A 57,076-nucleotide genomic window follows, 5' to 3' on the forward strand; every position below is an offset into this window, starting at 1 on the left:
GAGGTGGAGGGTCTCGGGCGAGCTCAGGGTGCGGAGAGAGGGCTGCCGGAGATGGCCTCGAGCAGCGCCTCTGCCGAGAAGGCGCCGTCGTGGCGGTGCCCGTTGATGAAGAAGGTGGGGGTGCCGTTCACGCCGCTGCGCACGCCGGTCATGAAGTCGCGCCTTATCTTGTCGTGGAAGCGGTGCTCCTGGACGCTGCTGGCGAACGCGTCCACGTCCAGGTCCAGCATGCCCGCGTACTCGATGAGCGCCTCCAGCGAGAGGTCGTCCTGGTTCTCGTAGAGGAGCTGGTGCATCTCCCAGAAGCGGCCCTCCGCGCCGGCGGCCTCCGCGGCCTCCGCGGCCTGCTCCGCGTACGGGTGCGCCTGCGTGAGCGGGAAGTGGCGGAAGACGAGGCAGAGCCGGCTGCCGAGCGCCTGCCGCAACCGTTCGACCTCGGCCTGGGCCCGGCCGCAGAAGGGGCACTGGTAGTCGCCGTACTCCAGGAGCATCACTGGCGCACTGGGGGAGCCGCTGACGTGGTCCTCCGGGCTCATGGCCACCGTGCGCGCATTCATGACGGCACCCGCGCTTCCTGCCCGGGCGCCGGGCTCGCGCGCCCGCCGGACTGGGCGTTCAGCCGCTCGAGCGCATCCAGCACCCCGTCCGCGCCAGGGTTCACGCCGACCGGGGAGCGGTAGCTCCAGAACACCTTCCCCTCGCCGTCCAGCACGTACAGCACCCGGTCGGAGACGCCTTCCTCCTCGCGGTAGGCACGGAATGCACGCGAGACCTTCCCTTTGGGCTCGAAGTCCGCGAGCAGCGGCATGTGCAGCTTCCGGTCGCGCGCGAAGGCGGCGTGGCACCACGCACCGTCCACCGAGATGGCGAGCACGTTCGCTCCCAGCTGCTTCAGCTCGGGCAGCAGCTCGTTGAACACCGCGAGCTCGTCGCTGCACACCGGGCTCCAGTCCGCCGGGTAGAAGATGAGGACCACGGAGTTGCCCGAGCAGTCCTCGAGCGTGAGCCGCTGGTCGGGCGTGACGTTGAGGGTGAAGGAGGGGGCCTGCGTGCCGGCAGCCAGCGGTGGAGCCTGGGATGTAGCCATGGGATGCACCTCGCAGTGGGGAGGAGTCACCGCAAGGGTAGGGACGCGGCGCACGGTCCACAGACACCCGCGCTCCCGTCGCTCTCGGTCGGTGCGTCGCCGGCAGCTCGCGCCTTGCGCTCGGTCGCCCGTGCTGCACGCGTCTGCCCGGTCCACCTCCAGGCTGACCCCGGCGGCCGGCGTTCCGCCCGCCACTTCGTGCGTACACTCGCGCTGAAGCCCCACCCCGAACGAGGAGCCGCGCGATGGCGAAGCTCGCATTGTTGGCACGCATGGAGGCCAAGCAGGGCAAGGAGGCAGACGTCGAGCAGTTCCTCGCGGGGGCGCTGCCGCTCGCGCAGAAGGAAGCCGGCACCACCACCTGGTTCGCGCTCCGGCTGGGACCGAGCTCCTTCGGCATCTTCGACACCTTCGACGCCGAGTCCGCGCGCCAGGCGCACCTGGACGGCCCCATCGCGAAGGCGCTGATGGCCAAGGCCGGCGAGTTGCTCGCGAAGCCGCCCTCCATCGAGAAGGTCGAGATCCTGGCCAACAAGCTCCCCGCTTGAGGGGGCGAGCAGGACGTGGATGCGGAGTGCGGGGGCTGCGACCTCAGGTTCGAACCGCAGGAGGACCGCCATGGAGCTCGTGAACGACCACCAATTCCCCATGCCGCGCGAAGGCTTCGTCGTCACGCACTTCATCACCAGTCGGGACGTCGAGCGCTCGGCGGCGTTCTACCGGGACGTGCTCGGGGGCGAGGTCGTCAGCGAGGGCAGGCCCACGGCGGTCAGGCTGGCCAACAGCTGGATCATCATCAACGACGGGGGTGGACCCACCGACGACAAGCCGGACGTCTCCCTCGAGCCACCGAGCGACGCGCACAAGACCAGCTCGTTCCTGAACCTCCGCGTCGCAGACATGGACGCGTGCTACGCCCAATGGAAGCAGCGGGGCGCCGAGTTCGTGACCCCACCCCGGAAGCACGCGCACGAGATCCGCTGCTACATCCGCGACCCTGACGGCTACCTCATCGAAGTGGGCCAGACGACTCCCTCCCCTGCATGGCCTCCCGGGCCAACGCACTGACCTGGGCTTCAGCGAGTCGGGTGGAGGCCTGCCTCGTCCAGGCGCGACTGCTCGACGTGCGCCGCTTCGAAGCGGCGCTCGCCCGGGCGCCGTACGCGGTAGACCCCGCTGCTCCTGATTCGCCATGCAGCGGCGGCCCCGCGCTCTCGCGCCGTGCCGGATGCCCAGCGCACGCTGACCGTGCAGGGCCGCAGGCGCTGGAAGCTCGCGGTGCGCGGCCTCGACGCGCTCGGGGTGAAGTTCGACAAATGCCTGCGCCAGCCCCTTCAGGTGGCCTGGCGCAGGCGGATGCGCCGGCTGACGTGGAGGGCAACGAGGAGAACGCCCACCCCGCCGGCCACGATGACCGGGGCGGTGCCGAAGCGTTCCACGCTGGTGCCCGCCAGCGCGACGCCCGCGGATTGGCCGAGGAAGAAGCTCGAGGAGAACGCGGAGACGGCCGTGCCGCGGCGCTCCGGCGCCATCTGCGTGGCATTGATCTGCAGCGTGTTGTGCAGCATGTAGAACCCCAGCCCGGCGCCGAAGCAACCGGGGACGGCCACCCACCACACCGGCGACAGGCCGGTGGCCGCGAGTGAGGCCGCGATCAACACGCCGCCCCACGAGGTGAGCCCGACCTCGCCGAGGCCACGCACCAGCCGTGCCGACAGCAGGGCGAACACCAGCCCGCCGAAGCCGAACAGCGTCACCAGCGCGCCCGCTGCGGTCAGCGTCAGGTGGTGCACGAGGTACAGGTGCGAGGCGATGAAGGCGAACGCACCGTAGAGGCACCCACCCTCGAGGAACACGGCCAGCAGCACCACCCGCGCCCACGGCCGTGAGAGCACCTGCACGAACTCCGCGGCCGTGCGGCGCAGCACGGCGCCTTCGGCGCGATGGGTGCTCCGGGCATGCTCGGGCAGACGCCCATTCAGCGAGAACAGGCCCAGGCTGATGCCGACGAAGCCGGAGGCCACGCCGAAGAACGGCAGCCGCCAGTTGTCGAAGTCGGCTGCGAGCCCCCCCACCAGCGCGCCGGCGGACACCCCGAGGATCTGGCCGATCAGGAAGCGCGCCAGGACCGGCTGGCGATCCCGGTACGGCACCACGTCGCCGATCCACGCCAGCGACAGCGGGATGACGCAGGCCGCGCTGGCGCCCGCCAGCAGGCGTGCGAGCAGGAGCAGCCGGAAGCTGGGCGCGAGGGCGCACAGCAAGGCGCTGAGCGCGCAGGCCACGCTGCTGCAGGCAATGACGAAGTATTTGCCGTAGCGGTCGCCGACCGGGCCGAAGAGCAGCTGCGACAGGCCGTAGGCGATGGAGAAGAAGGTGATCACATGCGCCGCTTCGCCGAGCGAGACGGAGAACTCCTGCGCCAGGTGCGGTAGCAGCGGGTCGGTCAAGCGCAGCGAGAGGCTGCTGCCGAAGGCGGCAAGCGAGAGCAGCGGCACGGCGAGCGCGGGGATCGATCGCGCGTCGTGCGGCACGGCAGCGTGGGCGTCGATCAGATGCGCTCGTCTCACAGGAGGGCCTCCGCTTCCCCGTTCTATGCGGGGGGCGGCGGGCACGCGGCTTGTACGAAGTTGCGCTCAGGGCGCCCGGCCCGGCTGCTGCTGGTGGCGAAGAGCCACTCGACCGACGGCGAGAGCGCGATGCGCAGTTCGGGGTCGGACGGCCATGAGCGTGTCCGTCCCCTAGAGCACGCCGTCCACCACCCAGACCCCGGGGCTGCCGGACTCGACGCACACCCAGCCGCGCGGGGCACCGGGGGCCGGCAGGCTGTTGAGCACCCGGTCTCCCCGCGACCAGGTGCCGCGGGTGGGGAGGGCAGGGGCCCCTGCCGTCTTGAGATCCTGGTCGCTGTGGAAGAGGAAGGCGCTGCCGTCCGCGGTGGTCTCGTGGTTGTCGCGGTAGTGGCTGCGCACGGCGGCGTTGCCGGGGCTCGCGTCGAAGTAGACGGAGTAGAGGCCCCGGCGCACGGGGAAGGTGTCGCGCAGCGTGTTGCCCTCGATGACCACGTCCTCGAGCCGGCTCGCGAGGTAGAACGCCGCACGGTAGGACGGCGGCACGCCCACGTTCTGCCCGAAGTCCACGAAGAGGTTCTGCGCGACGCGCACGTTGACCGCCCGCGCCCCGGTGAGGGCGTTGGCCATGCGCAGGCCCGCAACGGGCGCGCGGCTGATGAGGTTGCCCATCACCACCACGTCCTCCACGTCCCCGGCGGGCAGGAGGCTGAGGCCCGCGGTGAGGAAGGCGTCGGCCATGGGGCGGCCGTCGGCGGGCTCGTCCTCGTGGGTGACGGTGTTGCCCCGGACGACGATGCCCCGCAGCCGCCCCTCCAGCGCTCCGCTCGCGCGGTACACGAAGGAGATGCCCGCGCAGCTGCCCTGCCCGTGTGACACCTGGGCCACGGAGAGCACGTTGTCCGAGACGACGACGTTGCTCAGCACCCGGCCGGTGATGCTCCACAGCTGGATGCCCCAGTTGCAGCGCGAGAAGGTGTTGCCCGTCACCTGCAGGTCGTTGCCCGAGGGGACCTCGGGCGCGCTCCCGCTCGCCGACACGGCGTTCACCCCCGTCCAGTAGCCGTCCGAGTGGTTGCCGGTGACGAGCGAGGGGCCGCGGTGCGTCTCGATGCACGCGCGCGCCCCGCTGCCGATGGCCGCGCTGAAGGTGTTGCCCTGCGCCTCGTGGTGCGTGCAGTCGAAGTAGACGGCCGAGTTGTCGTAGTCCGCGACGCCGTCCTTCGGCCGGAAGCGGAACTCGCAGCTGCGCACGCTCACGCGCGTGAGGTCCACGCCGTTGAGCCTCACCGTGTTGACGCCCGCGCCGTCGAAGCGCACCCCCTCCACGTGCACGTCGCTGCCGGCGAAGACGCGCAGCGCGTTCTGCACCGCCGACTCCTGCCCCGTGCGCACGCTGCCCGTGCGGTTCGCCTCGGTGTTCTGGTCGATCCACAGGTTGCTGATGCGCACGTCCGTGAGCGGGGTGGCGTCCGTCGCCGCACCCAGCAGCGTGCCGTAGTCGCCGGCGTCGTCGCGCACCTTGAGGACGCTGGACAGCCCCTGCCCGGTGAGGTGCACGCCGCTGCGCAGCACGAGCCGCGTGCGCGCGCTGGGCGAGACGCGGAAGGTGCCGCTCGGGACGAGCACCATGCCGCCCCCGGCCGCCCCGGCCGCGTCCAGCGCCGCCTGGATGGCGGCCGTGTCGTCCGTGACGCCGTCGCCGCGCGCGCCGAACGCCGTGACGTCGAAAGGCTGTCCCGTGGGAGGAGGGGGGCTGCCGGGAGAAGGGGAGCCGCCACCGCAGGCCAGGAGCGCGGGCAGGGTGAGAAAGAGCCGACGGTTCATCGCGCGCTTCACGGTAGGCACGCGCCCGGGGCGCCCCCCGCCGCGCCGCCGCGCCCCTATCCACCAGCCGCAAGACGCGGCGCGGAAGTGGCGCGCAGAGGACACGGGGATTGCCCACGAGGGCGTACCGGAGCGGCGCAGCGCCCACCTTCCGCTCGCCGTGCAGGCAGGCCTGACGGCCCCCCGAGCAGCTGCCGGCATCTCGACCGGGCCGATGTTCAGCCCCAGGCCCCCGTGACGGGCTGCGCTTCTGGCCACGCCGCGGGCTCCCCACCATCGGGTGCGAGGAGGCGCGCGCATGAGCGAGCCGGAGAAGGCGCATTACTGGTGGCAGACCGGGGTCATCTACGAGGTCTACGTCCGGTCCTTCCAGGACTCGGACGGCGACGGCATCGGGGACCTCGCGGGCCTGCGGCGGCGGCTGGACTACCTGCAGTGGCTGGGGGTGGACATCCTCTGGCTCACGCCCATCTACCCCTCGCCAATGGTGGAGTTCGGCTACGACATCGCGAACTACACGGACGTGGAGCCGCTGTTCGGCACGCTCGCGGAGTTCGACGGGCTGCTCGCCGATGCGCACGCGCGCGGCATGCACATCGTGCTCGACATCGCGCCCAACCACTCCTCGCACCGCCACCCGTGGTTCATCGAGTCGCGCTCCTCGTGCACCCACCCGAAGGCCGACTGGTATCTCTGGCGGGACCCCGGGCCGGATGGCGGGCCTCCCAACAACTGGCTCAGCGCCTTCGGCGGGGAGAGCGCGTGGGAGTTCGAGCCGCGGCGCGGCCAGTACTACTACCACGCGTTCATGAAGGAGCAGCCGGACCTCAACTGGCGCAACCCCGAGGTCGAGCGCGCCCTCTTCGACGCCCTGCGCTTCTGGCTGAGGCGCGGCGTGGACGGCTTCCGCATCGACGTCATCTGGCACCTGCTCAAGGATGCCCAGTTCCGCGACAACCCGCCCAACCCCCACTACGACCCGCGCTCGATGCCGTCCAACGATGCGCAGCGCGCCCTCTACAACACGGACCGCTACGAGGTGGTGGAGATCGTGCAGCGCATGCGCAGCGTGCTGCGCGAGTTCGGCAAGGACAAGCTGATGATCGGCGAGCTGTACCACTCGCCCGAGCGCCTGGTGCGCTTCTACGGCGAGTCGGCCGGCGGCGCGCAGATGCCCCACAACCAGATGCTGGTGCTGATGCCGTGGAAGGCGGACGTCCTGCGCGACGCCATCGAGACCTACCTGGCGGCCATCCCCGAGGACTGCTGGCCCAACTGGGTGCTCAGCAACCACGACAAGCCGCGCATCGCCACCCGCGTGGGGCGGCCCGCCCAGGCACGCGTGGCGCGCATGCTGTTGTGCACCCTGTTCGGCACGCCCACGCTCTACTACGGAGACGAGCTGGGCATGGAGAACGTGCCCATCCCGCCCGAGCGGCTGCGCGATCCCTTCGAGGCGCTGGACCCCGGCCGCGGCCAGGGGCGCGATCCGCAGCGCACGCCCATGCAGTGGGAGGCGAGCGCGCCCCACGCCGGCTTCACCCGCGGCGAGCCCTGGCTGCCGCTGAGCGAAGACTGGCGCGAGGTGAACGTCGAGGTGCAGCGCGGGCGCCCCGACTCGATGCTCAACCTCACGCGCGACCTGCTCACCCTGCGCCGCGCCGAGCCCGCCTTCACGGTGGGCCGGCACCGGCTCGTGCTCAACGAGGGGCCCGTGCTCGCCTACCGCCGCGAGCACGAGCAGGGCAGCTTCCTCGTCGCGCTCAACCTGTCGCGCGACTACGCGACGCTCGCGGCGCCGCGCGGCTGGGAGGAGCTGCAGCCCGTGATGTCCACCCTGGGGCCGGTCGCAGCGGCGAGGGTGCACGGCGTCATCGCGCTGCGCCCGGACGAGGGACTCATCCTGCGCAAGGTCTGAAACCGCCCGTCACGCGCCGCGGGCCGTCTTCCTGCGCCCGTCCAGCAGCTCGACGAGGTTGTCCAGCGTCCGGCTGGTGCCCGTATGGACGCCCAGCTTCACGAACATCTCGAAGTGCTCGGCCGACGCACACTGGATCGACACGTTCATCTGGGTGCCGCGCTCATGGCGCCGCAAGGCGACCGTGCCCTTCGCGCCCAGGGCGTGGAACTCGAGCCGGCGCGGCCGGTCGACCACCGCGTACACGCCCTCGAAGGGCGGCGCGTGGCCCGCCGTCACGAAGCGGAAGGCGCCCTGTGGCTTGAGGTCGATGGTGCACGAGACGAGCGGCGCTCCGGTGGGGTCCCACCACTGCGAGATCTCCTCCGGCTGCGTCCAGGCATCGAACACCTCCTCCGGGGACGCGCTCAGGGTGCGCTCGAAGGAAACGGTCTTCTGCTCTCGGTCGATTATGTCTGTCATCGTGTTCCTCGCTGACGGTCGGACTGGGACGCCTTCTTCTTCTTCAGGTGGGCCTCGAGGCGGTCGAAGCGCCCCTCCCACTGCTCTCGGAATGGCTGCAGCCACGCATCCGCGGTCTTGAGCGCCGCAGGAACGAGCCGCCGGGGCCGGCTCTGCGCGTCGCGCCCCGTCTCGATGAGTCCGGCGGCCTCGAGCACGCGCAGGTGCTTGGAGATGGTGGGCTGCGCGAGCTGAAAGGGCTCCGCGAGCTGCGACACCGTCGCCTCGCCCTGCGCGAGCTTCGCGAGGATCGCGCGCCGGGTCGGGTCGGCGAGCGCACTGAAGACGGCCGTGAGCTGCTCGTGGGTGTGCATTGCCGATTGGCTATATAGCCAATCGGCAATGAACGTCAAATGCGTGCCGCTGTCTGCGCTCGGCGGAACGTCTACTCCCTCCAGCGCACCCGCAGCGCGCACCCCGGCGCCGGGGCGGGGAGCACCTCGACGATGGTGCCCTTCGCGCCCGTCACCTCCGCGCCCTGCTCGATGACGCCTGCGAAGTAGCCGGGGATGCGGTGCACGTCGTTGAAGTGCAGCACCATCTCGGTGGGCCCAGCCGCCTCGGTGCGCACCGCGATGTAGTTGGAGCCCGAGCGGAAGTTGCGCTCCATGCGCTCGAGCGTGCGCCGCGGGCCGAGGACCCGCATCAGCGGCGCGAGCGCCTTGCCCATGAGCGTGTCCATGTAGCCCGAGAAGAAGTGCCGCCCCACCCGGCGCAGCGCCTGCTCCTCGGGGAGCCCGGGGTACAGCACCTCGGAGGCGATGCGGACCCACCGCGCGAAGCGCTCGGCCGGGTAGCCCGCCGCGAGCGGCCGCTCCAGGTCGAGCCCCTCCTCGCGCAGCCGCCCCTTGAGCTCGGGCGACATCTTGCTGGCGAGCCCGCGCACGAACAGGCCCTCGACCGTCTGCGGAAAGATCAGCTGCTCGTCGGCGTTCACAGGGAGCCCTTCATGCGCGAAGCGTAGCATCCCCCGCGCCCGGAGGCGGCCTGCGCCAGCGCCGCCGGGGTGGGGGAGCACCCGACCTCGGGACGAGGGAAAGACGGTTGCCGGCGGCGTCGCACGGGAGGACCGTTGGGGCAAGGAGACCCACGCCATGGAGACCCGAAACGAGCACCCCGGCATCCAGCCCGCCGAGGACATGCACGGCCATCCCACCACGGTGCGCGGTGAGCCCGTGGACGGCCTGCCGCTGCGAGGCCCCAACGACGAGGAGGAGCAGGTGCACGCCGCAGACGACCCGGCTCGCTCCCACGAGCTGCCGGAGGCCGCGCCTTCCGGGGGATAGCGCCTGCCTGCACGCGAGGCAGGAGTGCAAAAGGACGAACGGACGCGTCCAACCGGCAGGCCTGCGCCGTAGCCTTGTGCATGCTCGACCCCCTCTCCGTCGTCCCGCGCGAGCGGCTCAGCGCGCTCAACGAGGTCCCCGCCGACCCCTCGCGGGACGTGGTCCTCTACTGGCAGGTGATGGCGCGCCGCACGCGCTTCAACTTCGCGCTCGAGTACGCCGTGGCGGCCGCGCGCGCGTGGAACAGGCCCCTCGTCGTGCTCGAGGCCCTGCGCGCGGGCTACCCCTGGGCGAGTGACCGGCTGCACCGCTTCGCGCTGGACGGGATGCGCGACAACGCGGCCGCGTACGGCGCCGCGCGGGTCGCGCACGTGCGCTACGTGGAGCCCGAGCCGGGAGCGGGCCACGGACTGCTCGAGGCGCTCGCGCGCCGCGCGTGCCTCGTCGTCACGGACGAGTTCCCGGAGTTCTTCCTCCCCCACATGCTGAAGGCCGCCGGCCGCAAGCTCGCGGACCTGGGCGTGCGGCTCGAGGCCGTGGACGGCAACGGGCTGCTGCCCCTGCGGGTGGCCGAGCGCGCGTGGCCCACGGCGCCGCACTTCCGCCGCATGCTGCAGCACCGGCTGCCCGAGCACCTCGGGTGGTTCCCGGCCGAGGCGCCGCTGCGCGAGGCGCGCGCCCTGCCTCCGGTGGAGGGCACGCTGAGCCGCTGGCTCGAGGGCGTGCGGGCGAAGTGGCCCAACCCAGCCGAGGCGCTGATCGGGGAGGACGCCGGCGCGGCGGCGCGCGCGCTCGCGGCGCTGCCCATCGACCACGGCGTGCCCGCCGTGCCCTTCGAGGGAGGCCCCGAGAAGGGCGGGCGCGTGCTCGCCGGCTTCCTGCAGCGCAAGTTCGACACGTACGCAACGCGCCGCAACGAGGCGGAGGACCCGAGCAACAGCGGGCTCAGCCCCTACCTGCACTGGGGCTTCGTCAGCGTGCACGAAGTCTTCGCGGCCATCGCCGAGCGCGAGGACTGGACCCCACTGCGGCTGGCGCCCAAGCCCACCGGCAAGCGCGAAGGCTGGTGGGGCATGGGCGCGAGCGCGGAGGCCTTCCTCGACGAGCTCGTGACGTGGCGCGAGCTCTCGTACAACACGGCGCACTTCGTGGACGCGCACGACACCTACGGCTCGCTGCCGGAGTGGGCGCGCGCGACCCTGCACGCGCACCGGCGTGACGAGCGCGCCGAGCTCTTCACGCGCGACGAGCTGGAGGCCGGAGGCACCTACGACGCGCTGTGGAACGCGACCCAGGGCCAGCTGCGCACCGAGGGGCGCATCCACAACTACCTGCGCATCCTGTGGGGCAAGAAGTTCCTCGAGTGGACGCGGGAGCCGGAGGAGGCGCTCGCCTTCATGCTCCACCTCAACAACCGCTGGGCGCTCGACGGGCGCAACCCCAACTCCACCGCGGGCATCACCTGGGTGATGGGCCGCTACGACCATGCGTGGCAGGAGCGGCCGGTCATCGGCAAGGTGCGGCCGATGAGCAGCGCGGCGACCGCACGCAAGATCCGCGTGACGGACTACGTGGCGAAGTACGGCGCCACACTCCCGGGCCGCACCGCATCCCACGCCGACGCCGGGGCCGAGCGCGGCGAGCCCCCCGCCCCCCGCCGCGAGCGCAAGGTGCCGCGGGACCGCGGGCCCTCGCGAGGAGCCGGCACCTCCAATCTCGACGTCCTGCCGGAGTAGCGCGGGCGGCTGCGGCGCGCCGCACCCTGAGTGACAGAGCCCGGCGCATCACGAGTCCGTCACGCGCGCCGCGTACACAGGTGGCTCCTCGCTGGTTCCCGGAGAAGAGCCCATGAAGTCTGCCTGCGCAGTCCTGCTCGCCGCGACGTTGCTCGCGGCGGGCTGTGGTGGTGAGCCGTCGAAGCCCGTGCGCTCGACCATCGTGCTCGAGGGAGGCATCTCGGGTGAGTACGAGGCCCGGTCCTCGACCGATGACATCAGCCTCACCGTGGACACGGTGGAGGGCCTGAAGGTCGTGGCCAACGTGACGGTGTGGTTCGAGGGCGAGCCGCGCGTGGGCACCTTCCACTGCCGGGACCTCTCCAACGCCGTCTGGGGCGCCGTGGACGGCGACGAGGGGAGCTGGCAGTCCGGCTGCCAGCACCTGAACCCCGGCGACCTCACGCTCGAGGTCCTCTCGGTGGAGCGCGACGGGGACGGCTACGTGCTGCACGGTTCTGCGGTGGGCGTGGCCGCGCCCTTCCAGTCGCTGGTGACGGGCCCGCTCACGGTCAACGCAGTGTTCTGAGGGCACACGGGGTAGGGTGCGCAGCCCATGCGGACCTCTGGAATCCTGCGCACGCTCGCCGCCCTTCTCCTCATCTCCCTGCCGGCGCTCGCCAGGACGCCGCGCGCGCTCATCGAGGACTTCACCAAGGAGCAGGACTTCCAGGGCGTGGTGCTGCTCGCGCGCGGCGGGAAGGTGCTGCACGCGGGCGCCTACGGGCACGCGGACTTCGAGGCCCACCGGCGCACCTCGCTCGAGACGCGCTACCAGCTCGGCTCCATCTCGAAGCTCGTCGCCTCCATCGTCGTCCTGAAGCTCGTGGACGAGGGGAAGCTCTCGCTCACCGCGCCCATCGCCACGTACCTGCCCGACTACCGCGCCGACAGCGGCGCGAAGGTGACGCTGCACCACCTGCTCTCGCATACGAGCGGCGTGCCGAACGACCTCGTTGCGTCCTTCAAGAAGGACCCGTCCATCGCCACGCTGGACCTGTCGATGGACGAGGCCGTGAAGCGCTTCGCCAGCGGCGACCTCGCCTTCGAGCCGGGCGCGCGCTTCGACTACTCGCACTCCAACTGGGTGCTGGTGAAGGCAATCATCGAGCGGGTGACGGGCCGCACCTATGCGCAGGAGGTGCAGCGCGTGCTGCTGCGCCCGCTGAGGCTGAAGAGCGCAGGCATCTTCACGGGCGACTTCGCACGCGTGCCCCGTGCCGCACAGGGCTACTCCGCCATCCACCCGGCGCCGAAGCGCGGAGGCACCCCCAACCCCTCGTTCATCGAGTGCGCGGGCGGCTACTACAGCAGCGCGAAGGACCTGCTCACCCTGACGCGCGCGGTGTACGGCGGGAAGGTGCTCTCGGCGGACGCACTGAAGCGGCTCACCACCGTGTACGTGCCGGAGGAGGCCTACAGCTACGGCGGGCGCATGCGCACGCTCACGCTCGGTGGCAGGGAGAAGCAGGCCGCGTGGCACACGGGCTCGAACGGGCCGTTCCGCTCGCGCCTCAGCCACGTGCTCGGAGACGACCTGACCTTCATCGTCCTGAGCAACGCCAACGCCAGCCTGGATGCGACCCAGACCCTCGCCGAGCAGGTGCTGGCGGCGGTGGCGCCCGCGGGTCGCTCTCCGGGCGGCGCGTCCGCCAGGCCGTGACGACGCGCCGCGAGAGGATTTGCGGGGGCGCCCTTTCTCCCACCGCATGCTCCCGAATAGTGTCTCGCGCCCGACCATGCTCCGCTCACTCGCCCTGTTGGTACTCCTGTCCGTCCCCGCATTCGCCGCGCCCACCCTGCCGCCGCTGGAGAGTCAGTCTCCGCTGTCGCTGGACCAGGTGGTGCAGGGCGCACTCACGGTCGAGGACCGCCCGCGCATCGATGGCAGTCCCTCCCCCTACGCCCAGGACGCGTTCCGCTTCCAGGGCAAGAAGGGTCAGCGCGTGCGCCTGGTGCTGCAGTCCTCGGAGTTCGACCCCGAGCTGACCCTGAACCTCGGAGGCACCGAGCCTGCGGCGCAGGCCTACGGCCACGGGGCGCGCAGCGACGACGGCGAACCCGAGCAGTCCGAACCGGCGCAGCTGGAGGTGACACTGCCCGCCAGTGGCACCTGGACGGTGCTGGTGAGCAACAGCCGGCAAGGCCAGCTGGGGCGCTACGCGCTGCGCCTGTCGCTCGTGCCGGGAACGTATCCGGTGCCCACGCTGGAGGCGCAGGTCGAGCCGATGCAGCTGGGGCAAGTGGTGCGCGGGCGCCTGGACGAGACGGACGCCCTCACCAAGGACTGGGGGCGCAGCGACGTCTACCGCTTCGAGGGCCACGAGGGACAGCGGGTCGTGGTGGCCCTGCCCATGGACTCGAACGCTGCGCGCGCGAGCCTGCACTTCGGCAGTCGCGAGACGGAGTCGCTGTCGAGCATCGGTGGACTGTCCGCGGTCACCATCTACGAGCTCGAGGGCAAGCGCATGCTCGGCTTCAAGTACGACCTCCCCAAGGATGGCACGTACTTCGTCGTCGTCCAGCCGGGCAGCAACGGCTGGACGCCCGGGGCGGACTACCTCGTGCAGGTGTACGACCTGAACCAGGGCGAGCCCCAGGAGCAAGCGGCGCAGCCGCACGCGGCGGAGCAGGAGGGCGCTTCCGGCGGCGGTGACATGGGCGCCTTCGCCTTCGGCTTCGGCGGCGGCAGCCTCGCGGACGCGTCGTACTTCTCGTTCAGCGGCCTCTTCCACATGGGCAAGCAGCTCACTCCGTCCGTGGGCGTGGGGGGCGGCGCCGCCCTGTCCCTCCAGGACGTGGAGGACGAGACCTTCTACGGCGTGCTGGCGGGGCCCACGCTGCGGTGGGGCGCGCCGGACGACCTCAGCCTCACGCTCCTGGTGGGGCCCTCGTTCTACTTCGGCACGCTCCCGGACCCGGATGCCTCCTCGCTCGGCGTCGGCGGGCGCGTGGACCTGTGCGTCATCAGCTCGAACGGGTTCTGCCTCGGCGGCTTCGCCGCGGGTCAGCTGCACGGCGGGCTCGATCCCAACCTGCAGTACGGCGTGACGATCGGCGCGCAGTGGTGAGCGGTCGCGCCGCTCCTGCGGGAGCGGCGTTGCCTCCCTCGTCGAGTGCGCAGGAGGTGCGCGAGCGGATGGACGCCCCGGAGGCCTGACGCAGCCCTGGCTACCCGAGCCCTTCCTCGTCCTCGTCAGGAAGAGACCGACCGAGCTGCTCCTCGGCGAGCGCGCGCAGCTCGGAAACATCCGAGAGGGCGAGCAGGGCACCAACGGCCATTTGTCCACGGGCCAGGGCCAGCGCTCCGAGGAGCGAGCGGAGGGTCAGCGGATCCTGCTCGGTGCGCAGGTCCGCGAGCGCCAGGTCGAACAGCTCGCGCCAGGCCTGCGCGTACGCCTGCCGGCACCAATCCGGGAGCGGAGGGTTGTCCTCGGCATGCCGCTCGACCTCGATGGTCGAGAGCAGGCCGTAGAGGTTCCAGTCTCGGCGGGCCCACCCCTTGGCGATGCGTACCAGGTGCGGGACCGCAGCGTAGGACGCCTCGTCGACGTCTCCCTGGTGGTGCAGCTCGTTCCAGAGCTCTTCCCAGACGTGCGCGCCACGCTGCATGCGCTGGAGGGTCACGGCGGCATTGTAGGGCGTTCGATATCCGCCCCTCAGCGTCTTCCACTTCGGGTCATCCAAGGTCAGCATTGCGGCACCTCCGCACATCCCTCACCCCGACCCTCTCCCAGGGGGAGAAGGGGCAATGACGCGGCTTCGTCAGGGAGCCTTCAGGCGCGCTCCAGCACCACCGCGATGCCCTGGCCCACGCCGATGCACAGGGTGACGAGGGCATAGCGCCCGCCCGAGCGCTGCAGCTGGCGCGCGGCCGTGAGCGCGAGCCGCGCCCCCGAGGCACCGAGCGGATGGCCCACCGCAATCGCGCCGCCGTTCGGGTTCACGCGGCTGTCCTCCGCGCTCACGCCCAGCTGCTGCAGGCAGCCCAGCACCTGCACCGCGAAGGCCTCGTTCAGCTCGACCACGTCCATCTGCGCGAGCGTGAGCCCCGCGCGCTCCAGCGCCTTGCGCGAGGCGGGCACCGGCCCCAGCCCCATGGTGCGCGGCGCCACGCCCGCGACGGCCGCACTGACCACGCGCGCGAGCGGCTTCACCCCCGCGCGCTCACCCACCGCGCGCGTGCCCACCAGCAGCGCCGCCGCGCCGTCGTTGATGCCCGAGGCGTTGCCCGCCGTCACCACACCGCCCTCGGAGAGCGGGCGCAGTGCGGAGAGCTTCTCCAGCGTGGTCTCGGGTCGCGGGTGCTCGTCCGCCGTCACCGTGCCCGCCTTGCGCCCGGGCAGCTGCACCGGCACCAGCTCGCCCTCGAAGAAACCATCCGCCAGCGCCGCGGCGTACTTGCGCTGGGAGGCCAGCGCGAAGCGGTCGCTCGCCTCGCGCGTGAGGCCCAGCTCGCGCGCCACGTTCTCCGCCGTCTGCGGCATGGTGTCGGTGCCGAAGCCCTCCTCGAGGCGCGGGTTGGGAAAGCGCACGCCCAGGGTGGTGTCGTAGATGCGCGCGTCGCGGCTGTAGGCTGCCTCGCCCTTGGCCACGGCGAAGGGCGCGCGGCTCATGCTCTCCACGCCGCCGGCGACGAAGAGCTCGCCCTGGCCCAGCGCCGCCGCGCGCGCCGCGTCCGCCACGGCCGCGAGCCCACTGCCGCACAGCCGGTTCACCGTGAGGCCCGCGACCTCCACGGGCAGCCCCGCGAGCAGCAGCGCGTGGCGCGCCACGTCGCGGCTGTCCTCTCCGGACTGGTTCGTGCAGCCGGCAATGACATCCTCCACTTGCTCCGGCTTGAAACCGCTGCGCGCCAGCAGCGCACGGATGCAGCCCGCGAGCAGGTCGTCGGGGCGCACGGGGGCGAGCGCGCCGGCGTGGCGGCCGAAGGGGGTGCGCAGGCCGTCGTAGAGGAAGGCGTCGAGCGGGGCAGTGACGGGCACGGGTTCAACCCTCCGGAGTGAGCAGCGAGGCGCCGAGCCGCGCGCGGCGCGAGAGCCAGAGGCTGGGCCTGTAGCGCGGATCTCCCGTCGCGGCGAGCAGCGCCTGGAGGATGTGCAGCACGCGCAGCGGGCCCAGGGCATCGCCCCACGCGAGCGGCCCGCGCGGATAGCCCAGCCCCAGCGTCACGGCGGCGTCGATGTCCGAGGGGCTCGCGATACGCTGCTGCGCGATGTCACAGGCCACGTTCACCACGCAGGCGAGCACGCGCTGCGCGACGAAGCCCGGGCTGTCGTGGATGCGCGAGACGGGGGTGCCATCTGCCGAGAGCAGCGTGACGGCGGAGGCGAGGAACCCGGGCCGCGTCACCGGCGTGCTCATCACCGTGCGCCGGCGCTCGAGCCCGTGCAGCAGGTCCACCGCCACGCAGCGCTCCGCGTCCAGCCCGAGCGCGAGTGCCGTGGAGGTGGCATCGCGCCCCAGGGGCGCGAGCAGCAGCAGGGCCTCGGCGGAGGGCCTCGCCGCCTCCTCCAGCGTCCAGCCCGCTGCGCGCACCCGCGCCTGCAGGAGCTCGAGCGCCGCGGGCTCCTGGGCGCACGCCCACACGGGCCGCTTCTCTCCTGCGGGAAGGGGAGGGGGCTCGGCGGGAGGCAGCGCCTTGCCGCCCTCGTAGCGGTAGAAGCCCTCGCCGCTCTTGCGGCCCAGGAGCCCCGCCTCGAGCCGGCTGCGCAGCACGTACGAGGGGCGGAAGCGCGGCTCCTCGTAGAACTGCGTGTACACGGACTCCATCACCGGGTGGCTCACGTCCAGGCCCACGAGGTCCAGCAGCTCGAAGGGGCCCATGCGAAAGCCCGCGGCCTCGCGCAGCACGCGGTCCAGCTCCCAGAAGGGGGCGACGCCCTCCTGCAGCAGCCGAAGCGCCTCGGTGCCGTAGGCGCGCCCCGCGTGGTTCACGAGGAAGCCCGGCGTGTCCGAGGCGCGCACCGCGCGGTGCCCCGTGCGCCCCACCAGCGCCTGCAGTGCGTCCACCACCTGGGGCTCGGTGCGCGCCCCCGCCACCACCTCCACCACCTTCATCAGGGGCACGGGGTTGAAGAAGTGCAGGCCCGCCACGCGCCCCGGCTTCGCGCAGGCCGCGGCAATCGCGGTGACGGAGAGCGAGGACGTGTTCGTGGCGAGCACGCAGCCCGGGCCCACCACCGCCTCGAGCCGCGCGAAGAGGGCGCGCTTCACCTCGAGGTCCTCCACCACTGCCTCCACCACCACGTCGCAGCCGGCGAGCGCGGCCTCCCTGCCCACGGGCTGCAGCCGCGCCACGGTCGCGCTCGCGGCGGCCTCGGCGAGCTTGCCCTTGGCCACCAGCGCCTCGAGCGCCGCGGCCACGGAGGCCCGCGCTTCTTCGGCCGCCCCGGCGCGCGCATCGAGCAGGCGGACGTGGATGCCCGCCGCGGCCGCGAGCTGGGCAATCCCGCGCCCCATGGTGCCGGCACCCACCACGCCCAGGACCAGGTCGCTGCGCTGCGCATCCAGCACGTGGAGCCTCCCGCTGCAGAAGTTTCGCAGTGCGAAATGCAGTTTCGCATGCGTTGACCGTCACGGTACCGACCCCTATGGTCGGCGGCAATTGCGCTCTATCCCCGGAGAGCACATGCCGCGCACCGCCAATGCCCGCCTCGCCGCGCTCGCTGCGGATGCCAGCGCCGAGCGCGAGCTGCTCCACCCGCTCGGAGAGGACGAGCCGCGCAAGGACCGCCAGTTCGTCACGGCGCTCGCGCGCGGCCTCGAGCTGCTGCGCGCCTTCACGCCGCAGGCCCCGCTGCTGGGCAACCAGGAGCTCGCGCAGCTCACCGGCCTGCCCAAGCCCACGGTGTCGCGCCTCACGCACACGCTCACGCGCCTGGGCTACCTCACGCGCAGCGAGCGCCTGGGCAAGTACGCGCTCAACACCGGCGTCCTCTCGCTCGGCTTCACGGCGCTCTCCAGCATGGGCGTGCGCGAGGTGGCGCGCCCATTGATGCAGGAGCTGGCGGAGTACGCGAACGTGCCGGTGTCGCTCGGGCAGCGCGACCGGCTGAACATGGTCTACGTGGAGCACTGCCGCTCGGCGGCCTCCGTCACCCTGCGGCTCGACCTCGGCTCGCGCCTGCCGCTCGCCACCACGGCGATGGGGCGCGCGCTGCTCGCAGCGATTCCGGAGCGCGAGCGCAGCTACCTCATGGACCACCTCGCCCGGCGCGACCGCACGGCGTGGCCGCAGCTGCGCAAGAGCATCGAGCAGGCGCTGCGCGACTACGAGGAGCGCGGCTTCACGCTCTCGGTGGGGGACTGGGACCGCGACGTGGTGGCGGTGGGCGTGCCGCTCATCCCGCCGGACGGCAGCGGCATCGTGGCCTTCAACTGCGGCGGGCCCGCCTTCTCCCTCACGCGCGAGCGGCTCGAGGGAGAGCTGGGCCCCCGGCTCGTGAACCTCGCGCGCGTGGTGCAGGCCCGGCTCGTGCGCCGCTGAGGAACCCCCCATGCTCGCTGCGCTCCTCGCCGTCCCCCTCGCGCTCGTGGCCACGCGGCAGTGGCTGCTGCACCGCAAGAGCTCGCCGCGCCACCGCGAGGCCTTCGACGGCGTGGTGTACCGCGTGGGCGACGCGGTGGTGGCCGAGCGGAGCTGCGAGACCCCGCGCGCGACCGTCGTGTGCATGCACGGCTTCGTCGAGGACCTGCGCTACTTCGCCGGCTACTACCGGGACGCGGACGTGCAGCTCATCGCGCTGGCGGGCGCCGGCTACCACGTGCCCATCCACGGGCCGGTGGTGAAGCACGCGCCGTGGGCGCGCGAGCCCGCGCAGCCGCACGGCAGCATCGCCTACGACGCCGAGGTGCTGGTGCAGGCGCTCGAGCACCTGCCCCGAAGCCGCAGCGTGCGCGTGCACGGGCACTCGCGCGGCGGCGCGGTGGTGCTGGAGGCGGCGCGGCTGCGTCCGGACCTGTTCCGCGACGTGGAGGTGGTGCTCGAGGCACCCGTGCTTCCGCAGGGGCGCGCGGTCATGGAGCCCACGTCGCTCGAGATGTGGGCCTTCGCCTTCCGCGTGCAGCTGTGGCGCCTGCAGCCGCTGCACCCCACGGTGACGCGCGCGTACGGGCCGCTCACGGACGCGCGCAAGCGCGAGCTGCTCTCGGGCTTTCCGCACAGCACCGAGCGCGTGGTGACGATGGTGCACAACATGCGGGACATCGAGCGCTGGATGCGCGAGCGCGACGACTCGCTGTTCCAGAACCTGCGCCGCGGCACGGTGCTGGTGCCCACGGGGGACCGGGTGCTGGTGCCCGAGGCGATGCTCGCGAGCGCGAGCCGCGGTGCGCCTCCGCTGGAGGTGCGGGTGCTCGAGGGCTGCAGCCACTTCGTGCTGCTCGACCGCCCCGAGGCCCTGCCGCCTTTGAGCAAGTCCAACCCAGGAGCCCCGTGATGAGCGCGAGGTACGAGGTGCATGGCTCGGTGCCGGTGGCGGTGGTCACGCTGGACAACCCGCCGGTGAACGGGCTGGGGCTCAGCACCCGCGAGGGGATCGCGGACGCGCTGAAGCGGGCGGAGGCGGACGGCGGGGTGCAGGCGGTGGTGCTCGTGGGCGCGGGGCGCGGCTTCTCGGGCGGCGCGGACATCCGCGAGTTCGGCACGCCGAAGGCCCTCTCCGAGCCCAGCCTCGCCGCGCTCATCGAGCGCCTGGAGCGCTCGGCGAAGCCCGTGGTGGCGGCGATTCACGGCGTGGCGATGGGCGGGGGCCTCGAGCTCGCGCTCGGCTGCCACTACCGGGTGGCGGCGCCGGGCGCGCAGGTGGCGCTGCCCGAGGTGAAGCTGGGCATCCTCCCCGGCGCGGGCGGCACGCAGCGGCTGCCGCGGGTGCTGGGGGCGGAGCGCGCGCTGGAGATGATCGTCAGCGGAGAGCCCGCGCGCAGCGAGGACCTCGCGGCGCTGCCCGGACAGCGACTCTTCGACCGCATCGTGGAGGGAGACCTGCTCGAGGGCGCGCTCGCCTTCGCGGGTGAAGTCAGCGCGCGCCGCCCGCTGCCGCGCGTGCGCGACCTGCGCGCGGAGCTGCCGGACCGCGAGGCCTTCTTCCAGAAGGCGCGCGAGCGGGTGCGCGCCGCGAGCAAGCACCAGCCCGCGCCCCTGCGCTGTGTGGACGCGGTGGAGGCGGCGCTCACCTTGCCCTTCGATGCGGGGCTCTCGCTGGAGCGCTCGCTGTTCCTCGAGCTCGTCGCCACGCCCGAGAGCCGCGCGCTGCGCCACGCCTTCTTCGCCGAGCGCGCCGCGGGCAAGGTGCAGGGCGTGGCGGAGGACACGGCGCTGCGCGAGGTGAAGCGCGTGGGCGTGGTGGGGGCGGGCACCATGGGCGGCGGCATCGCCATGACCTTCCTCAACGCCGGGCTCCCGGTGACGCTGGTGGAGACGAAGCCCGAGGCGCTCGAGCGCGGGCTCGCCACGCTTCGCCGCAACTACGAGGCGCAGGTGCAGAAGGGCAAGCTCACGCCCGAGGCGCTCACCCAGCGCATCGCGCTGCTCTCCTCCACGCTGAAGCTCGAGGATCTGCGCGAGGTGGACCTGGTGGTCGAGGCGGTGTTCGAGGAGCTGGGCGTGAAGGAGCAGGTGTTCCGCCAGCTCGACGCGGTGGTGAAGCCCGGCGCCATCCTCGCGACCAACACGTCGACCCTGGACGTGAACCGCATCGCCGCGTTCACGAAGCGCCCGCAGGACGTGCTGGGCATGCACTTCTTCAGCCCGGCGAACGTGATGAAGCTGCTCGAGGTGGTGCGCGGCGAGCGCACCGCGAACGACGTGCTCGCCACGGTGATGGCTCTTGCGCGGCGCATCAAGAAGACGGCGGTGGTGTCCGGCGTGTGCGACGGCTTCATCGGCAACCGGATGATCGAGCAGTACAGCCGCCAGGCGATGTTCCTGGTGGAGGAGGGCGCCTCGCCGCAGCAGGTGGACGGGGCCCTCGAGCGGTGGGGCTTCGCGATGGGGCCCTTCCGGATGAGCGACCTGGCGGGCAACGACATCAGCTGGGCCATCCGCAAGCGCCGCTACGCCGAGCAGCCCGCGCTGCGCTACAGCCGCGTGGCGGACCGCCTCTGCGAGCAGGGCCGCTTCGGCCAGAAGACGGGCGCGGGCTGGTACGACTACGCGCCGGGAAAGCGCGAGGCGCAGGTGAGCCCGGTGGTGGAGGCGCTCGTCTCGGAGCACCGCCAGGCGCTCGGCATCGCCCCGCGCGCCATCGGGGACGAGGAGATTGTCCTGCGCCTCGTCTACGCGCTGGTGAACGAGGGCGCGCGCCTGCTCGAGGAGGGCATCGCCGCGCGCGCGAGCGACATCGACCTGGTGTACCTCACGGGCTACGGCTTCCCGCTGCACCGCGGCGGGCCCATGCACTACGCCAACGAGCAGGGGCTCGCGCGCGTGGTGGAGACCATGGCGCGCTTCGCCCAGAACCCGCACGACGACGCGGAGTTCTGGCGTCCCGCGCCCCTGCTCGCGAGGCTCGCCGCCGAGGGCAAGCCCTTCGTCTAGTGTTCCGGTGGGGGATTAGTGCCCCTGCGCCGGCTGCGCGGGGGCCTGCTGCGCCGGAGCCGCCGGCTGCTGCGCCGCGGACTCCGGCGCCGCGCGAGGCCAGCGCTGCGTGCGGCCCAGCAGCGAGAACCCGATGAAGCCGCGCACCTTGAGGACCTTGCCGCCGTCCTCGAGCTCGAGCTTGCACTTGTAGGTCTTGCCGTTCTCCGGGTCCATGATGGTCCCGCCGCTCCACTTGTTGTCCCCGTCGCGCTCGAGGCCGCGGAGGATGACCATCCCGATGACGGGCTTGCCCTTGAGCGCGCCGTCGCACTTCACGCACATGGGGTTCTGGTCCTCGTTGGGGGCGCGGTACAGGCGCTCGACCTTGCCGAAGAGCTTGCCGTTCTCCTCGTAGATGGAGACCACCGACTTGGGCTTCTTCGTCTCGTCGTCGATGGTGGTCCAGCGGCCCACAGGGGTCGCGGCGGCCTGGGCCAGCGCGTTCGCGGTCCACAGCAGGGTCACCAGGGCCAGTCCCATCCCACGGCTCGCGGTCATTCCAGGGTCCTTCCGGCGCAAGGGGGGCAGCACTCGCAGGGGCGGCCTGCGCCAGCGTGGGGCGCCCCTGCACGGTTCCGGTGGTCAGCCTACGCCAACGACGCCTGCTTGCTCCTGGCGCACGTTTCCGCAAGTTCCACTACTGGCTCCCGGTCGTTTCGGACCCGGTATCCGCGACCACTTTCCGCCCCGGGCGGAGCGCGCTGGGCTATGGGCCCGCCCGCTGCGCACGCCCGGCTGCTGTGCCGCCTGCTCACCCGCCCATCGCGTCTCCCACGCGACACGGATGGGTGATCCAGGCGTCCTACAATTGGGCGCTGGCAGTGGCTCGGACTTAGGTTCAAAGTGTCGATGTGATTGGGCAGCCTCGAAGCCGAGGCGGGAATTTGGCCGGTGTTGCGCCGAAGCGCTTTCGGGCGTAGAGGCACAGCCGGGGGGTTGGCAGAGGTGAACATGGTCGGCCTCGTAGTGGCGACCCACGGGCGTCTGGCGGATGAGATGGTGGCAACCGCCGAGCAGATCGTGGGGAAGTTGCCCCTGGTAGCAACGTGCAGCATCGAGCCGGGCACGGCGCTGGAGGAGCTGCGGGCGAAGATCAAGGGCGCCATCCACCAGGTGGACCAGGGCGAGGGCGTGATCGTGCTCGCGGACCTGTTCGGCGGCACCCCGTGCAAGGAGTCGCTGATGATGTGCCAGCGGCTGAATATCGAGGTGCTCGCGGGCGTCAACCTGCCCATGCTGCTCAAGGCCAACAGCCTGCGCAACGAGCGGCTGCCGCTGCAGGAGATGGGCGCGATGCTGGCTGCCTACGGACAGCGCAACATCACGTGCGCCTCCGCGCTGCTGCGTGAAGCGCAGGTGCCGCGAACTTGACGTAGGGCCGGTCGTCGGCGATTCGAGAAGACCGTGATCTCCCTCGTCCGCGTCGACAACCGCCTCATCCACGGCCAGGTCGTCGAGGCCTGGCTGCCGCACCTCAAGGTGTCGCGCGTGGCGGTGGCCGACGACGAGGCCGCCAGCAGCCCGCTCGTACGCGCCGCCATGGCGCTCGCGGTGCAGAGCGCGATCGAGGTCCTCATCCAGCCGCTCGAGCGCATGGACTTCGCGGCCCTCAGCCGCGACGCGGTGCGCACCCTCGTCCTCGTGCGCGAGGTGGGCGGCGCGGCCTACGCCCGCGAGCACGGCCTGCAGGCCGCCGAGCTGAACCTGGGCAACGTGCACTTCGCGAGCGGCCGGCGCCAGGTGAGCCCCTCCGTCTTCCTCTCCCCCGAGGAGCTCGCGCAGCTGCAGGGGCTCGCCCAGGCGGGCGTGCGCGTGGAGGCGCGCGCGGTGCCGAGCGAGCGGCCGCTGGAGCTCGCCGAGCTGCAGGAGCGCTGGGAGCGGGCCCGGGGAGACGCGTGAGCGTCGCCTGGGGCCAGGTGGCGCTGGCGGCTCTGTGGGGCGGCGTGGTCGCGCTCGAGCGCAAGGCGTTCCTCCAGGCGATGCTCAGCCGTCCCCTCGTCGCGGCCACCGTGATGGGCCTGCTGCTCGGGGACGTGCCCAGCGGCCTCTTCGTGGGGATGTTCCTCGAGCTCTTCTACCTGGGCGCGGCGAACCTCGGCGCGAGCCTGCCGGAGAACGACACGCTCGCGGCCACCGGCACGGCGGCGGCCGCCGCGTGCATGGCGCTCGCCACGGGCGCGGGCAGCACGCCGGCGCTCTGGAGCATCGCGCTGCTCGTCTTCATCCCGCTGGGGCGCGCAGGCCGCCTGCTGGACCGGCGCCTCGAGGCCTACAGCGCGCGGCTCGCGGCGGTCGCCCTCAGCGCCGCGGAGGCCGGGCACCTCAACCGCGCGGTGCGCCAGAACCTGTGGGGCATGTGGCCGCACTTCGTGATCTACGGCGCGGCCACGGCCGCCTGCGCGGTGGCGGGCTTCGCGCTGGGGCCGCTCGCCGAGCGGCTGCCGCTGGGGCTGCTGCGCGGGCTCGCCTGGGCCTACCCGGCCATGGGCAGCGTGGCGGCGGCCATCGCGGCGCGCGGCAGCAACGCGCGGCGCGCGCACCTCTGGGCGCTGGTGGGCGCGGGGGCGGGGCTGCTGCTGGTGGGCGCGCTCGCGCTGCGGAGTGGGCGTTGAGGCCCGAGCGACGCGAGCGCTCGGGAGGGGCGCGGGAGCCGGGCTGGCGCCTCAGCCGGCGCGTGCGGCTGCGCGTCTTCTTCCGCTCGCTCTTCCTGCAGGCCTCGTGGAACCCCAAGGGGATGCAGAACCTGGGGCTCGCGTACGCCGTCTACCCCGCGCTCGAGGAGCTGTACCCCGAGCGCGAGGCGCTCGAGCGCGCGCTGCGCCGCCACCTCGTGTTCTTCAACACCCACCCCTACGTGGCCGCGGCCATCGTCGGCGGGGTGCTCTTCCACGAGCAGCGCATCGCCTCGGGCGAGGAGCCGCCGGACAAGGTCGTGGCCTTCAAGGCGGCCCTGATGGGGCCGCTCGCGGCGCTGGGGGACGGCTTCTTCTGGCTCAGCCTCAAGCCCGCGGTGGGCGCGCTGTGCGCGGCGCTGGTGCCCCTGCTCGGCGTGTGGAGCGCGGTGCTCTTCCTCGTGCTCTACAACGCGGTGCACCTGTCCCTGCGCGCGCGCCTGTACTGGCTCGGGCTCTCCCTGGGCGACCGGCTGGTGGAGTCGGTGGCGCGCGCGAACCTGCCCACCCGCGGGGCGCGCCTGCGGGCGCTCGCCGCGGTGTGCGCGGGCGGCATCGCGGCGTGGCTCGCCGCCACCTTCGGCGCCCACGCGGGTGGAGCGCGCGCGCCGCTGCTCGCCGGCGGGTGCCTGGGGATGGGGGTGCTCGCCTACCTGCTCGTGAGCCGGCGGGTGCCGAGCTACGTGGTGCTCTACCTCGCCGCAGCGCTCGCTTGCGCGGCGGGGGCATTTCTGTGAACCGTGAGGACGCAATGGCAACCGTGGCCGAAGGGGAATACGAGATCGTCAACGCGCTGGGCCTCCACGCGCGGGCGGCCGCCCAGCTCGTCAAAGTCGCCAACCGTCACAAGAGCGACGTCACGGTCGCCTGCGAGGGCCAGACGGCCAATGCCAAGAGCATCATGGGCGTGCTGATGCTGGCGGCGGCGAAGGGGATGCGGGTGAAGGTCACCTGCAAGGGCGAGGACGCACCGGCGTGCCTCGCAGAGATTGCGAAGCTCATCGCGGACCGCTTCGGAGAGGGGCAGTGAGCACCCACGCCACCCCCACCTTGAGCCTCAGGGGCATCGGCGCCTCGCCCGGCGTGGCGGTGGGCCATGCCTTCGTGCTGGACCGCAAGCGCGTTCGCACCCCGAAGCTGCGGCTCGCCGAGGCGGAGGTGGAGCCGGAGCGCATGCGCATGAAGACGGCGATCGAGCTGAGCGACCGCCAGCTCGCCGACCTGCGCGAGACCATTGCCCAGGGCGAGGGCCACGACCACGCGCTCATCCTGGACGCGCACCGGCTCATGCTCCACGACCCCATGCTCGTGGACGAGGTGAACAAGCTCATCACCCAGGACCGCATCAACGCGGAGTGGGCAGTGCGCCGGGTCGCGCGCAAGCTCAAGCACATGTTCGACAACATCCCGGACGAGTACTTCCGGGAGCGCCGCTCGGACGTGGACTACGTGGCGGACCGCGTGGTCCGCAACCTCATGGGCCAGGTGGTGGACGAGGACGTGGAGGTGCCGCCGGGCGCCATCGTCATCGCGCACGACCTCTCCCCCGCGGACGCCGCCATGCTCGCGCGGCGCGGCGGGGTGGCGGGCTTCGTCACCGACCTGGGCGGGCAGACGAGCCACACCGCCATCGTGGCGCGCGCGCGCGAGGTGCCCGCGGTGGTGGGCCTGGGGCGCGCGAGCGAGCAGGTGTCCCCGGGCGACCTCGTGGCCCTGGATGGGCAGCGCGGCCAGGTGCTGGTGAACCCCAGCGAGGCGCAGCTGCAGCTGTTCCGCGAGAGCATGCGCCGCTACCACGAGAGCGAGGCCGCGGCGCTGCAGACGCGCGACCTGCCCGCGGTGAGCGCGGACGGCTACCGCATCAAGCTCGTGGGCAACATGGAGTTCATCGAGGAGATCCCCTCGCTGCTCGCCCACGGCGCGGAAGGGATCGGCCTGTACCGCACCGAGTTCCTCTTCCTCGACCGCACCACGCCCCCCACCGAGGAGGAGCACTACCGGGCGTACCGCCAGGTGCTCGAGGCGATGGGCGGCCGCCCCGTCACCATCCGCACCCTGGACCTGGGCGGCGACAAGGTGCCCGGCAAGACGAAGCACGAGAAGGAGCCCAACCCCGCGATGGGGCTGCGCGCCATCCGCTACTGCCTCGGCCACCGCGAGCTGTTCCGCGCCCAGCTGCGGGCGCTCCTGCGCGCCAGCGTGCACGGCAACCTCAAGGTGATGTTCCCGCTCATCAGCGGGATGAGCGAGCTGCGGGAGGCGCGCAGCGAGCTGGAGGCCTGCCGCAGCGCCCTGGGCCGCGCGGGCGTGCCCATGGGGGCGCGCTTCCCCGTGGGCATCATGGTGGAGACTCCCTCGGCAGCGATGCTCGCGGACCGGCTCGCGCTGGAGGCGGACTTCTTCAGCGTGGGGACGAACGACCTCATCCAGTACTCGCTCGCCATCGACCGCCAGAACCGCGACGTGGCCTACCTCTACAAGCCCCTGCACCTCTCCGTGCTGCGGCTCCTGCAGACCATCGTGGGGGCGGCGAAGGGCGCGGGCATCCCCGTGTCCATGTGCGGCGAGATGGCGGGTGAGCCCCTGCACACGCTGGTGCTGCTCGCGCTCGGCTTCGACGAGCTGTCCATGACGGCGGGGCAGATCCCCACCGTGAAGACGCTCCTGCGCAAGGCGAGCCGCGAGGAGGCGCTGGCGGTGCTGGATGGCGCGATGCGCCTCACCACCGGCGAGGAGATCGAGCGCTACGTGCGCACCGAGATGGAGCGGCGCTTCGGCCCCGCGCTGCTCCCCATGCCCTTCGACGAGGAGTAGCTCAGGCCTCGTCGGCCTCGCGCTCCTCGGGCTCCTCGGGCTGCGCCGACTTCGCCTTCAGCCTCTTGCGCCGCTCGCGGATGGCACGCTCCACCGGGCGCAGGCCGCTGAGCGCCGCGAGCGCGAGCACCGCGGTGACGCCGGCGCCCAGATAGAAGCCGATGCCGCAGGCGAGCCCGAGGCTCGCGGTGAGCCAGAGGTTCGCCGCGGTGGTGAGCCCCTTCACCCGGCTGCCCGTGCGCAGGATGGCGCCGCCGCCGAGGAAGCCGATGCCCACCACCACCTGGCTCGCGATGCGCGTCACGTCCCCGCGCACGCCCTCCTGCGAGAGCGTCTCGGTGGCCGTGAGCGGCAGCACCACGTAGATGCTCGCCAGGGTGAAGAGGCAGGAGCCGAGGCTCACCAGGATGTGCGTGCGCAGGCCCGCCGCCTGCCCGCGCAGCTCGCGCTCCAGGCCCAGCACCAGGCCCAGCAGCGCCGCGAGCGCGAGCCGCAGCAGGATATCCACCGACTCGAGCGTGACGCCCATGGTGCGGCAGGAGAGTACGCGGCCCGAGCGAGCGCAACGGGCCTGACGCCCCACTGCCGCAAACCCCTCGCTTCACCTGCCGGACGCCACCGGGGCCGGCGCCGCTACTGCCGCTCGTGGAAGGAGAGCGGGTAGGTGGCGTTGCGGATGGTGAGCATGGGATCTGCCACCTCGATGCCTGCGAGCAGGGTGCCCGGCAGGAACAGCAGCTCCCGGTCCGAGGCCTGCGTGTTGGGCCCTCCCTCGTCGAGGCTCAGCACGCCCAGGCGCACGAGCTGCCGGGTCTCGGGCCACGCGCGGGACGGATCCTCGAGGGGGTCTCCCGGCTCCGCGAGCTGCGCGAACCAGGTGAAGCGCACGGGCGCCGCGGCGACGCGCGCGAGGATCTCCTCCATGAGGTAGTTGGCCGAGCGCTGCTTCAGCGCCGCGTCGTCGAGGTAGCGCTCGCCCGCCTCCGGCACGAACCGGTAGCGCACGGGGCGGCTCAGCCCGTCGGCGTCCGTGAAGCGGAAGGCGTTCACCCCGAAGTAGGCGGCGGTGGCGTAGCTCTCGGGCGGCGGCTTCTGGGTGGTGAGGAAGGTCTTCGCGGCGGGGTGCCCCGCGAGGAAGGTGTCGAGCGCGGTGGGCTTCGCCGCCCCGGGGCCGCTCGCGCCGATCGCCCGCAGCAGCTCGCCGAACTCGCGCGCCGTCGCGGTGGGGAAGCCGTTGAAGCTGTGGCCCACGATGTCGAGGTTCGAGCCGTCCGGCATGAGGAACTTGAGCGCGAGCCCGCGCGGGTTCGCCTCGAAGCTGTTGTCCGGGATGTTGGGGATGCCCGTGAAGTCCGAGAAGCGCGCGATGATCGGCACCGGCCGCGCGAAGAGGCTCGCCACGCACAGCGCCCGCGCCTCGGCAGTCGGGGTGAAGGTTCCCTGGAGGATGACGCCCTTCGTGTGCACCGCGCGCGCGTGGTGCTCCCCGAACGCCGCGTGGAGATCCTGCACCAGCTGCGCAGGCAGGCGCTGCGGCAGCTCGTGCGGCCCCGCGCCCGGCATGGACGCGGGGGCACGCGGACTGCTCGCGCCGGTTGAAGATTCTTGCTTCCTCATGGCACTACCGCTCCTGTCCGGACCCGCACTCACCTTTGTCGCGGGTCCGTCCAGAAAGTCATGACGCGAAGGCAGGTCTCCCACTGGCCCCAGGTGCCACGGAACTCCGCGTGGGGCCACGCGGCCGCAGCGGCCGCCTCACGCGGCGACCGCCGTGCAACCGGGTGCAGAGAGCGCTTCTGCCGCCGCGCTCAGAACAGCTCGGCGTCGCCCTTCTCCATCGTCTCCTCGTCCGTGGCGGGCGGGGTGGGCTCGGGCAGCGAGTCCAGCGTGGGGCGCAGCAGGCGGAAGGCCGGCGCGGCGTAGGGCTCCACCGAGGCGCTCAGGCCGTTGGTCCACAGCGTGGCGCTCTCCTTGAGCTGCGCGTCCTCGCTCTCGAAGGAGCCCGCGGCGTTCGCGCTCCACACCTCCTGCCCGTCCGAGCAGCGCAGCAGCTGCGCGTGCACGGCCTCCTCCACGCCTGCGTCCTTGCCGCTGCCCACGCGGCGCAGCTCGGTGGGCTCGAGCAGCAGCACGCCCTCCAGGCCCTCGGCGGCCTCGGCGCACAGACGCTCGAGCTCGGCCTTGTCCACGCGGCCCGGGAGGCTGGTGTGCGCCTTCACGATGAAGTTGCGCTTCTGGTTCACGTAGCGCCGCGCGATGCGGCTCCACAGCTCGCCGAGCTGCTCGGGCTCGGCCGGGGCGGGCGCGGTCACCACCACCAGGCGCTTGAGGCGCGTGCGGTCCACGCTCTCGTAGTCCGGCCGCACCCGGCTGTTCTTCAGCGTCGAAGCACAGCCGGTGGCGAGCAGCAGGAGCAGGAGCGGGACGGCGCGCTTCATCGGGGGCCTCGTCTTGCGGAAAGGGGAAGAGGCCCCCGGCTTATCACGCGGCTTCCTTGCCGCCCACGCTCGCGGTGCTCCCGGCGTCCGGCGGCAACGCGCCGTTGCTGCGGCCCGCCTTGCGCAGGCGCTCGTCGTGCATCAGCTGCAGCACGGCGGCGAGCACCGTGAAGGACACCACCAGCGTGGTGGTGAGGCCGATGCAGGCGATGAGCCCCATGCTCTTGAGGCCGTTGTGGCTCGCGCCCAGGAGCGCCGCGAAGCCGGCGATGGCGGTCAGCGTGCTGCTGGCCACCGCGGCGCCCACGCTGCGCAGCGCCACCACGGGGCTGGTGCCCTCGAGGAAGCGGTGCAGCAGGTACAGGCCGTGACTCACCCCGAAGCCCAGGAGGATGGGCAGGATGATCACGTTCATGAAGTTGAGCTTCTGGCCCGTCATGCTCATCACGCCGAGCATCATCAGCAGGCCCACGCCCAGGGGAATCACGCTGGCGAGCGCGAGCTTCACGTTGCGGAAGTCCGCGAAGTGCATCACGAGGATCCACAGCGCCGCGAGCAGCACGGTGAGCTTGCCGTCCGCGAGCACGATGCGCGCGAGCTTCGCGTAGAGCGGCGCGGCGCCCGCGGCGCGGAACTCGTGGCCGCTCGCGGTGTGGATGACCGTGGTCTGGTCCGCGAACTTGAGCAGCTGCGTGCCGTCCCACATGTCCACGCTCGGGTAGATGTACGTGAGGTAGCCGCGGTTCTCCGGCTTGCTCGTGGGCAGGTTGCGGAACTGCTTCGCGTAGACCTCCGGCACGCCGTGCACGTCGAAGGGCTGGGCGGCGAGGATCTTCTTGAACAGCGCCCCCTTCTCCTGCATCTCGGGCGGCAGGCTGCTCACGTCGATCTCCGAAAGCTCCTCGTTCCACTGGTCGAGGATCTTCTTGTTCGCCGCGGCGATGTCCGGTGGGGGAACGAAGGTGTAGATGCTCACCACCTGGTCCACCGCGGGGTACTTCTCCGGGTGCTGGGTGAGCTCGTCGTAGACCTCCTTGGTCTCCTCGAGCGTGCGCGTGTAGATGGCGATGGGGTCGCTGGAGATCTGGAAGCGCTCGTTGATCTCGTCCTGCAGCTTCACGCTGGGCTGGTTCGCCGGCATCAGCGCGCGGGTGTTGTAGTTGAAGAGCACGCCGTGCTTCAGGCGCTCCACCATCGTGAGCTCGCGGCCCTTGGGCGGCTCGCTCTTCGTCCACGGCACCGCGAAGGCGCACACCGCCGCCACCACCACGAGGCAGCCGGCGAGCACGAGGCCCGGGCGCGGGATGCGCAAGGAGCCCAGCGCGCCGCTCTCCGGCGGGCGCATGGTGCCCACCAGCTTCCTGGGCAGCTCGGGGTTCATGCGGCCCAGGAGCGCGAGCAGCGCCGGGCTCCAGCTGAACAGCGTGAAGGCGATGATGAAGGTGCCGCAGCCGGCGAGGAAGCCGAACTGGCTGAAGCCGCGGAACTGGCTCACCATCAGCACGAAGAAGCTTCCGGCCGTCACCACCGCGGAGACGAGCGCGGGGCGGCCCGCGTTGAGCACCGCGTCCCGGATGGCCACGTCGTAGGGCTTGCCCGCGCCCAGCTCCAGGCGCGTGCGGAACACGAAGTGGATGCCGTAGTCGATGCCGAAGCCCATCAGGATGCCACCCAGGATGCTGGTGATCATGTTGAGCTGGCCGAGCGTCACGTAGGTGAAGCCCATGGTGATGATGGTGCCGATCACCATGCCGCTCACCACGATCACCGTGGGCGCCCACTTGCGGAAGAACGCCATGGTGATGAGCAGGATGGAGATGAACGCGATGGAGGCCACCGGCGCGAGGCTCTTCTCGATGGCGTACGAGTCGTCCACGTTCGTCTGGTACGAGCCCGTGAAGCCGTACGCGACCGTGTGGGCATCGCCCATGCGGTCGTAGTCCTCCACCAGCTGCACGCCCTTCGCGTTCTTCTTCGAGTACTCGGCGAGGTCCGCGCGCAGCTTGTCGACGTACTGCTTCGTCTGGTCGATGCGGTTGGAGTCCCACATCGGCTTGATGAGCATCATCATCATCTTGCGGTCGCGCGAGATGTAGTAGTCGTCGATGATGCTCTTCTTGCCCATGCTCGAGTACTTCTGGATGAGGTCATCCATCTCGAGCTTCACCGGCTCGGTCTTCTTGAGCTCGATGTAGAAGGGGCTCGCGCGGCGGATCTGGTCCTTGAGGAAGGCGTTGATGCGCTTCTTGCCCTCGGCCAGGTCCTCGGTCTTCACGAAGAGGACCATGTTCTGCTGCACGAACTCGACCGGCACCTTGTAGGTGAGCGAGCGCACGTTCTTCGTGTCCGCCTGCAGCTGCGCCGCGAGGTCGTCCGCCACGCGCTTGAGCGTGGCCTCGTCGTCGCCGCGCAGCGCGAGCATGAGGAAGCCGCTGCCGCCCACCATGTCGATGACGCGCTTGGCCTCCTTCACCTCCGGCAGGTCCTGGCTGATCAGGTCCAGTTGGTTGGAGTTCACGGTCAGCTTGCTCGCTGCCCACAGGCCGCCGGCGAGCAGCAGCAGGAGGGTGACGAGCACGGTGCCGGGCCGGCGGACCATGAGGTTCGCGTAGGCCTGGGCAGCGCGCGGGGCGGGCTTGTGGGAAGTAGGGGAGCTCATCGAGGGCGGGGACCCTACCGCAAACGGCCCCGTGCACACACGGCACCTGGGTCCTCGGGCGCCTGCCTGGCCGGTGGGGCCGGGGTGGGATTTCAGGCCGGGTACACGCTTTCGGACGAAGCGGACGTCCCGGGGCGCAGTGCCGTCCGGGGAACCGGCATCGTGCGCGGCGGCGGCGCCGTGGCCGCCCACCCGCCGCCGGAGTCCACCGCCCATGGACGCGCACCTCGAGATGTCCCCCGCCGCCTGGGTCGTGAGCGCCGTGGTGCTCGCGGTGCTGCTCCTCGTCATCTGGTCCATCCGCCAGCACCGCGACCCCAACCTGCACCTGCACTGCGACCAGGCGATCGACACGCTCGTCTCCTCGCTCTCCGGGCTGACGCTGGGCACGGCGGTGGGCGGCAACCGGGTGGAGGTGCTGGAGAACGGCCACTTCTTCGACGTGCTGCTCGAGCGCATCCGCGCCGCCGAGCACTCGGTGCACTTCGAGACCTTCCTCTGGAAGGAGGGCACGCTGGGCGCACGGCTCGCGCAGGCGCTGAGCGAGCGCGCGCTGGCGGGCAAGCAGGTGCGGGTGCTGCTGGATGCGAACGGCTCGAGGGGGGCGGGCAAGGACGCGCTGAAGCTGATGCGCGCGTCCGGGTGCAAGGTGCAGCTCTTCCACAAGCGCTCGCTGCGCAACCTGGGCGTGATGAACGACCGCGACCACCGCAAGCTGTGCGTGGTCGACGGGCGCGAGGCCTTCGTGGGCGGCCACTGCATCGTGGACACGTGGCTGGGCAACGCCGAGGACGGCGTGCACTACGGGGACGTGAGCGTGCACCTGCACGGCCCCATCGTGCACAGCGTGCAGGGCTGCTTCAGCGAGAACTGGGCCGGCGAGACCGGCGAGCTCTTCGTGGGCGAGGCCGTGTTCCCGGAGCTCGGGCCCCAGGGGGACGTGGTCATCCACGCGGCGTTCGCCAAGCCCGAGAACTCGGCGCCCGCGGTGAAGATCCTCCACCACACCGCCATCTGCCTCGCGCGCAAGCGGCTGTGGATCCAGAACCCCTACTTCATCCCCGAGCCGGACGCGATCGACGCCTTCGGCGACGCGGTGAAGCGCGGCGTGGACGTGCGCGTGCTGATGCCCTCCGCGGGCGCCTCCGACAGCTCCATGGTGCAGCACGCGGGGCACCGCAACTTCGAGAAGCTCTTGCGCTGCGGGGTGCGCCTCTTCGAGTACCCCCACACGCTGCTGCACCAGAAGATCATGACGGTGGACGGCGTGTGGAGCGCCATCGGCTCGAGCAACTTCGACGACCGCTCCTTCGAGACCAACGACGAGCTCACGCTCGGCATCCGCGACCGCGCGCTCGCCGAGCGGCTGGACGGCATCTTCGAGAAGTACGTGGCGCGCGCGCAGGAGCTGCAGCTCGAGCGCTGGGCCCGCCGCGGCCTCGGGCACAAGCTCAAGGACAACGCCTGGTACCTGTTCAACGAGCTGTTCTGACCGGCAGCAGCCCTGCACTTTTGCGGCGCCAGCGCTCGCTGTGCCGCTCCCCGACGCGCCCGCCTAGGATGCGGGCACATGCGCTCCCTCCCCGTCCTCCTGCTCCTGGCGGCCGCGCCCGCCGCTGCCGCCGAGAAGAACGTCTCCACCGTCGCCGAGCTGCAGTCGGCGCTCGCCTCCGCACAGGCGGGCGACGTCATCGTGCTCGCGGACGGCACCTACGACCTGAGCGCCAGCCTCAGCTGCGCCGCCGAGGGCAGCAGCGCGCAGCCCATCACCGTGCGCGCGGCGAACAAGCACGCGGCGCACGTGCGCTTCAACACCCTGGAGGGCTTCAAGGTGAGCGGGCGCTCGTGGACCTTCGAGGGCCTGGACGTCGAGGGCGTGTGCGCCGTGGACACCAACTGCGAGCACGCCTTCCACGTCACCGGGCACGCGGAGAACTTCGTCCTGCGCGACAGCCGCGTGCGCAACTTCAACGCGCAGCTCAAGGTGAACGCGGCCAAGAACGGCAGCGGCGTCTGGGAGATGCCGCACCGCGGCCTCGTCGAGCGCAACGAGGTGTACGACACCCGCCCGCGCAACACCTCCAACCCGGTGACGAAGCTGAACATCGACACCGGCGACGACTGGGTCGTGCGCGACAACTCCCTGCACGACTTCGCCAAGGCCCAGGGCGACACCATCTCCTACGGCGCCTTCATGAAGAGCGGCGGCAAGCGCGGCGTCTTCGAGCGCAACCTCGTCATCTGCACGAAGGACGCCGCCCCGGGCTACGTGCGCATCGGCCTGTCCTTCGGCGGTGGCGGCACGGGCCCCGCGTTCTGCGCGCCGGCCTTCGATGCGAACACGCCCTGCGACCCGGAGCACTCGGACGGCATGATGCGCAACAACGTCGTCGTCAACTGCTCGGACGTGGCCGTGTACCTGAACAAGGCCGCGAACACGAAGGTGCTCTTCAACACCTTCATCAAGACGGGAGGCGTGGACTACCGCTACGCGTCCTCCACCGGTGAGGCCCACGGCAACGTGATGAGCTCCGTCGTCCGCAACCGCGATGGGGCGAGCTCCACCGCGGGCACCAACCTGATGAACGTGGCCGATGCCACCTGGTCCAGCTGGTACCAGGCGCCGCTCGCCGGAGACCTGCACCTCAAGGGCAACGTCTCGCAGCTCATCGGCGCCGCGGCGCCGCGCGCCACGGTGACGGACGACTCCTGCGCGCGCGCCCGGCCCTCCTCGGGCAACTTCACGCTGGGCGCGCTGGAGAGCTCGCTCGGCGACTGCGCGGCGGCCGGTGCGCCGGACGCCGGCACGGGGAGCGATGCGGGCACCCCCGGCGGGGGCGGCGGCGTGACGCCTCCGGGCAGCGGAGGCTCGGTGCCGGACGGCGGGTCTTCGGGCTGCGGCGCGGCGCCCGGGCTCGCGGCGCTGCTCGCCCTGCTGTGCGTGCCGCTGCTGCGGCGCCGGGCGCGGCCTTAGCGTGGGTGGACCCGCTCGAGGCGCTGCGCGCGGAGCAGAGTGCGTGCGGATCAGGTGCGGCCGGCCGGGAAGACGCGGATGGCCGAGCCCTCGGCGGCGATGACCGAGAGGGGCGGGGCGTCCTGCAGCACCGCCCACTTCTCTCCATAGAGGAGGCCGAGATCCACGTCGAGCTGCGGCTCTACCTGCTCCCAGGTCCGCCACACCGGGTGCCGCACCTCGTAGCGCTGCAGCGTCCCACCACGCGTCTGGCCGAAGCCCCACGCGTGCTCCTTGAGGAAGTGCGCGAGCGAGTCCTCGGGCGGCGTGCAGAGCGGTCCCTGCGCGCGCCACCCGATGCGGTGGCGCCTCCGGCCCACCTCCAGGACGTGCGCCCCTGCCTCCCGCCGGTACGGCACCGCGCGGTAGGGCTCGTTGTAGAGCACGCGCGCGAGGCCCGCGACGAGCCGGCTCGGGACGTACTCGCGCAGGAAGCACACGCCGCGCCGCCCGCCCTCACGCACGTAGAAGCGCAGGTTCAGCTCCGGAAAGCGCGTGTAGCCGGGCCAGGGGACGCCCAGCACCCGCGTGTCCGTGAAGTCGAAGGCCACGAGACTCACCAGCGCCTGGCCCTCGTGCCGGTCGAGCTCGAGGCCCGCCGGCAGGTGCGGCTGCAGGAGCGCATCGGGCACGGGCCAGGTGACGAGCAGCAGGTCCTGCCAGCGGGCGGTGAGGAAGGGGCGCATGGATTGGGAGCCTCGGCCGTCCGCAGGGGGCTGGCAAGGCGCAGCGCCCTCAGCTGAAGCCGACCACCGCGTGCGGTACGTACGGCTCCTCCAGCTGCTTGAGCTCCTCCTTCGTCAGCTTCAGCTTCAGCGCGGCGAGCGCGTCCTCGAGGTGTCCCGGCTTGGAGGCGCCCACGATGGGCGCGGTCACCTCGGGCTTCGAGAGCACCCACGCGAGCGCCACCTGCGCCCGGGGCACGCCGCGCGCCTCGGCCACCTTCGCCACGCGCTCCACCACCTGGCGGTCCGCCGCCTCGCTGGCGCGGTAGAGCGTCTTGCCGAACTGGTCGGTGCGCGAGCGCTCCGTCGCCTCGTCCCAGGGACGGGTGAGGCGGCCGCGCGCGAGCGGGCTCCACGGGATGACGCCGATGCCCTCCGCCGCGCACAGCGGGAGCATCTCGCGCTCCTCCTCGCGGTAGAGGAGGTTCAGGTAGTTCTGCATGGAGACGAAGCGCGTCCAGCCGTGACGCTCGGACGTCTGCAGCATCTTCATGAACTGCCACACGTGCATCGAGGAGGCCCCGAGGTAGCGCACCTTGCCGGCCTTCACCACGTCGTGCAGCGCCTCGAGCGTCTCCTCGATGGGGGTCTCGGGGTCGAAGCGGTGGATCTGGTACAGGTCCACGTAGTCCGTGCCCAGGCGGCGCAGGCTCGCGTCGAGCTCGGTCATGATGCTCTTGCGCGAGAGCCCCGCACCGTTGGGCCCGGGGCGCATGCGGCCGTGCACCTTGGTGGCGATGACCACCTCTTCGCGCCGCGCGTACTCCTTCAGCGCGCGGCCGAGGAACTCCTCCGACGTGCCGTCCGAGTACACGTTCGCGGTGTCGAAGAAGTTGATGCCCGCCTCCACCGCCTGGCGCAGGAAAGGGCGGCTCTTCTCCTCGTTCAGGGTCCAGGTGTGGTTGCCCCGGTTCGGCTCGCCATAGGTCATGCACCCGAGGCACAGCCGCGAGACCTCGAGGCCGGTGCGGCCCAGCTTCACGTAGTCCATTCGCTCCTCCTGCCTCTCTTGAAGCCACGGACCGCGCGGGTTGGCCAGCGCGAAAGCTGCGGAGAGGACGGCAGCGTTCGCCACGGCATTGGTGCGGCGGCCCCCGCGCGCTAGCGTCCCGCGCCACCCATGCGAACGCTCCCCGCTCTGCTGGCCTCGGCCCTGCTGCTGCTCCTCCCGCTGCACGCCCACGCGAAGACGGAGGACGCTGCGCGCTGGGCGAAGCAGGCGAAGGACGTCACCATCGTCCGGGACGACTGGGGCATCGCGCACGTGTACGGCAAGAGCGACGCGGACGCGGTCTTCGGGATGATGTACGCGCAGGCCGAGGACGACTTCAACCGCGTGGAGACGAATTACCTCAACGCGCTGGGGCGGCTCGCCGAGGCCGAGGGCGAGGCGAAGGTCTGGCAGGACCTGCGCATGAAGCTCTTCATCGACCCGAAGCTGCTGCAGGCCGAGTACGCGAAGGCGCCCGCGTGGCTGCAGGCGCTGTGCCGCGGGTGGGCAGACGGGCTCAACTACTTCCTCGCCACGCACCCGCAGGTGAAGCCGCGCGTGCTCACCCGCTTCGAGCCGTGGATGCCGCTCGCCTTCAGCGAGGGCAGCATCGGCGGGGACATCGAGCGCGTGTCGCTCGCGGAGCTGGAGGCCTTCTACGGCGAGGGCACGAAGCGTCCCGAGCCCGCGGCCGCTGACGCGAAGCTGAAGGAGCCCTCGGGCTCCAACGGCTTCGCCATCGCGCCCGCGAACACCGCCGCGAAGCACGCGCTGCTACTCATCAACCCGCACACCTCCTTCTTCTTCCGCTCCGAGGCGCAGGTGGTGAGCGAGCAGGGGCTCAATGCTTACGGCGCCTCCACCTGGGGGCAGTTCTTCGTCTACCAGGGCTTCAACGACCGGCTCGGGTGGATGCACACCTCGAGCGGCGCGGACGCGGTGGACGAGTACGCGGAGGCCGTCGTGCGCAAGGGCGAGAAGCTCTACTACCGCTACGGCAAGGCGCTGCGCCTGCTGGTGAGCGAGCGCATTCGCGTGCCGTACCGCACGGCGGCGGGCGCGACGGCCTCGCGCGAGGTGACCGTGTACCGCACGCACCACGGCCCCATCGTGCGCTCGCAGGACGGCACGTGGGTGAGCATCCGCCTCATGCAGCGGCCCGTGGAGGCGCTGAGCCAGAGCTACCTGCGCACCAAGGCGCGCGACCTGAAGGCCTTCCGCAAGGCGATGGACCTGCACGCCAACTCGTCCAACAACACCGTGTACGCGGACGCGGACGGCAACATCGCCTACTTCCACCCGCAGTTCGTCCCCAGGCGCGACGACCAGTTCGACTGGACGAAGCCCGTGGACGGCAGCGACCCGCGCACCGAGTGGGGCGCCCCGCACGGCATCGAGGACAGCCCGCACCTGCTCAACCCGCCCAACGGGTGGATCCAGAACACCAACAACTGGCCCTACACCTCCGCCGGGCCCTACAGCCCGAAGCAGGCCCAGTTCCCGCGCTACATGGACACCTTCGGCGAGAACCCGCGCGGCGTGCACGCGGTGCGCGTGCTCGAGGGGAAGAAGGACTTCACGCTCGACTCGCTGCTCGCGGCGGCGTTCGACTCCTGGCTGCCGTACTTCGCCGAGAACGTGCCGAAGCTGGTCGCCGCGTGGGAGGCGCTGCCCGCGACGGACCCCCTGCGCGCGCGGCTCGCCGAGCCGGTGGCGCTGCTGCGCACCTGGGACTTCCGCTGGTCGGCCGCGTCCGTGCCCACCTCGCTCGCCGTCTACTGGGGTCAGGAGCTGTGGCAGGGCGTGAAGGCGCAGGCGGAGAAGGAGGGCATCCCGATGTACCGCTACCTGCCTGCGCACACGAGCCCTGGGCAGCAGCTGCAGGCGCTCGCGGGCGCCTGCGAGCGGCTGAAGGCGGACTTCGGCACCTGGCGCACGGCGTGGGGGGACATCAACCGCTTCCAGCGCCTCACCGGGGACATCGTGCAGCCCTTCGACGACAAGGGCCCGAGCATCCCGGTGCCCTTCACCAGCGCGCAGTGGGGCTCGCTGGCCTCCTTCGGCGCGCGCACCTACCCGGGCACGAAGCGCATGTACGGCACCAGCGGCAACAGCTTCGTGGCGGTGGTGGAGTTCACCCCCGAGGGGCCGCGCGCGCGCGCCGTCACGGCGGGCGGCGAGAGCGGCGACCCGAAGTCCCCGCACTTCAACGACCAGGCGGGCCGCTACGCGAGCGGCGACCTGCGCGAGGTGTACTTCACCCGCGCGCAGCTGCACGCCCACACCGAGCGCGAGTACCACCCGGGAGGTTGAGCGGCGGCGCTCCAGGGCTCTGGGAGGAACGCCGCCCTTGTGGCGAGTCCCGCTGATGGCAACAATCACCCCCGGTCATCCAACCGGGAGTGAGACGCCATGGGCAGCGTGCACGCAGCAGGGGCGGGAGCGGCGCCGCTCCGCCGTCTTCCCTGGTACCGGCAGCTCTACGTGCAGGTGCTGGTGGCCATCGCGCTCGGCGTGCTGCTGGGCGCGCTCGCGCCCGAGACGGCCAAGAGCCTCAAGTGGCTGGGGGACGCGTTCATCGCCCTCATCAAGATGATGATCGCCCCGGTCATCTTCTGCACCATCGTGCACGGCATCGCCTCGATGGGAGACCTCAAGCGGGTGGGGCGCGTGGGGCTCAAGGCGCTGCTCTACTTCGAGGCGGTGTCCACGCTCGCGCTGCTCGCGGGCATCCTCGTGGGCGAGCTGGTGAAGCCGGGCGCGGGCTTCGGCGCGGACCCGAAGACGCTGGACCCCACTGCGGTGGCCACCTACGCGAGCGCCGCGGCGAAGATGACGCCGGTGGCGCACGTGCTCGCCATCATCCCGAAGAGCTACTTCGATGCGCTCGCGGGAGGTGAACTCCTCCAGGTCTTGCTCGTCGCCATCCTCACCGGCGTGGTCATCACCCGGATGGGAGAGCACGCCGCGCCGGTGACGCGGGCCATCCACACGGCGGGGCAGATCTTCTTCCGCATCATCGGGCTGGTGGTGAAGCTCGCGCCCCTGGGGGCCTTCGGCGCCATGGCCTTCACCATCGGCCAGTACGGCATCGGGAAGCTGGGCAACCTGGTGGGGCTGGTGCTGACCTTCTACGCGGCGAGCGCGCTCTTCGTCGTCGTGGTGCTCGGCGTCATCGCGCGGCTCGTCGGCTTCTCCATCTTCCGCTTCATCGCGTACATCAAGGACGAGCTGCTCATCGTGCTGGGCACCTCGTCCTCGGAGACGGTGCTGCCGCAGATGATGCTGAAGATGGAGGCTGCGGGGGCCTCCGAGTCGGTGGTGGGGCTGGTCATCCCCACCGGCTACAGCTTCAACCTGGACGGCACGAACATCTACATGACCTTGGCCACCCTGTTCCTCGCGCAGGCGGTGGGCGCGCACCTGACCTTCGGTCAGTACGCGACCATCATCCTGGTGGCGATGCTCACCTCCAAGGGCGCCTCGGGCGTGACGGGCGCGGGCTTCATCACGCTCGCGGCGACGCTGGCCGCCATCCCCAACAACCCGGTGCCCGTGGCCGCGATGGCGCTGGTGCTGGGCATCGACAAGTTCATGAGCGAGTGCCGCGCGCTCACGAACCTGGTGGGCAACGGGGTGGCGACCCTGGTGGTGAGCGCCTGGGAGGGTGAGCTCGACCGCGAGAAGCTGCGGCACCTGGGCGGCGTCGTGCCCGAGCCGCTCGCCTCGTCCGAGAGGGCGCCGAGGTAGGTCCCTGATCCCGGAGGCGGGGAAGTGTTGACCTACCTTGTAGGGAGAGGTGCTACCGCAAGGGCACAAGGCTGCAGTCGGGCTATAAAACAGGGCTGGGCGTGCTCCCCGTGCGTCTTCCCCGCGCACCGCGCCCTCCGCCGCAGCCCGGGCCCCCATGTCCTTCCGCCTCAAACTCCTGCTCGTGCTGGTGGTGACCGGAGTGGGCCCGGTGCTGCTCCTCGGCCTCTTCACCTTCTTCGCGAACCGCGACCACCTGCGCGAGACGGCGGGGCGGCTGCAGCTGCAGGCGGCGGTGGACATCGCGCGCTCCACGGGGCGCGACGTGCTGCGCGGCGTGGACGACCTGCGCGCCTCCGGCGACTACCTCGGCCTCGAGCGCCTGCAGCCGGAGCAGGTGGGCTCCGTGCTCGCCATCCCCTACCGCCAGCTGCGCGCGGTGAGTGCGCTCGCCGTGCTGGACGGGCGCGGCAACGCCGTGGCGCCCGCGGTGTACACGCCCGTCGAGCGGCCCGTGCCCGGCCGCACCGCCATGGATGCGGGCGCGCTGGAGGCCTTCTCCAGCCACGTGCCCTTCACGGCCGCGATGGCGAGCCGCGCCGCCGTGGGCCCTCCCTACGCCCCGCCCGGCGCGGCGGACGCGCGCGTGGCGCTCGCGGTGCGCCTGGGGACGGACGGCGAGGCCCCGGCGCGCCTGCTGGTGGCGGAGCTCGCGCTGCAGCAGCTGGGCGAGCGGCTGCGCGAGGCGGCCGGCAGCGGCGGCCGCGCGCTGCTGGTGGATGCGAGCGGCGCGCCGGTGACGCGTGTGACGGCGGGCGCTTCCGGCGAGGGCGCGCTGAGCGAGGGCGAGCTCGCGCTGGTGCGCGTGGGCCTGCGCGACCAGGCGCCCGCGATGCGCGCGGTGCAGGACGCCGCGGGGCGCGAGTGGCTCGCCGCCTTCGCACCGGTGCCGGACCTGGGCTGGGGTGTGCTCGTCACCCGCAGCGCCGAAGTGGCCTACGGACCGGCGCAGAGCGTGCGCCGCTACACGCTCTTCGGCACCGCGCTCGCGCTGCTCGCCGCCGCCGCGCTGGGCCTCGTGCTAGCGCGCGAGGTGAGCGCCCCGCTCGCGCGGCTCGCGGGCGCGGTGGAGGCGCTGGGCGAGGGCCGCTACGACACCCCCGTGCCCGTCACCTCCTCGGACGAGGTGGGGCAGCTCGGGCGCGCGCTCGCGCACATGGCCCAGGAGGTGCGCCGGCGCGACGGGGAGATCCGCACCTGGGGCGAGCAGCTGCAGCAGCGCGTGGACGAGAAGACGCGCGAGCTGCAGGAGGCGCACGCGCAGGTGGCCCGCAGCCGCCACCTCGCCGGCCTGGGCTCGCTCGCGGCCGGCGTGGCCCACGAGCTGAACAACCCCCTCACCGGCGTCATCGGGCTCGCGGGGCTCCTGCGCCGCGAGGTGAAGGGGCCGCCGGGCGAGAAGATGATCTCCGCGCTGCTCGAGCAGGCCCAGCGCATCGCCACCATCGCGCGGCGCGTGCGCGAGATGGTGGACCAGGAGCGCCAGGGCGCCGGCGTGCGCTTCAGCCTCCTGCAGCCGGTGCGCGCCGCGCTCGAGGAGCTGCAGCCCGCGCTCGACGCGCGCCCCAACGTCTCGCTCGTGCTCGAGCTGCCTGAAGAGCAGACCGGAGACGTGGGGGAGGACGCGCTCGAGGTGGAGGGCCACCCGGAGAGCCTCAAGCAGCTCGTCACCCACCTCGTGCAGAACGCGCTCACCGCCATGCAGGAGCGCGGCGGGCAGCTCACGGTGGGCTGCGGCGCGGGCGCGCCCGGGGCCTTGCGCCTCTGGGTGGCCGACACCGGCTGCGGCATCCCGGAGCGGCTGCGCGAGCGCATCTTCGATCCCTTCTTCACCACCAAGGCCGAGTCGAACCGCCTGGGGCTGGGGCTCTCGCTCTGCCACCAGATCGTCGACGCCCACCACGGCCGCATCCGCGTGGAGAGCACCGAGGGGGTGGGCTCCACCTTCACCGTGCTGCTTCCCCAGGCGGCGGAAGGAGCACACCTCCAGTGAGCCAGCGCCCCCCCATGCCTCCTCCCCCCAATGCCGAGGGCCTGGACCTGCTCACGCCCGGGCTCGTCCACGAGATGCGCCACCCGCTGCTGGGCATCAAGGCGGGGCTGCAGTTCCTCGAGCGCCGCCTGGGCGAGAGCCTCTCGGGCCTCGAGGAGTGGTCGCTGGTGAAGGGGCAGCTGGGAAGGCTCGAGGAGCTGTTCCGCAACTACGAGGAGTTCCTCCACCCGGAGATGGTGCAGCCCGCGCCCTTCGAGGTGCACGAGGCGATGGGGCGCGCGCTGATGCTGCTGCGCTTCCAGCTGCGCAAGCTGGGCCCGCGCTTCACGGTGGAGGGAGACGAGCCGGGCCGGCGCGCGCGCGGCACGCCCACCGCCCTGGTGCACGCGCTCACCAACGTGCTGGCGAACGCCCTGGACGCGCTCGCGGAGGCGGGCGGCACCGGCCGGCTCGCACTGCGCACGCTCACGCTTGCGGACGGCGCGCTCGAGGTGCGCGTGAGCGACGAGGGCCCCGGAATCCCACCTGACCTCGCGGAGAGCATCTTCGAGCCGCGCTTCACCACGAAGCCGCCCGGCAAGGGCAGCGGCCTGGGCCTGAGCGTCGCGCGGCACATGCTCGCCTCCGCGGGCGGGAGCATCTGCCTCGTGCAGCCAGGAGACCCGCTGCGCCTCGCGTGGGCGCGCACCGAGTTCGCCATCCACCTGCCCAGCGCGGACGCGCCGCCCGAGGAGGCCGTGGCGGAAGCCGTGCCCGCCCAGGGCCCGCTGCGGGTGCTGGTGGTGGACGACGAGGAGGTGCTGCTGCAGGTGTACCAGCAGCTGCTCGAGGAGGAGGGCATGCAGGTGGCGACCGCGCCCTCGGGCGAGGGCGCCCTGGCGCAGCTGGGCACCGCGCGCTTCGACCTGCTGCTCACGGACAAGAACATGCCCGGCATGGACGGGCTGGAGCTCGCGGGCCGCGCGCGCCAGCTCGCCCCGCACATGGCGGTGGTGATGGTGACGGCGTACGGCTCGGCGGACAGTGCCCAGCGCCTGCGCGAGCTGGGGGCCGAGGACTACCTCACCAAGCCCTTCGACCTGGAGGCGCTCGGCCTGCGCCTGCGCGCCGCCGTGGCGCGCCGCCGCCAGCGCCTCGCGGCCGCTGCGTCCTCTGGGCCCGCTGGCTCCGAGCCGCGCGGGCCCGTGGCCGTGGTGCTGCGCGAGGAGGCGCAGCGGCGCGCGGTGGGCGCGGCGCTCGAGGCCCTGCAGCGCGCGGTGGTGCAGGCCCCGGGCGTGGAGGAGGCGCTCGCCGCGGGGCCGCACGCGCTGGTGGTGGGCGCGGGCAGCCTCACGCCGCCCGCCCTGCTCGCGCTGTGGCGCGCGCAGGCGGCCGGCCGCAGGCTGCAGCTGGTGGTGCAGCGCGAGGGCGCGAGCGAGCGCGAGGCGGCCGCGGTGCTCTCCGCCGGCGCCTGCGCGGAGCTGCCCCGGGCCGCGCTCCCCGAGACGCTGCAGGTGGCGCTCGCGCTCGCGCTGGGCCCCCAGGTGCCGCGATGAGCCCCGGCACGCGAAAGGATGGGAGCGGGGCCGGGCGGCTGCTCGCGCTCTCCGCGGTGTGCCTGCTGGCGGTGGCGCTGCTCGGACTCTGGACCTTCCGCCGCTTCGTGGCGGAGCCCGAGGGAGGGCCCGCGCTCTCGCCCTCGCCGGTGCCCCCGGTCGCGCAGGCCGCGCCTTCCGCGAAGCCCGAGCTGGTGGTGACGGCGCTGGAGGGCACCGTGGAGCGCGGCGCGGCGGGCCGCTGGCAGCCGGTGCGCGTGGGCGAGGTGGTGGCGCCGGAGCAGACCCTGCGCACCGCGGCGCGCGCGCACGCAGAGCTGTCGGTGGGCGGCGAGGGGGCGCGACTCGTGCTGCCCGAGCGCTCCGAGCTGCAGGTGGGCGGGCTCACCCGCGCCTCCCACCGCTTCCGCCTCACCCGCGGCCGCGTGCAGGTGGACTACGCACCCGAGGGCGCGCGCGAGGTGCGCATCGAGAGCGACAGCGGCGCGGTGGCCCAGGCCAGCGGCGCGCGCTTCTGGATGCTCGCCTCGGGCACCGTGGTGGCGGTGGCCGCCGAGCGCGGCCTCGTCAACCTCTCGGCGGCCGGCCGCGAGGTGCAGGTGCGCGAGGGCCAGCAGGCGGTGGTGGTGAAGGGCGGCGCCCCGCAGGCGCCCACCGCCATCCCCTTGGACGTGCTGCTCTCGGTGGCGCGCACCGCGCAGCGGTCCGGCGCCTGCGCGGTGGTGGAGGGGCGCGTGGAGCCGGGCAGCGAGTTGCTCGTGGATGGCGAGCCCATGGCGGTCGTCGCCGACGGCCGCTTCCGCCTCACGCTCCCGCAGCGCGGCAGCGCGCGCGAGGCCCTGCTGGTGGTGAAGGACCCGCGCGGCAAGACGCGCGAGCAGCGCATCGCCTGCCTCACGCAGGCGCCGGAAGACGACCCCACGGCCAGCGTGCGCATCGACTGGACCCAGTGATGCGCGCCCGCCTCGTCCACATCGGCCTGCTCGCGGCCCTCGCGCTGCCCGCGCGCGCGCAGGAGGCAGTGCTCGCGCCTGCAGCGGCGGCGTCCGAGACGCCCGCGCCCGCGGCGCCGCCCTCTGCGACGCCTGCTGCGGCTGCGCCGCCCGCCGCCTCTGTGCGCGCCTCGCTCCAGCACCTGCAGCTGGGCGTGGATGCCGAGGCGCAGCTGAGCCTCACGCTGCCTGCGGGCGCGCGCGAGGTGCGCGTGCAGGCGAGCTGCGGCCGCGTGGAGGCGCTGCAGGAGGTGGCGCCCGGGCAGTGGACGGCGCGCTACCTCCCGCCCGCGCCGCTCTACCCGCAGCTGGCGATCATCGCCATGACGGCGCTGGACGGGCAGGCCCCGCTGCACACCTGGACGGTGCTCCCACTGTGGGGCAAGGGGCGCGCCGAGGTGCGCACCCGGCCGCACCGGTCCACGCTGCTGCGCATCGGGGAGAACAGCTTCGGGCCGGTGGAGGCGGACGCCTCGGGCATCGCGCGCGTCGCGGTGGTGGTGCCGCCGGGCTTTCGCGAGGGCTGGGCGGGCGAGCAGCGCGTGGACCTGCAGCTGCCGCCGGTGCCGCGCGTGTACGCGATGCCCGGCCTCGAGCGGGTGAGCGCGGACGCCGACACCGTGGTGCCCGTGCGCGTCTACGCCGTCACCCCCGAGGGCACCCCGCGCACCGACGGCGCCTTCGTGTTGGAGGCGGAGCGCGGCGCGCTCGCGCCCCTGAGTCCCCAGGGCCCCGGCGTGTACGAGACGCGCTGGAGTCTGCCGCCCGGGCCCGCCGGGGCGGTGGCGCTGAGCGGCCACTCCGAGGACGGCAGCGAGACCTTCGGCGCCCGCGTGACGGTGGAGCCCGGCCCCGCGCGCACGGCCCGCCTGCAGCTGCAGCCGGAGGTGCTGGTGGCCGGCAGCGAGGAGGGCCTGCGCGCGCAGGTGGAGGCCTTCGACCGCGGCGGCAACCGCGTCGCGGCGCCGCTGCAGCTGCGCTGGGCGGAAGGAGCGCCGAGGCCACTGCAGAGCTCGAGCGCCGAGGCCGTCTCGCTCGCACTGCCCGCTCCCTCGGACCTCCGGGGCAGGGTGCGCGCGGCGATGCAGGTGCTGGGGCCGGACGGCAGCGTGCTGACGCAGCGCGAGGTGGCGCTGCGCGCCGCGGAGCCCGCCCAGCTCGCGGTGGAGGGCGGGCCGGACGGGCTGGAGGCGGATGGCCGCACCCCCCTCGTGCTGCGCGTGCTGGTGCGCGACCGCTTCGGAAACCCCGTGCGCGAGCAGGCGCCGCAGGTGAAGAGTCCCACGGACCCGCTCCCCGCGCTGCAGCCCACGGCCGCGGGCGGCTGGGAGCTGCACTACGTGCCGCAGCCGCTCGCGCAGGAGCGCGCGGCGCAGGTGCAGGTGCGTGCCGGGGCGCTCTTCGCCGAGCGCGCGCTGCGGCTGCGACCCCACCGGCCGCGCCTCTCGGTCGCCGCGCGCGCGGGGCTGCTCGCCAACGTGGGCACGGTGCGCTCGCCCACCGTGGGCCTGCAGCTGCACGCCTGGCCGCGGCTGCTCTCCGAGGACCTGGGCCTGAGCGTGGACCTCGGCTACCTGCCGCTGGGCGCGGGCGGGAGCGTCGCGCCCGGCCTCGAGGCCCGCGCCCACGCGTGGCTGCTCGCCGCCGGGCCCAGCTACCGGCTGCGGCCGCGCGCGGGCCTCGAGCTGTGGGTGGGGGCGGGGCCCAGCGTGGGGCGGCTGAGCGCGAGCACCTCCTTCGGCGGCGGCACCCCGGTGCAGTCCTCCGGCAGCGCGCTGGGCGTGCAGGGCTGGGTGGGCGCGAGCCGGCGCCTCGGGCCGGGCGCGCCCTTCGTGGAGCTGCGCACCGTGGCGCTCTCCGACCCGGGGCTCGCCACCCTGCGCGGCAGCCTCCTCGCCGCGAGCCTCCAGCTGGGGTACCGCCTTGACCTGCGCTGAGCGCGGACCGCGCTCCGTCGGGCCGCGGGCGCTGGGCCTGCTGCTGCTGCTGCTGCTGCTCGCGGCCTGCGCGGGGCAGGGTGGGGGAGACGCGCCCGCGCCCGCCTCCGTGCACCCGGCGCGCGGCGTGAGCCTGCAGGCCACGCCGGTGGTCATCGAGGGCGCGCGCTTCGAGCCGCTCGCGGTGCGCCACCTGAGCGGGAGCGAGGCGGTGGAGGTGGACGCGCGCTTCGCGGCCGCGCTCGGTGCGGTGGCGCTCGAGCAGGTGGTGTGGCGCGACGCCGCGCACCTGGAGGCGGTGGTGCCCGCGGGCCTCGCGCCCGGGCTCTACCGCCTCACGGTGACGGGGCCCCGCGGAGCGCAGGGCAGCCTGGAGGCGGCCTTCCAGGTGGTGGACCAGCCCTTCGCGCGCCTCACCGCGCAGGCCGAGCTGCCGCGCAGCGCGATCGCTCCGGGAGAGGCGCTGGCGCTCGGTGCCACGCTCGAGAACGCGGGCGACGGCGCGCTGACGGGGCTCTCCGCCACGCTCGTGCAGGAGGGGACCGGCGCGGTGGACGTGGAGGCGGCGGCGTCCGGTGAGGAGGTGCTCGCTGCCGGCGGCAGCGTGCAGCGCGCGTGGACGGTGCGCGGCCGCAGCCCCGGCGAGGTGCGCCTCTTCGTGGAGGCGCGCGGCGTGGACGCGGAGAGCGGGCTGGAGGTGACGGCGCGCACGGCGCTCGCGCCGCTGCGGGTGCTCGGTCCCGCGGTCCTGCAGGCCTCGCTCTCGCTCACGCCGCAGACGGTGAACATCGGCAGCAACGTCGCGGTGGCGCTCACCGTGCGCAACGTGGGCGAGCTCGGCGCGCTCGACGTGCAGCCCCAGCCCCTCGCGGTGGAGGGCAGCGCCGCCCTCGTCCGGGTCAGCGGGCCGGATGCGGCGGGCTTCACCCTCGGGGCCGGAGAGGCGCGCACGGTGCAGTACGTGCTGCGGGCGCTGTCCGCGGGGCAGGCGCAGGTGCGCGCCTCCGTGAGTGCACGCGAGGCTTTCAGCGGCGCGGCCCTCGTGGCCGAGCCCGCGGCGGTTCCCCTCACGGAGCTCGTCCCGGCCACGCTGCAGGGCGCGCTCGTGCTGCCCGCGCAGGTGAGCGTGGGGCAGGACTTCGAGGTGTCCCTGGACGTGCGCAACACGGGCGAGTCCGCGGCAGAGGGACTGCAGCCCTCCGTCGTTCCGACGAGCGGCGCCGTGACGCTGACGGCCACCCCCGCGGCCCAGGACGTGCCCGGCGGGCAGCTGCGCCGCTTCACCTTCGGGGTGCACGCGAACGCCGCAGGCCGGCCCACGCTGAGCGCCACGGGCAGCGCGGTGGACGCGACGAGCGGCGCGCCCGTGTCGCTGTCCACGGGCCCCTCGCCCGAGCTCCCGGTGCAGTCTCCACCGGTGCTCACCGCGACCCTCACCGCGCCCGCGAGTGTCGAGCTCCGCGACGCCTTCGACGTGGTGCTCACCGTGCGCAACACGGGCCAGGCCGACGCGGCGGACGTCGTGCCGACGGCGCTGGCCCCCAGCGCGCCCGCGCTCGTCACGCAACTGAGCGCCCCGCCTGCCACGGGCGTCGCGGTGGCCGCGGGCAGCAGCGCCACCTTCACGTGGCGCCTTCGCGCGCAGCAGGTGGGCAGCCTGAGCTTCGCTGCGAGCGCGGGGGGACGTGACACCAACAGCGGCGCGGCGGTGTCCGCGGCGCAGGCCACCTCCGCGCCCACCCGCGTCTCGCTCGTGCGCGAGCTCGCGGCGGACCCCTTCGCCGACGGAACGTCCTTCAGCTTCCTCGCCACCTATGGGGGGCGCCTGCTCCTGGGCCCCTCGAAGAACGGCACCGGTGCGGTGGCGATGAACGCGGACGGCACGGGCGCGCAGAGCCTCGCCTTCAGCCTCCCGAGAGACCCCGGGACCGGCAAGGCCACGAGCAACAAGGCCGCGGCGCCGTACCCCTCCATCGGCGCCACCGGCTGCGCGAAGGACACGCTCGCCTGCGGGCCGGACAACGAGGACGGGCGCGGCGTCTTCTTCAGCGGCGTGGGCGGCGGCAGCGAGTTCCTCGGCGTGGCGGGTGGGCGCTCGGCCGGGGACTGGAACTACGTGTACCTCACGCGCGACAGCAGCGGCCCGCTGCGCTTCAGCTTCGTGGACCTGAAGGACGCGCCGCCCGGCCCTGCCACGCGCGGCGTGTCCTCGGCCCGCTTCGTCAACGGCGCGCTCTACCTCGGGCTGCCGGACGACGGCGGCAACCGGCCCTACTTCATCCGGCTGCGCACCTTCCCCAGTGGCCAGGGCGGCGGGCTGGACGCGGTGGGGGGCACGGACGCGCTCAACCTGGACCTGGACGATGTGCCCACGATGGGCGTGAACGGCAGCCCGAAGAACGCCGCCAGCACCATCGGTGTCGACGCGCTCGGGGACTTCGGCGGGCTGCTCTACCTCGCGAACAACGGCGGCTGGCTGCGCGCCACCGTGGCGGAGCCCCGCTCGTACGTGGCCTCTCCCGCGGACTGGAAGCTCGTCACGCCCACGGCCGCGGCCTACGGCGCCCACGTCTCGCAGGAGCTGCCGCGGAGCGCGGACCTGGAGCCCGCGGACAAGGCGGTGCCCTTCTTCGCCGTGCTGCAGGGCCGGCTCTACGCCGCGCGCAACACCCTCAGCGGCCCGCAGCTGTGGGTGTGCAACCCCGCCACCGTCGCGCCGCTCGCGGACTGCGACGCGGGCGACTGGCAGCTCTTCGCCCCCAACACCACGGGCACGCTCACGCTGAGCCAGTTCAACACCGCGGCCAACGCGCAGGTGACGCTGCTCGCCGCCTCAACCACGCGCCTCTACGTGGGCTTCAACAACGCGGGCGGTGCCGTGGTGTACCGCAGCAAGGATGCGGCTCCGGCAAGCGCGGCGGACTTCGAGGGGCAGGGCGGCTGCGCCGCGGCGCAGGGCGCGGGCAGCTGCCCGGGGCTCGGCGGCAACGGGCTGGGGGCGGGCGCGCAGCGCCTCTACGACAGCGCCGTGCTGCGCAGCTCCGGCCGGGACTTCGTCTACGTCACGGCCGGAAGCCCCGGCGCGCCGGTGCGCGTGTTCCGCATCGTGGAGTAGGCGCCAGCGCGCGCTAGCCCACCACCGCGCGCAGGAGGCGCTTGAGGGACTGGGCGTGGTGGGGCTTCTCCAGCACGCGGTCCGCGTGGCGCTCGGTGAAGGCCTGCACGCCCTGACTGAAGGTGTCCGCCGTGACGAAGAGCACGCGCTCGGCCTGCTCGGGCGCCACCTGCTGCAGCCGCGCGAAGACGTCCATGCCGGTGAGGTCCGGCATCTGCAGGTCGAGCACGATCGCGTCGTAGCGCTCGCCGGCCTCCACGGCTGCGAGCACTTGCTGGCCGCGGGTGACGGCCTCCACGTCGTGCTCGCGCTCGAGCAGCCGCGCGAGCGCCGTGCCCACCGCCTCGTCGTCGTCCGCCACCAGCACGCGCCCCCGCCGGGTGCTGCGGTCCATCACCACCACGCTCTCGCGCTTCTGGGGCGCGGCGGCGGAGAGGCCCGGCAGCTCCACCCGGAAGGTGGTGCCCTGGCCCACGCTGCTGCTGACCTGGAGGCTGCCGCCCAGCTCGTCCACGATGGACTTGCAGATGGAGAGGCCCAGGCCGGTGCCCTGGCCCGCGGGCTTGGTGGTGAAGAAGGGCTGGAAGAGGCGCGGCAGGTGCTCGGGCGCGATGCCGCAGCCCGTGTCCTGCACCTCGATGACGACGCGTTCGCCCGGCGCGCGCGCGAGCCGCACCCGCACCTTGTGCTCCAGGGGGTTGCCGGGCGGGATGGCCTGGGCCGCGTTGACGAGCAGGTTGAGCAGCAGCTGCCCCAGCTTCGCCTCGCTACCGCGCACCGGCGGCACGTCTTCGTAGTCGCGCTCGAGCTGCGCGCGCTGGCGCAGGTGCAGGCTGGCCATCTTCAGCGTGGCCTCGAGCGCGGCGCGCACGTCCACGCTGCGCTGCGCGTCCTCGTCGGGCCGCGCGAAGGTGCGCACGTCGCGCACCAGCTGCCGCATGCGCTCGGCTCCGTCGCGCGTCTCGGTGAGCACCTGCGTGAGGCGCTGCAGGCGTGCCCCCAGCGCGTCGCCCGCCCTCTGGGCCTCCTGTACCTCCGCGGTCGCGCGCGGGAGCTCGCGATGGAGGTACTCGAGGTTGGCGAGCACGTAGGTGAGCGGGTTGTTCAGCTCGTGCACGATGCCGGCCGCGAGCGTGCCCAGCGAGATGAGCCGGTCGCTCTGGCGCACCGAGCCCTGCAGCCGCTCGTGGTCCTCGGCCAGCTGGTGCTGCTCGAGCGCCCGGCCGATGCGGTGCGTGAGGCCGTCCAGGTCGAAGGGCTTGAGCAGGTAGTCCCAGGCGCCCAGCCGCAGCGCCTCGATGGAGCTCTCCAGGTTGCCGTACGCCGTCATCACCACGGCGAGGCACGCGGGCTGCTCCGCGCGCAGCCAGCGCAAGAGCTCCAGCCCGCTCTCGCCGATGAGGTTCTTGTCGATGAGGGCGCAGGCGAAGCGCTCCACCTGCGCCGCGGCGCGCGCCTCGGCCGCGGTGGAGGCCTCCACGGCCCTCACCCCCAGGTCCTCGAGCACCCGCAGGATGACGTAGCGGACGGAGGCCTCGTCATCGACGACGAGCACACATCCGCGGGAGGGGTCGAAGCGAGGGCTCATGGGGAGTGACAGCGGAGATGGGGAGGCGCGCGGATCGTGTCATGCGCCCGCCCCGCACGAAAATTCGGGCCCCTCGCCCCCTTGCCCCAGTGAACAGGCTTCCACCGGCCCCTCCCCGCGGGCCATGTAAGTGGCGCAGCTTGTCAAGAGAGCCACCCGCCTCCGGCCTCCCGCCCCATGACACGGCGCGCCTACGGGCGGGGCGGCGGACGTGTCATTTTCCTGCGCTTTCGGACGTACGCGCATGTCTCCCCGGCCCCCGCTCCCCATCGCCCCGCTCGGGGCTGCGCTGCTCTTGCTGTGGCTCGCGGCTGCGTGCGGCCGTGCGCCGGGAAGCGAGCTGGACCCGCGCCCCGCGCGCCTGGTTCCGGCGCGAGGCGTGCGCCAGCTGCCGGTGCCGGTGCGCATCGAGGGAGAGAACTTCCAGCCGGTCGCCGTGCGGCAGCTGAGCGGCGGGGCGCCGGTGCGGCTGGATCAGGGCTTCCAGGCCCTGCTCGGGGACGTGGCGCTGCAGGAGGTGGAGTGGGTGGACGCGCGCACGCTGCGCGCGCAGGTGCCCGCGGGGCTCGCGCCAGGGCTCTACCCGCTCACGGTGGTGGGCCCGCTGGGGCGGCGCGTGGCGCTGAAGGACGCGTACCGCGTGACGGACGGGCCCTTCGGCGAGCGCGCCGCGGCGCTCGTGGCCACGCTCGCCGCGTCGCCACCGGTGGTGAGCGAGGGCCAGTTGCTCACCCTCACGCTGCAGGTGCAGAACACCGGAGACGCCACGGCCCTCTCCGTCGAGCCCGGTAGCCCTGCGCTCGGCGGCAGCGCGGGCCTCGGCCTCGTCTCGGGGCCCACGCCCGCCAGCGCCAGCGTGGCGGGCGGCGCGAGCCAGAGCTTCCGCTGGACCTACCGGGCGAGCACCAGCGGCACCGCCACGCTGCAGGTGGGCGCGAGCGGCACCGACGCCACGGACGGCCACACCGCCACCGCGGCCTCCGCCAGCGCGAGCGTCGCCGTGCAGCCGCCCGCGAGCCTCGCCGCCACGCTCTCCTCGCCCGGCGTCGTCGGGCTGGGCGACACCTTCACCGTGACCCTGACCGTGCGCAACGACGGCGGCACGGCGGCGAACGCCGTCGCGCCTTCGGCGCTGCAGCCGGGCGGCACCGCGACGGCCACGCGGGTGAGCGGCCCCGCGCCCACCTCCGCCACGCTGCCGGCCGGCGCCTCGCAGGACTTCACCTGGCGCTACACGGCCACCACCGAGGGCTCCCTGTCGCTCTCCGGCAGCGCGAGCGGCACGGACGCGAACAGCGGCGGCCCCGTCACTGCTGCCTCCACGGCCACCACCTCGCTCATCCGCCGCGCCACCGAGGTGGCCAGCGACCCCTTCGGCGACGGCACCCGCTTCTCCTACGTCTTCAGGTACGACGGGCGCATCTACCTGGGCCCCAACAAGAGCGGCAGCGGCGGCGTGCGCATGCTGCCGGACGGCTCGGGCGCGCAGAGCTTCGCCTTCTCGTTCCCGAAGGACACGACGAGCCACTTCAGCATCAACACCTCGAGCGGGCCCTTTCCCTCCATCGGACGCCCGGGCTGCACGCTCAACACCTCCGAGTGCGGCCCGGACAACGAGACCGGCCGCGGGCTCTTCTTCACCGGCACCGTGAACGGGCAGGAGTGGCTCACGGCGACCGGCACGAAGGCGCAGGACTGGAACTACCTCTACATGACCCCCGACAAGGACGACGTGCTCGACTTCCGCTACGTCGATCTGAACACCTTCGCCGGTGGCCAGGCGCGCGGCCTCTCCGCCGCGCGCTTCTACGCCAACAGCCTCTACCTCGGCGTGCCGGACACCACGGGAAACAGGCCGGGCGTCTTCGTGCTGCGGCGCACCCCGGACGTGGCACCCGGCCTCGACGTGCCCAACGACGGCAGCGCGCAGGACCTGGCGCTCGGCGGCTTCGAGTACTTCGGCGGGAGCACCACCCTGGGCGCCAAGGCGAACCCCGCCGCGCTGGTGGGCGTGGACGCGATGGCCGAGCTCAACGGCATGCTGTACCTCGCGAACAACGGCGGCTGCGTGCGCACCACCCGCAACGACCCGCGCCCCTTCAAGGACTTCCCGGGCGACTGGGCCACCTGCCGCCCCACCGCGTCCGCGTACACGGCGCTCACCTCCATCACCCTGTCCTCGGGCGCGGACCTGGAGCCCGCGGACCGCGCGGTGCCGGCGCTGGTGCCCTTCGGCGGGCGGCTGTACATGGCGCGCAACACCACCTCGGGGCCGCAGCTCTTCGCGTGCTCGCCGGGCGCCACCGGCGCTGCCAGCGACTGCGACGCGGGCGACTGGTCGCTGGTGGCACCCAACAGCAGCGGCGACGCGCGGCTCACGCAGTTCGACACCGCGGGCAACACGCGCCTCACGCTGCTCGCCGCGACCGCGTCGCACCTCTACGTGGGCTTCAACAACGCGGACAACGGCCTCGTCCTCTTCCGCACCAGCAGCCCCACCGCGAGCGCGCGCAGCGACTTCCGCGGCCTGCTGGACTGCCCGGCGGACCAGGCCCCGGGAGACTGCCAGGGCCTGGGACAGAACGGGCTCGGCGTCGGCGCAACCCGCATCTTCGACAGCGTGGCGCTCGGCTTCGACGGCAAGAGCTACTTGTTCCTGACGGCCGGCACCGGGACGAGCGCGGTACGCGTGTTCCGCATCGCGGACTGAGGGCGCGCAGGAGGAGGCCTCCTGCGCGCCCGCTCGTCACGTCACGCGCGCCTCAGGGCACCGTCGCGTCGAAGGACTGGCCGTCGTCCACGCAGGCGGTGTTCACGCCCTGGTCGTGCGGCGCGCACACCTGCACGCTGCCCGCCGTCTGGGCGCCCTTGCTGTCGGTGGCGACGAAGCGCACGCGGTACACGCGGTCGCTGCCCGAGCCGGAGCGCTCCGCGCGCAGCTGTGCGCGAGAAGTGCCCACGCCGGTGGCGTCCGGCGCGGTGTTGCCCGAGCCCTGTCCGCGCACCGGCTCGTCCTGGGTGACGCCGGTGATGGTGATGCTCACCGCGTCCCCGTCCGGGTCGCGCACGTTGAGGATGTCCACCGCGGTGAGGTCGTGGTTCGCCGGCCACAGCGACGCGACGCTGGGCACCGCGCCCGAGACGTCCGGCGGGTGGTTGCCGCCGGTGCCGCCGCCGCCGTCGTCACCACCGCCGCCATCGTCCGGAGGAGGTCCGGTCACGGTGCCGATGGCCTCCGCGAGCGCGTCCACCACCTCGGAGGCGGTCGCCGCGGGGAACACCTCGCCGCCGGTGGCGTGCGACAGGTAGGTGAGCTGGGAGAGCGCCTGCCAGTCGAAGCCGATGACCACGCTGTGGATGTGCACGGGGCTGGGCGTGGTGCCGAGACTGGGCGCGGCGGCGGCCAGCGTGGTGGACGCCAGGGTCACGCTGCCCTCCGGGGCGAGCGCTGCCGCCGCGGCCGTCTGCACGCTCACGTCCTGCGCGAGCGCGATGACGCTGCCGGTGGAGGCGCCGGTGAAGGGGTCCGGATCGTGGCCGGGCGCGTCCGTCATCAGGATGATGGCGCGCTCCACCATGTCCCCCTCGCGCCAGGGCGTGAGCCCGTCCGCGTCGAGGGTGTGGGTGAGCGCCGTCATGGCCGCCTCGGGCGTGTCGTTGCCGCCGCCCGCGGACGTGGGCAGCGCGCCCACCACGCTCGCCTGTTGGTTGCTGAAGGGCAGGCGCGCCAGGTACGGGTAGTCCCCCGGGTCTCCGTAGGGGTTGCTGGGGAAGTCCTTGTAGTCCACCACGGCCACGCGCGTGCCCTCGGACACGTTGCCGTTCTCGTCCGGGGGCTCGATGAGCTTGGACACGAGGCTGGACGCGCCGGCGCGCACGGCGCCGAGGTCGTCCCACATGGAGCCGGTGGTGTCGATGGCGAGCGCCACGTCCGTGCAGTCCTTCAGCCAGGTGCAGATGCGCTGCGGCTTCTCCCAGGAGAGGCCCCCGCGCGCGTTGGTCCCGAAGGAGCGCTTGGCGGACACGAAGGTGTCGTAGCCGGTCAGCTTCTTGGGCCAGTGCCGCTCCTCGGTGCGGTTGCGGTCGAAGGAGACGAAGGGGAAGGTGAGCGGCGAGACGCCCGGCTTGCCCTCCCAGGGCTTGAAGGTGAAGCCCCCCGTGGTGCCCTCGGCCTTGGACGGGTCGATGAGCGCGCAGTCGAAGGGGCTCTTCGTGTCGGTCGCCGGGGCGCACCGGTGCCACTCCATGCCGCCCTTGGACGAGACGCTCGGGTCCTCGGTGATGACGAGCGCGTCCTTCGAGGCGTCGTAGATGTCGTTGAAGATGGTCTCGCACCCGCCGTCCTTGCAGGCGTACCAGGCACCCCACGCCGCCTTGCGCTTGCCGGCCTTGGTGGTGGCCTTGCTCGAGCGCCAGCGGCGCAGCACCTCGCCCGCCACCACGGGCGCGGCGCGCGCGGTGTCCACGGCGGCCGGGGCGGCCACGTCCGCGCCGAGGCCCGCGGAGTCCAGTTGCCACATGCCGACGCCGGCGTGGAAGAAGGCCCGCACGTACTTGGGCTGGGTGCCGCCGAAGGACTCGAGGCTGGACTGCAGGTCGAAGCGGCCCAGCGCCATGGGCGAGGGCACGCCCGTCACCTTGGCAGCGGACTCGTCGTAGGTGATGGCGATGAGCATCGCCGCGAGCTCGTTCGCCTTGAGGTCCGTCACCTTCCGGTTGGCCGCGAGGCCGGAGGCGGCCGCGCTCTTCGCGTCCGCGAGGGGCCCGCTGCCGAAGCGGTAGGCGGCGTGTGCGGGGAGCGCCAGGGCGAGCAGCAACAGCGAGAGCAGTCGATGGTTGCGCATGGCGGTCCTCACTTTCCGGAGACCCAGTAGATGCGGGACAGGGTGTGCAGCGAGGCCGCATCGGGCCCGCTCACGGTGACGGGGGCGAACTGCGCGCTCGCCTCCTCGTAGGTGGTGTCCACGTCCTCGGGCGCGGGCTCGGTGACGAGCGCGACGACGCGGCCCTTGTCGAGCCACGCCACCGCGAGCGTCACGCTCGAGGCGGGCGTGCCGAGCGCGCGGAAGCCCACGCTCTGCACGTAGGGGTAGGGCGCGTCCTGGCGCGGCTCACCGCGGAAGCTGGGGGCGCCCTGGGGCAGCTCCCAGCCGGCCTGCACCAGGTAGTCGCGGGTGGCGCCCGGCAGGGGCGCCTCCGCGCGCACGCTCCAGCGCACCTGCGCGACGCTCGTCGCCGGCACGCCCGA

General features: G+C 72.7%; 47 protein-coding genes (1 of these 47 cut by a window edge). 27 read left to right on the plus strand and 20 right to left on the minus strand.

The genetic code is table 11. The features are described from left to right. Positions 1–23: 23 nt before the first annotated feature. A complete protein-coding gene (locus tag FGE12_RS06260; protein WP_153865412.1) occupies positions 24–557 on the minus strand; it encodes a thioredoxin domain-containing protein in 534 nt (177 codons plus the stop codon). After that, complete coding sequence (locus tag FGE12_RS06265; RefSeq protein WP_153865414.1) at positions 554–1,087, minus strand: redoxin domain-containing protein; 534 nt, start codon at positions 1,085–1,087, stop codon at positions 554–556. Before FGE12_RS06265 ends, FGE12_RS06260 begins: the two co-directional genes overlap by 4 nt. Positions 1,088–1,332: 245 nt before the next feature. Between FGE12_RS06265 and FGE12_RS06270 the strand changes: the two genes are divergently transcribed. Both FGE12_RS06270 and FGE12_RS06275 read left to right on the plus strand, forming a co-directional pair. Beyond that, positions 1,333–1,635, plus strand: coding sequence for a putative quinol monooxygenase (locus FGE12_RS06270; protein ID WP_153865416.1), 303 nt, complete (start codon positions 1,333–1,335; stop codon positions 1,633–1,635). Between the two features lie 70 nt (positions 1,636–1,705). Then, positions 1,706–2,155, plus strand: coding sequence for a VOC family protein (locus FGE12_RS06275; RefSeq protein WP_153865418.1), 450 nt, complete (start codon positions 1,706–1,708; stop codon positions 2,153–2,155). Between the two features lie 266 nt (positions 2,156–2,421). Here FGE12_RS06275 and FGE12_RS06280 read toward each other — a convergent pair whose 3' ends face one another. Both FGE12_RS06280 and FGE12_RS06285 read right to left on the minus strand, forming a co-directional pair. Next, positions 2,422–3,657, minus strand: a complete 1,236-nt coding sequence (locus FGE12_RS06280) for an MFS transporter (protein WP_370458895.1) — start codon at positions 3,655–3,657, stop codon at positions 2,422–2,424. A gap of 171 nt (positions 3,658–3,828) precedes the next feature. After that, positions 3,829–5,484 carry a glycosyl hydrolase family 28-related protein gene (locus FGE12_RS06285; protein ID WP_194797631.1) on the minus strand — a complete coding sequence of 552 codons (1,656 nt, stop codon included), beginning with the start codon at positions 5,482–5,484 and terminating at the stop codon, positions 3,829–3,831. 298 nt (positions 5,485–5,782) lie between these two features. Here FGE12_RS06285 and FGE12_RS06290 point away from each other — a divergent pair, with 298 nt between their 5' ends. After that, a complete protein-coding gene (locus tag FGE12_RS06290; RefSeq protein ID WP_153865422.1) occupies positions 5,783–7,402 on the plus strand; it encodes an alpha-amylase family glycosyl hydrolase in 1,620 nt (539 codons plus the stop codon). 9 nt (positions 7,403–7,411) lie between these two features. Here the strand turns inward: FGE12_RS06290 and FGE12_RS06295 are convergent, their stop codons facing one another. From FGE12_RS06295 to FGE12_RS06305, 3 genes are all read right to left on the minus strand, one after another. Beyond that, positions 7,412–7,864 (minus strand): SRPBCC domain-containing protein, encoded by a 453-nt coding sequence (locus tag FGE12_RS06295; RefSeq protein WP_153865424.1) that lies wholly within the window; start codon positions 7,862–7,864, stop codon positions 7,412–7,414. Beyond that, the gene (locus FGE12_RS06300; protein WP_153865425.1) at positions 7,861–8,217 is read right to left on the minus strand and encodes a helix-turn-helix transcriptional regulator; all 357 of its coding nucleotides are present in this window, start codon (positions 8,215–8,217) and stop codon (positions 7,861–7,863) included. The genes FGE12_RS06295 and FGE12_RS06300 overlap by 4 nt, the downstream gene beginning before the upstream one ends. Before the next feature lie 71 nt (positions 8,218–8,288). Then, positions 8,289–8,840, minus strand: coding sequence for a DUF2378 family protein (locus FGE12_RS06305; protein ID WP_194797632.1), 552 nt, complete (start codon positions 8,838–8,840; stop codon positions 8,289–8,291). Between the two features lie 157 nt (positions 8,841–8,997). On the opposite strand from FGE12_RS06305, the gene FGE12_RS06310 reads away from it, so the two are divergent. The 5 genes from FGE12_RS06310 (at position 8,998) to FGE12_RS06330 (ending at position 14,035) form a co-directional block, all read left to right on the plus strand. Then, on the plus strand, positions 8,998–9,189 hold the full coding sequence (locus FGE12_RS06310) for a hypothetical protein (protein ID WP_153865427.1): 192 nt from the start codon (positions 8,998–9,000) through the stop codon (positions 9,187–9,189). A gap of 80 nt (positions 9,190–9,269) precedes the next feature. Continuing rightward, positions 9,270–10,925, plus strand: coding sequence for a deoxyribodipyrimidine photolyase (locus tag FGE12_RS06315; protein ID WP_153865428.1), 1,656 nt, complete (start codon positions 9,270–9,272; stop codon positions 10,923–10,925). Positions 10,926–11,037: 112 nt separating this feature from the next. Beyond that, a complete protein-coding gene (locus tag FGE12_RS06320; RefSeq protein ID WP_153865429.1) occupies positions 11,038–11,493 on the plus strand; it encodes a hypothetical protein in 456 nt (151 codons plus the stop codon). A gap of 27 nt (positions 11,494–11,520) precedes the next feature. After that, positions 11,521–12,627 (plus strand): serine hydrolase, encoded by a 1,107-nt coding sequence (locus FGE12_RS06325; RefSeq protein WP_153865430.1) that lies wholly within the window; start codon positions 11,521–11,523, stop codon positions 12,625–12,627. Between the two features lie 76 nt (positions 12,628–12,703). Continuing rightward, a complete protein-coding gene (locus tag FGE12_RS06330) occupies positions 12,704–14,035 on the plus strand; it encodes a hypothetical protein (protein ID WP_153865431.1) in 1,332 nt (443 codons plus the stop codon). Between the two features lie 100 nt (positions 14,036–14,135). Here FGE12_RS06330 and FGE12_RS06335 read toward each other — a convergent pair whose 3' ends face one another. The 3 genes from FGE12_RS06335 to FGE12_RS06345 form a co-directional block, all read right to left on the minus strand. After that, positions 14,136–14,660, minus strand: coding sequence for a hypothetical protein (locus FGE12_RS06335; protein ID WP_153865432.1), 525 nt, complete (start codon positions 14,658–14,660; stop codon positions 14,136–14,138). 80 nt (positions 14,661–14,740) lie between these two features. After that, positions 14,741–15,949 (minus strand): 3-oxoadipyl-CoA thiolase, encoded by a 1,209-nt coding sequence (locus tag FGE12_RS06340; RefSeq protein ID WP_194797633.1) that lies wholly within the window; start codon positions 15,947–15,949, stop codon positions 14,741–14,743. A gap of 4 nt (positions 15,950–15,953) precedes the next feature. Then, positions 15,954–17,480, minus strand: a complete 1,527-nt coding sequence (locus tag FGE12_RS06345; protein WP_194797634.1) for a 3-hydroxyacyl-CoA dehydrogenase — start codon at positions 17,478–17,480, stop codon at positions 15,954–15,956. Positions 17,481–17,595: 115 nt separating this feature from the next. Between FGE12_RS06345 and FGE12_RS06350 the strand changes: the two genes are divergently transcribed. Genes FGE12_RS06350 through FGE12_RS06360 form a run of 3 tightly spaced genes read left to right on the plus strand, consistent with a single transcriptional unit; the run spans position 17,596 to position 21,504 of the window. Then, the gene (locus FGE12_RS06350) at positions 17,596–18,453 is read left to right on the plus strand and encodes an IclR family transcriptional regulator (RefSeq protein WP_153865434.1); all 858 of its coding nucleotides are present in this window, start codon (positions 17,596–17,598) and stop codon (positions 18,451–18,453) included. A 10-nt stretch (positions 18,454–18,463) separates the two neighbouring features. Beyond that, complete coding sequence (locus FGE12_RS06355; RefSeq protein WP_153865435.1) at positions 18,464–19,405, plus strand: alpha/beta fold hydrolase; 942 nt, start codon at positions 18,464–18,466, stop codon at positions 19,403–19,405. Next, positions 19,405–21,504 (plus strand): 3-hydroxyacyl-CoA dehydrogenase NAD-binding domain-containing protein, encoded by a 2,100-nt coding sequence (locus FGE12_RS06360; RefSeq protein ID WP_153865436.1) that lies wholly within the window; start codon positions 19,405–19,407, stop codon positions 21,502–21,504. Before FGE12_RS06355 ends, FGE12_RS06360 begins: the two co-directional genes overlap by 1 nt. A 15-nt stretch (positions 21,505–21,519) precedes the next feature. Here the strand turns inward: FGE12_RS06360 and FGE12_RS06365 are convergent, their stop codons facing one another. Further along, positions 21,520–22,044, minus strand: coding sequence for a DUF2147 domain-containing protein (locus FGE12_RS06365; RefSeq protein WP_153865437.1), 525 nt, complete (start codon positions 22,042–22,044; stop codon positions 21,520–21,522). Positions 22,045–22,497: 453 nt separating this feature from the next. Here FGE12_RS06365 and FGE12_RS06370 point away from each other — a divergent pair, with 453 nt between their 5' ends. The 6 genes from FGE12_RS06370 to ptsP all read left to right on the plus strand — a co-directional run bounded on the left by FGE12_RS06370 (position 22,498) and on the right by ptsP (position 27,032). Further along, complete coding sequence (locus FGE12_RS06370; protein ID WP_153865438.1) at positions 22,498–22,917, plus strand: PTS sugar transporter subunit IIA; 420 nt, start codon at positions 22,498–22,500, stop codon at positions 22,915–22,917. 33 nt (positions 22,918–22,950) lie between these two features. Continuing rightward, a complete protein-coding gene (locus tag FGE12_RS06375) occupies positions 22,951–23,445 on the plus strand; it encodes a PTS sugar transporter subunit IIB (RefSeq protein ID WP_194797635.1) in 495 nt (164 codons plus the stop codon). Continuing rightward, a complete protein-coding gene (locus tag FGE12_RS06380; protein WP_194797636.1) occupies positions 23,442–24,158 on the plus strand; it encodes a PTS sugar transporter subunit IIC in 717 nt (238 codons plus the stop codon). Before FGE12_RS06375 ends, FGE12_RS06380 begins: the two co-directional genes overlap by 4 nt. A gap of 62 nt (positions 24,159–24,220) precedes the next feature. Further along, entirely contained in the window at positions 24,221–24,955 is a 735-nt protein-coding gene (locus FGE12_RS06385) for a PTS system mannose/fructose/sorbose family transporter subunit IID (RefSeq protein ID WP_370458900.1), read from the plus strand. Between the two features lie 14 nt (positions 24,956–24,969). Then, entirely contained in the window at positions 24,970–25,248 is a 279-nt protein-coding gene (locus tag FGE12_RS06390) for an HPr family phosphocarrier protein (RefSeq protein WP_153865441.1), read from the plus strand. Further along, on the plus strand, positions 25,245–27,032 hold the full coding sequence (gene ptsP, locus FGE12_RS06395) for a phosphoenolpyruvate--protein phosphotransferase (protein WP_194797637.1): 1,788 nt from the start codon (positions 25,245–25,247) through the stop codon (positions 27,030–27,032). Before FGE12_RS06390 ends, ptsP begins: the two co-directional genes overlap by 4 nt. Position 27,033: 1 nt before the next feature. Here the strand turns inward: ptsP and FGE12_RS06400 are convergent, their stop codons facing one another. From FGE12_RS06400 to FGE12_RS06415, 4 genes are all read right to left on the minus strand, one after another. Further along, positions 27,034–27,561 (minus strand): MgtC/SapB family protein, encoded by a 528-nt coding sequence (locus FGE12_RS06400; RefSeq protein WP_153865443.1) that lies wholly within the window; start codon positions 27,559–27,561, stop codon positions 27,034–27,036. Between the two features lie 104 nt (positions 27,562–27,665). After that, on the minus strand, positions 27,666–28,649 hold the full coding sequence (locus FGE12_RS06405) for a catalase family peroxidase (RefSeq protein WP_153865444.1): 984 nt from the start codon (positions 28,647–28,649) through the stop codon (positions 27,666–27,668). A 191-nt stretch (positions 28,650–28,840) separates the two neighbouring features. Next, positions 28,841–29,470: an MXAN_6521/LA_1396 family lipoprotein gene (locus FGE12_RS06410; protein ID WP_153865445.1), complete on the minus strand. Its 630-nt coding sequence runs from the start codon at positions 29,468–29,470 to the stop codon at positions 28,841–28,843. Positions 29,471–29,513: 43 nt separating this feature from the next. After that, entirely contained in the window at positions 29,514–32,129 is a 2,616-nt protein-coding gene (locus FGE12_RS06415; protein ID WP_153865446.1) for an RND family transporter, read from the minus strand. Positions 32,130–32,343: 214 nt separating this feature from the next. Between FGE12_RS06415 and FGE12_RS06420 the strand changes: the two genes are divergently transcribed. Next, positions 32,344–33,621 carry a phosphatidylserine/phosphatidylglycerophosphate/cardiolipin synthase family protein gene (locus FGE12_RS06420; protein ID WP_153865447.1) on the plus strand — a complete coding sequence of 426 codons (1,278 nt, stop codon included), beginning with the start codon at positions 32,344–32,346 and terminating at the stop codon, positions 33,619–33,621. Between the two features lie 78 nt (positions 33,622–33,699). Then, entirely contained in the window at positions 33,700–35,103 is a 1,404-nt protein-coding gene (locus tag FGE12_RS06425) for a chondroitinase-B domain-containing protein (RefSeq protein ID WP_153865448.1), read from the plus strand. Positions 35,104–35,153: 50 nt separating this feature from the next. Here FGE12_RS06425 and FGE12_RS06430 read toward each other — a convergent pair whose 3' ends face one another. Next, complete coding sequence (locus tag FGE12_RS06430; protein WP_153865449.1) at positions 35,154–35,828, minus strand: YqjF family protein; 675 nt, start codon at positions 35,826–35,828, stop codon at positions 35,154–35,156. Positions 35,829–35,877: 49 nt separating this feature from the next. Beyond that, positions 35,878–36,858, minus strand: a complete 981-nt coding sequence (locus FGE12_RS06435) for an aldo/keto reductase (protein ID WP_153865450.1) — start codon at positions 36,856–36,858, stop codon at positions 35,878–35,880. Positions 36,859–36,987: 129 nt separating this feature from the next. Between FGE12_RS06435 and FGE12_RS06440 the strand changes: the two genes are divergently transcribed. The 7 genes from FGE12_RS06440 to FGE12_RS06470 all read left to right on the plus strand — a co-directional run bounded on the left by FGE12_RS06440 (position 36,988) and on the right by FGE12_RS06470 (position 50,240). After that, positions 36,988–39,171 carry an acylase gene (locus tag FGE12_RS06440; RefSeq protein WP_153865451.1) on the plus strand — a complete coding sequence of 728 codons (2,184 nt, stop codon included), beginning with the start codon at positions 36,988–36,990 and terminating at the stop codon, positions 39,169–39,171. 99 nt (positions 39,172–39,270) lie between these two features. After that, positions 39,271–40,608, plus strand: a complete 1,338-nt coding sequence (dctA, locus tag FGE12_RS06445) for a C4-dicarboxylate transporter DctA (RefSeq protein WP_153865452.1) — start codon at positions 39,271–39,273, stop codon at positions 40,606–40,608. Positions 40,609–40,765: 157 nt separating this feature from the next. Continuing rightward, positions 40,766–42,661, plus strand: a complete 1,896-nt coding sequence (locus FGE12_RS06450) for an ATP-binding protein (RefSeq protein WP_153865453.1) — start codon at positions 40,766–40,768, stop codon at positions 42,659–42,661. Positions 42,662–42,675: 14 nt separating this feature from the next. Next, the gene (locus FGE12_RS29990; protein ID WP_194797638.1) at positions 42,676–44,196 is read left to right on the plus strand and encodes a response regulator; all 1,521 of its coding nucleotides are present in this window, start codon (positions 42,676–42,678) and stop codon (positions 44,194–44,196) included. Then, positions 44,193–45,149 (plus strand): FecR domain-containing protein, encoded by a 957-nt coding sequence (locus FGE12_RS06460; RefSeq protein ID WP_153865454.1) that lies wholly within the window; start codon positions 44,193–44,195, stop codon positions 45,147–45,149. Before FGE12_RS29990 ends, FGE12_RS06460 begins: the two co-directional genes overlap by 4 nt. Beyond that, positions 45,149–47,125, plus strand: coding sequence for a hypothetical protein (locus FGE12_RS06465; RefSeq protein ID WP_153865455.1), 1,977 nt, complete (start codon positions 45,149–45,151; stop codon positions 47,123–47,125). The genes FGE12_RS06460 and FGE12_RS06465 overlap by 1 nt, the downstream gene beginning before the upstream one ends. After that, entirely contained in the window at positions 47,112–50,240 is a 3,129-nt protein-coding gene (locus tag FGE12_RS06470; protein WP_153865456.1) for a hypothetical protein, read from the plus strand. The genes FGE12_RS06465 and FGE12_RS06470 overlap by 14 nt, the downstream gene beginning before the upstream one ends. Before the next feature lie 13 nt (positions 50,241–50,253). Here FGE12_RS06470 and FGE12_RS06475 read toward each other — a convergent pair whose 3' ends face one another. Next, a complete protein-coding gene (locus FGE12_RS06475; RefSeq protein WP_153865457.1) occupies positions 50,254–51,828 on the minus strand; it encodes a response regulator in 1,575 nt (524 codons plus the stop codon). A gap of 244 nt (positions 51,829–52,072) precedes the next feature. Here FGE12_RS06475 and FGE12_RS06480 point away from each other — a divergent pair, with 244 nt between their 5' ends. Continuing rightward, positions 52,073–54,538, plus strand: coding sequence for a hypothetical protein (locus FGE12_RS06480; RefSeq protein WP_153865458.1), 2,466 nt, complete (start codon positions 52,073–52,075; stop codon positions 54,536–54,538). A gap of 52 nt (positions 54,539–54,590) precedes the next feature. Here FGE12_RS06480 and FGE12_RS06485 read toward each other — a convergent pair whose 3' ends face one another. Continuing rightward, positions 54,591–56,672, minus strand: a complete 2,082-nt coding sequence (locus tag FGE12_RS06485) for a vWA domain-containing protein (RefSeq protein ID WP_153865459.1) — start codon at positions 56,670–56,672, stop codon at positions 54,591–54,593. A gap of 8 nt (positions 56,673–56,680) precedes the next feature. Then, positions 56,681–57,076: the 3' portion of an FxLYD domain-containing protein gene (locus FGE12_RS06490; RefSeq protein WP_153865460.1), read on the minus strand. Its footprint extends 516 nt past the window's final position; only the last 396 of its 912 coding nucleotides appear in the window; its start codon lies off the right edge, out of view; it ends in the stop codon at positions 56,681–56,683.

Source organism: Aggregicoccus sp. 17bor-14 (assembly GCF_009659535.1).
Taxonomy (GTDB): Bacteria; Myxococcota; Myxococcia; order Myxococcales; family Myxococcaceae; genus Aggregicoccus.

Bases quoted from the DNA above. Each gene is read 5' to 3' on its own strand.
- FGE12_RS06370 (WP_153865438.1), top strand. From the start codon at position 22,498: ATGGTCGGCCTCGTAGTGGCGACCCACGGGCGTCTGGCGGATGAGATG.
- FGE12_RS06260 (WP_153865412.1), bottom strand. From the start codon at position 557: ATGAATGCGCGCACGGTGGCCATGAGCCCGGAGGACCACGTCAGCGGC.
- FGE12_RS06440 (WP_153865451.1), top strand. From the start codon at position 36,988: ATGCGAACGCTCCCCGCTCTGCTGGCCTCGGCCCTGCTGCTGCTCCTC.
- dctA (WP_153865452.1), top strand. From the start codon at position 39,271: ATGGGCAGCGTGCACGCAGCAGGGGCGGGAGCGGCGCCGCTCCGCCGT.
- FGE12_RS06315 (WP_153865428.1), top strand. From the start codon at position 9,270: ATGCTCGACCCCCTCTCCGTCGTCCCGCGCGAGCGGCTCAGCGCGCTC.
- FGE12_RS06475 (WP_153865457.1), bottom strand. From the start codon at position 51,828: ATGAGCCCTCGCTTCGACCCCTCCCGCGGATGTGTGCTCGTCGTCGAT.
- FGE12_RS06400 (WP_153865443.1), bottom strand. From the start codon at position 27,561: ATGGGCGTCACGCTCGAGTCGGTGGATATCCTGCTGCGGCTCGCGCTC.
- FGE12_RS06335 (WP_153865432.1), bottom strand. From the start codon at position 14,660: ATGCTGACCTTGGATGACCCGAAGTGGAAGACGCTGAGGGGCGGATAT.
- FGE12_RS06360 (WP_153865436.1), top strand. From the start codon at position 19,405: ATGAGCGCGAGGTACGAGGTGCATGGCTCGGTGCCGGTGGCGGTGGTC.
- FGE12_RS06300 (WP_153865425.1), bottom strand. From the start codon at position 8,217: ATGCACACCCACGAGCAGCTCACGGCCGTCTTCAGTGCGCTCGCCGAC.
- FGE12_RS06295 (WP_153865424.1), bottom strand. From the start codon at position 7,864: ATGACAGACATAATCGACCGAGAGCAGAAGACCGTTTCCTTCGAGCGC.
- FGE12_RS06285 (WP_194797631.1), bottom strand. From the start codon at position 5,484: ATGAACCGTCGGCTCTTTCTCACCCTGCCCGCGCTCCTGGCCTGCGGT.
- FGE12_RS06325 (WP_153865430.1), top strand. From the start codon at position 11,521: ATGCGGACCTCTGGAATCCTGCGCACGCTCGCCGCCCTTCTCCTCATC.
- FGE12_RS06350 (WP_153865434.1), top strand. From the start codon at position 17,596: ATGCCGCGCACCGCCAATGCCCGCCTCGCCGCGCTCGCTGCGGATGCC.
- FGE12_RS06460 (WP_153865454.1), top strand. From the start codon at position 44,193: ATGAGCCCCGGCACGCGAAAGGATGGGAGCGGGGCCGGGCGGCTGCTC.
- FGE12_RS06420 (WP_153865447.1), top strand. From the start codon at position 32,344: ATGGACGCGCACCTCGAGATGTCCCCCGCCGCCTGGGTCGTGAGCGCC.
- FGE12_RS06265 (WP_153865414.1), bottom strand. From the start codon at position 1,087: ATGGCTACATCCCAGGCTCCACCGCTGGCTGCCGGCACGCAGGCCCCC.
- FGE12_RS06485 (WP_153865459.1), bottom strand. From the start codon at position 56,672: ATGCGCAACCATCGACTGCTCTCGCTGTTGCTGCTCGCCCTGGCGCTC.
- FGE12_RS06415 (WP_153865446.1), bottom strand. From the start codon at position 32,129: ATGAGCTCCCCTACTTCCCACAAGCCCGCCCCGCGCGCTGCCCAGGCC.
- FGE12_RS06410 (WP_153865445.1), bottom strand. From the start codon at position 29,470: ATGAAGCGCGCCGTCCCGCTCCTGCTCCTGCTGCTCGCCACCGGCTGT.
- FGE12_RS06435 (WP_153865450.1), bottom strand. From the start codon at position 36,858: ATGGACTACGTGAAGCTGGGCCGCACCGGCCTCGAGGTCTCGCGGCTG.
- FGE12_RS06290 (WP_153865422.1), top strand. From the start codon at position 5,783: ATGAGCGAGCCGGAGAAGGCGCATTACTGGTGGCAGACCGGGGTCATC.
- FGE12_RS06270 (WP_153865416.1), top strand. From the start codon at position 1,333: ATGGCGAAGCTCGCATTGTTGGCACGCATGGAGGCCAAGCAGGGCAAG.
- FGE12_RS06390 (WP_153865441.1), top strand. From the start codon at position 24,970: ATGGCAACCGTGGCCGAAGGGGAATACGAGATCGTCAACGCGCTGGGC.
- FGE12_RS06450 (WP_153865453.1), top strand. From the start codon at position 40,766: ATGTCCTTCCGCCTCAAACTCCTGCTCGTGCTGGTGGTGACCGGAGTG.
- FGE12_RS06355 (WP_153865435.1), top strand. From the start codon at position 18,464: ATGCTCGCTGCGCTCCTCGCCGTCCCCCTCGCGCTCGTGGCCACGCGG.
- FGE12_RS06405 (WP_153865444.1), bottom strand. From the start codon at position 28,649: ATGAGGAAGCAAGAATCTTCAACCGGCGCGAGCAGTCCGCGTGCCCCC.
- FGE12_RS29990 (WP_194797638.1), top strand. From the start codon at position 42,676: ATGCCTCCTCCCCCCAATGCCGAGGGCCTGGACCTGCTCACGCCCGGG.
- FGE12_RS06310 (WP_153865427.1), top strand. From the start codon at position 8,998: ATGGAGACCCGAAACGAGCACCCCGGCATCCAGCCCGCCGAGGACATG.
- FGE12_RS06320 (WP_153865429.1), top strand. From the start codon at position 11,038: ATGAAGTCTGCCTGCGCAGTCCTGCTCGCCGCGACGTTGCTCGCGGCG.
- FGE12_RS06425 (WP_153865448.1), top strand. From the start codon at position 33,700: ATGCGCTCCCTCCCCGTCCTCCTGCTCCTGGCGGCCGCGCCCGCCGCT.
- FGE12_RS06330 (WP_153865431.1), top strand. From the start codon at position 12,704: ATGCTCCGCTCACTCGCCCTGTTGGTACTCCTGTCCGTCCCCGCATTC.
- FGE12_RS06275 (WP_153865418.1), top strand. From the start codon at position 1,706: ATGGAGCTCGTGAACGACCACCAATTCCCCATGCCGCGCGAAGGCTTC.
- FGE12_RS06430 (WP_153865449.1), bottom strand. From the start codon at position 35,828: ATGCGCCCCTTCCTCACCGCCCGCTGGCAGGACCTGCTGCTCGTCACC.
- FGE12_RS06480 (WP_153865458.1), top strand. From the start codon at position 52,073: ATGTCTCCCCGGCCCCCGCTCCCCATCGCCCCGCTCGGGGCTGCGCTG.
- FGE12_RS06365 (WP_153865437.1), bottom strand. From the start codon at position 22,044: ATGACCGCGAGCCGTGGGATGGGACTGGCCCTGGTGACCCTGCTGTGG.
- FGE12_RS06465 (WP_153865455.1), top strand. From the start codon at position 45,149: ATGCGCGCCCGCCTCGTCCACATCGGCCTGCTCGCGGCCCTCGCGCTG.